Annotated in this window: 42 protein-coding genes and 2 pseudogenes (2 of these 44 cut by a window edge); 20 read left to right on the plus strand and 24 right to left on the minus strand. The window is 66.1% G+C overall.

Going from position 1 to position 57671, the window contains the following annotated elements; genetic code table 11:
* A protein-coding gene (locus tag EO170_RS14475) for a TonB-dependent receptor (protein ID WP_241239449.1) crosses the window boundary here: on the minus strand, positions 1-1183 show its 5' end (the start). The gene continues 1652 nt to the left of window position 1, outside the view; 1183 of the gene's 2835 nt are visible here — the first part of the coding sequence; it begins with the start codon at positions 1181-1183; the stop codon falls past the left edge of the window.
* A 313-nt stretch (positions 1184-1496) separates the two neighbouring features.
* Here EO170_RS14475 and EO170_RS14480 point away from each other — a divergent pair, with 313 nt between their 5' ends.
* Genes EO170_RS14480 through EO170_RS14500 form a run of 5 tightly spaced genes read left to right on the plus strand, consistent with a single transcriptional unit; the run spans position 1497 to position 9238 of the window.
* Positions 1497-3689: a polysaccharide lyase 6 family protein gene (locus EO170_RS14480; protein WP_241239450.1), complete on the plus strand. Its 2193-nt coding sequence runs from the start codon at positions 1497-1499 to the stop codon at positions 3687-3689.
* On the plus strand, positions 3686-5929 hold the full coding sequence (locus tag EO170_RS14485; RefSeq protein ID WP_126945929.1) for an oligoalginate lyase: 2244 nt from the start codon (positions 3686-3688) through the stop codon (positions 5927-5929). The genes EO170_RS14480 and EO170_RS14485 overlap by 4 nt, the downstream gene beginning before the upstream one ends.
* Positions 5926-7236: an MFS transporter gene (locus tag EO170_RS14490; protein ID WP_126945932.1), complete on the plus strand. Its 1311-nt coding sequence runs from the start codon at positions 5926-5928 to the stop codon at positions 7234-7236. The genes EO170_RS14485 and EO170_RS14490 overlap by 4 nt, the downstream gene beginning before the upstream one ends.
* 50 nt (positions 7237-7286) lie before the next feature.
* The gene (locus EO170_RS14495) at positions 7287-8039 is read left to right on the plus strand and encodes a glucose 1-dehydrogenase (protein WP_104582383.1); all 753 of its coding nucleotides are present in this window, start codon (positions 7287-7289) and stop codon (positions 8037-8039) included.
* Positions 8040-8074: 35 nt separating this feature from the next.
* On the plus strand, positions 8075-9238 hold the full coding sequence (locus EO170_RS14500; RefSeq protein WP_126946065.1) for an SGNH/GDSL hydrolase family protein: 1164 nt from the start codon (positions 8075-8077) through the stop codon (positions 9236-9238).
* 81 nt (positions 9239-9319) lie between these two features.
* Here the strand turns inward: EO170_RS14500 and EO170_RS14505 are convergent, their stop codons facing one another.
* Complete coding sequence (locus EO170_RS14505; RefSeq protein ID WP_126945935.1) at positions 9320-9826, minus strand: YetF domain-containing protein; 507 nt, start codon at positions 9824-9826, stop codon at positions 9320-9322.
* 171 nt (positions 9827-9997) lie between these two features.
* Between EO170_RS14505 and EO170_RS14510 the strand changes: the two genes are divergently transcribed.
* Entirely contained in the window at positions 9998-12280 is a 2283-nt protein-coding gene (locus EO170_RS14510) for a glycoside hydrolase family 3 N-terminal domain-containing protein (protein WP_126945938.1), read from the plus strand.
* Between the two features lie 511 nt (positions 12281-12791).
* Here EO170_RS14510 and EO170_RS14520 read toward each other — a convergent pair.
* Complete coding sequence (locus tag EO170_RS14520) at positions 12792-15344, minus strand: excinuclease ABC subunit UvrA (protein WP_126945941.1); 2553 nt, start codon at positions 15342-15344, stop codon at positions 12792-12794.
* Positions 15345-16277: 933 nt separating this feature from the next.
* The gene (locus EO170_RS14535) at positions 16278-16922 is read right to left on the minus strand and encodes an HD domain-containing protein (protein ID WP_053045332.1); all 645 of its coding nucleotides are present in this window, start codon (positions 16920-16922) and stop codon (positions 16278-16280) included.
* 148 nt (positions 16923-17070) lie between these two features.
* Between EO170_RS14535 and EO170_RS14540 the strand changes: the two genes are divergently transcribed.
* Entirely contained in the window at positions 17071-17817 is a 747-nt protein-coding gene (locus EO170_RS14540) for an EAL domain-containing protein (protein ID WP_104582379.1), read from the plus strand.
* Between the two features lie 193 nt (positions 17818-18010).
* Here EO170_RS14540 and EO170_RS14545 read toward each other — a convergent pair whose 3' ends face one another.
* Positions 18011-19705, minus strand: coding sequence for an FAD-dependent oxidoreductase (locus EO170_RS14545; RefSeq protein WP_126945947.1), 1695 nt, complete (start codon positions 19703-19705; stop codon positions 18011-18013).
* Positions 19706-20127: 422 nt separating this feature from the next.
* Positions 20128-20766, minus strand: a complete 639-nt coding sequence (locus EO170_RS14550; RefSeq protein ID WP_126945950.1) for an alpha-ketoglutarate-dependent dioxygenase AlkB — start codon at positions 20764-20766, stop codon at positions 20128-20130.
* 308 nt (positions 20767-21074) lie between these two features.
* Between EO170_RS14550 and EO170_RS14555 the strand changes: the two genes are divergently transcribed.
* Positions 21075-23429 (plus strand): GH92 family glycosyl hydrolase, encoded by a 2355-nt coding sequence (locus EO170_RS14555; RefSeq protein WP_126945953.1) that lies wholly within the window; start codon positions 21075-21077, stop codon positions 23427-23429.
* 1 nt (position 23430) lies between these two features.
* Here the strand turns inward: EO170_RS14555 and EO170_RS14560 are convergent, their stop codons facing one another.
* Together EO170_RS14560 and EO170_RS21935 are read right to left on the minus strand one after the other, a co-directional pair.
* Entirely contained in the window at positions 23431-23916 is a 486-nt protein-coding gene (locus EO170_RS14560) for a DUF429 domain-containing protein (protein ID WP_241239451.1), read from the minus strand.
* A gap of 23 nt (positions 23917-23939) precedes the next feature.
* A pseudogene (locus tag EO170_RS21935) lies at positions 23940-24134 on the minus strand (DUF429 domain-containing protein); the annotation flags it as partial.
* Between the two features lie 184 nt (positions 24135-24318).
* On the opposite strand from EO170_RS21935, the gene EO170_RS14565 reads away from it, so the two are divergent.
* A complete protein-coding gene (locus tag EO170_RS14565) occupies positions 24319-25221 on the plus strand; it encodes an SDR family oxidoreductase (protein WP_126945956.1) in 903 nt (300 codons plus the stop codon).
* Between the two features lie 273 nt (positions 25222-25494).
* On the opposite strand, the gene EO170_RS14570 is transcribed toward EO170_RS14565, so the two are convergent.
* From EO170_RS14570 to EO170_RS14580, 3 genes are all read right to left on the minus strand, one after another.
* Positions 25495-26949 carry a glycoside hydrolase family 30 protein gene (locus tag EO170_RS14570; protein WP_241239452.1) on the minus strand — a complete coding sequence of 485 codons (1455 nt, stop codon included), beginning with the start codon at positions 26947-26949 and terminating at the stop codon, positions 25495-25497.
* Between the two features lie 461 nt (positions 26950-27410).
* On the minus strand, positions 27411-28280 hold the full coding sequence (locus EO170_RS14575; RefSeq protein ID WP_104582372.1) for an NAD(P)H-hydrate dehydratase: 870 nt from the start codon (positions 28278-28280) through the stop codon (positions 27411-27413).
* Entirely contained in the window at positions 28280-29068 is a 789-nt protein-coding gene (locus EO170_RS14580; RefSeq protein ID WP_104582371.1) for a histidine phosphatase family protein, read from the minus strand. Before EO170_RS14580 ends, EO170_RS14575 begins: the two co-directional genes overlap by 1 nt.
* A gap of 173 nt (positions 29069-29241) precedes the next feature.
* Here EO170_RS14580 and EO170_RS14585 point away from each other — a divergent pair, with 173 nt between their 5' ends.
* A complete protein-coding gene (locus EO170_RS14585; RefSeq protein ID WP_126945962.1) occupies positions 29242-29871 on the plus strand; it encodes a TetR/AcrR family transcriptional regulator in 630 nt (209 codons plus the stop codon).
* Positions 29872-29876: 5 nt separating this feature from the next.
* On the opposite strand, the gene EO170_RS14590 is transcribed toward EO170_RS14585, so the two are convergent.
* Complete coding sequence (locus EO170_RS14590) at positions 29877-30146, minus strand: hypothetical protein (protein WP_126945965.1); 270 nt, start codon at positions 30144-30146, stop codon at positions 29877-29879.
* A gap of 408 nt (positions 30147-30554) precedes the next feature.
* Between EO170_RS14590 and hsdR the strand changes: the two genes are divergently transcribed.
* The 5 genes from hsdR (at position 30555) to EO170_RS14620 (ending at position 40025) form a co-directional block, all read left to right on the plus strand.
* A complete protein-coding gene (gene hsdR, locus EO170_RS14600) occupies positions 30555-34028 on the plus strand; it encodes a type I restriction-modification system endonuclease (protein ID WP_126945968.1) in 3474 nt (1157 codons plus the stop codon).
* A 139-nt stretch (positions 34029-34167) separates the two neighbouring features.
* Entirely contained in the window at positions 34168-35166 is a 999-nt protein-coding gene (locus EO170_RS14605) for an Abi family protein (protein ID WP_126945971.1), read from the plus strand.
* Between the two features lie 46 nt (positions 35167-35212).
* Positions 35213-36751, plus strand: coding sequence for an N-6 DNA methylase (locus EO170_RS14610; RefSeq protein ID WP_126945974.1), 1539 nt, complete (start codon positions 35213-35215; stop codon positions 36749-36751).
* Entirely contained in the window at positions 36744-38186 is a 1443-nt protein-coding gene (locus tag EO170_RS14615; RefSeq protein ID WP_343134524.1) for a restriction endonuclease subunit S, read from the plus strand. The genes EO170_RS14610 and EO170_RS14615 overlap by 8 nt, the downstream gene beginning before the upstream one ends.
* A 36-nt stretch (positions 38187-38222) precedes the next feature.
* Positions 38223-40025 carry a DUF262 domain-containing protein gene (locus EO170_RS14620; protein WP_126945977.1) on the plus strand — a complete coding sequence of 601 codons (1803 nt, stop codon included), beginning with the start codon at positions 38223-38225 and terminating at the stop codon, positions 40023-40025.
* Between the two features lie 68 nt (positions 40026-40093).
* On the opposite strand, the pseudogene EO170_RS14625 reads toward EO170_RS14620, so the two are convergent.
* A pseudogene (locus EO170_RS14625) lies at positions 40094-40405 on the minus strand (AsnC family protein); the annotation flags it as partial.
* Positions 40406-40769: 364 nt separating this feature from the next.
* Positions 40770-41360 carry a TetR/AcrR family transcriptional regulator gene (locus tag EO170_RS14630; protein WP_126945980.1) on the minus strand — a complete coding sequence of 197 codons (591 nt, stop codon included), beginning with the start codon at positions 41358-41360 and terminating at the stop codon, positions 40770-40772.
* Positions 41361-41430: 70 nt separating this feature from the next.
* On the opposite strand from EO170_RS14630, the gene bdcA reads away from it, so the two are divergent.
* The 3 genes from bdcA to EO170_RS14645 all read left to right on the plus strand — a co-directional run bounded on the left by bdcA (position 41431) and on the right by EO170_RS14645 (position 44614).
* Positions 41431-42144 carry an SDR family oxidoreductase gene (gene bdcA / locus EO170_RS14635; RefSeq protein ID WP_126945983.1) on the plus strand — a complete coding sequence of 238 codons (714 nt, stop codon included), beginning with the start codon at positions 41431-41433 and terminating at the stop codon, positions 42142-42144.
* A gap of 258 nt (positions 42145-42402) precedes the next feature.
* A complete protein-coding gene (locus EO170_RS14640) occupies positions 42403-43266 on the plus strand; it encodes a hypothetical protein (protein WP_126945986.1) in 864 nt (287 codons plus the stop codon).
* Positions 43267-43291: 25 nt separating this feature from the next.
* Positions 43292-44614 (plus strand): XVIPCD domain-containing protein, encoded by a 1323-nt coding sequence (locus tag EO170_RS14645; protein WP_164741052.1) that lies wholly within the window; start codon positions 43292-43294, stop codon positions 44612-44614.
* A gap of 69 nt (positions 44615-44683) precedes the next feature.
* On the opposite strand, the gene EO170_RS14650 is transcribed toward EO170_RS14645, so the two are convergent.
* From EO170_RS14650 to EO170_RS14690, 9 genes are all read right to left on the minus strand, one after another.
* Entirely contained in the window at positions 44684-47347 is a 2664-nt protein-coding gene (locus tag EO170_RS14650; protein WP_126945990.1) for a M1 family metallopeptidase, read from the minus strand.
* 174 nt (positions 47348-47521) lie between these two features.
* Positions 47522-48814: an adenylosuccinate synthase gene (locus tag EO170_RS14655; RefSeq protein ID WP_024938603.1), complete on the minus strand. Its 1293-nt coding sequence runs from the start codon at positions 48812-48814 to the stop codon at positions 47522-47524.
* Positions 48815-49231: 417 nt separating this feature from the next.
* Positions 49232-49417, minus strand: coding sequence for a DUF2065 family protein (locus EO170_RS14660; RefSeq protein WP_039407247.1), 186 nt, complete (start codon positions 49415-49417; stop codon positions 49232-49234).
* 154 nt (positions 49418-49571) lie between these two features.
* Positions 49572-50036 carry a transposase gene (locus EO170_RS14665; RefSeq protein WP_126945993.1) on the minus strand — a complete coding sequence of 155 codons (465 nt, stop codon included), beginning with the start codon at positions 50034-50036 and terminating at the stop codon, positions 49572-49574.
* Between the two features lie 431 nt (positions 50037-50467).
* The gene (locus tag EO170_RS14670; protein ID WP_039523939.1) at positions 50468-51331 is read right to left on the minus strand and encodes a protease modulator HflC; all 864 of its coding nucleotides are present in this window, start codon (positions 51329-51331) and stop codon (positions 50468-50470) included.
* Positions 51331-52470 (minus strand): FtsH protease activity modulator HflK, encoded by a 1140-nt coding sequence (gene hflK / locus EO170_RS14675; RefSeq protein ID WP_115676309.1) that lies wholly within the window; start codon positions 52468-52470, stop codon positions 51331-51333. Before hflK ends, EO170_RS14670 begins: the two co-directional genes overlap by 1 nt.
* Positions 52471-53057: 587 nt before the next feature.
* Positions 53058-53444 carry a twitching motility response regulator PilH gene (pilH, locus tag EO170_RS14680; protein WP_115676308.1) on the minus strand — a complete coding sequence of 129 codons (387 nt, stop codon included), beginning with the start codon at positions 53442-53444 and terminating at the stop codon, positions 53058-53060.
* 528 nt (positions 53445-53972) lie between these two features.
* Entirely contained in the window at positions 53973-54869 is an 897-nt protein-coding gene (locus tag EO170_RS14685) for a DnaJ C-terminal domain-containing protein (protein ID WP_054590856.1), read from the minus strand.
* A gap of 140 nt (positions 54870-55009) precedes the next feature.
* On the minus strand, positions 55010-55486 hold the full coding sequence (locus EO170_RS14690) for an Hsp20/alpha crystallin family protein (protein WP_016903925.1): 477 nt from the start codon (positions 55484-55486) through the stop codon (positions 55010-55012).
* A 161-nt stretch (positions 55487-55647) separates the two neighbouring features.
* Between EO170_RS14690 and EO170_RS14695 the strand changes: the two genes are divergently transcribed.
* Entirely contained in the window at positions 55648-56130 is a 483-nt protein-coding gene (locus tag EO170_RS14695) for a peroxiredoxin (protein WP_016903926.1), read from the plus strand.
* A gap of 43 nt (positions 56131-56173) precedes the next feature.
* Entirely contained in the window at positions 56174-56734 is a 561-nt protein-coding gene (locus EO170_RS14700) for a ferritin-like domain-containing protein (RefSeq protein ID WP_024938597.1), read from the plus strand.
* A gap of 265 nt (positions 56735-56999) precedes the next feature.
* Here the strand turns inward: EO170_RS14700 and pbpC are convergent, their stop codons facing one another.
* Positions 57000-57671, minus strand: partial view of a penicillin-binding protein 1C gene (gene pbpC / locus EO170_RS14705; RefSeq protein WP_126945996.1) — the final stretch only. Its footprint extends 1749 nt past the window's final position; the window shows 672 of its 2421 coding nt (coding positions 1750-2421); its start codon lies off the right edge, out of view; its stop codon occupies positions 57000-57002.

The raw sequence follows: 57671 nt of genomic DNA on the forward strand, positions 1-57671 counted from the left end.
TCTCGCTGCGCTCGGTGCGCGAATACGACAGGTCGGTGGACAGCATCCAGGCCGCGTTCGGGCGCCATTCCACGCGCAGCCCGCCACCGCGGTACTGCTCGTCACGCACCTTGTAGTCGGTGGACGATTCCACCGTGCTGCTGCCGGTATGGCCTAGCAAGGCGCCGTTGTCGCCCACCTGGCGGTTGTTGAGGTTGCGCAAGGTCTCGGAGAAATTGAGCTCGGCGCGGTCTTCGGTGACGGTGCGCTGCGAGTCCTGGTAATCCAGGGCCACGTCGAGGCCGTCGAACGGCCGCCATTGCAGCGCTGCGAAGGCCGCGTCGCGTTGATCGTGTTCGCTGATCTGGCGGTACACGCGACTGCCGGGCGCCAGGTAGTACGGCGTGCCCGCCTGCACCTGCGCCGGGGTCACGGCGGTGCAGTTGCGGCTGGCGCCCACCACCTCATTGGCGTTGCAGGCCGTCCAGGTGGAACTGCTGCTCATCACCTCTTCCGGGTTGGTGCCTTCCAGCCGCTGCAGGCCGAGCGAGACCCCGAGCTTGCCGGCTCCGCGCAGGTCGAACTGGTCCAGGTAGCTGACGGTGCCGCGCCAGCCCACGCCATCGGCGTCGCGCAGCTTGCTGTCGCCGTCGGCATAGGTCGCCCGCCCGTCCAGCTGCACGCGGCGCTTGCCGAATTCCAGCGGCCGCACGGTCTGCATGTTGACCGTGCCGGCGATGCCGCCCTCGACGAAATCAGCGCGCTGGGTCTTGTAGATCGCCACGGTGTTGATGAGTTCGGAGGGGAACTGGTTGAAGTTCACCGAGCGGTCGCCGCTGCCGTTGCTGGCCTCGCGTCCGTTGAAGGTGGCCGAGCCCAGGAACGGCCCCAGGCCACGGATGGAAATCTCCGACGCGCCGCCCTTTTCGCGGTGCGTGGCCGCTCCGGTGATGGTCTCGATCGCCTCGCCGATCGACAGCGCCGGCAGGTCGCCGATGTCCTCGGCCGACAGCACGTCGGCCACCACCGTCTGCTCGCGCTTGCTGTCGATGGACGACTGGATCGAGCTGCGGATGCCGGTGACCTTGACCTGGTCCAGCGTGGTGGGCGCCTGCTGCGGCGGCGACTGGGCAGCATCGGTCTGCTGGGCCATGGCCACGTGTGTGCTGGCCAGCGCAACAGCGCCCAGCAGTGCCTGCGCCAAGACGTTCCGACTAACTGGTATACGCAATTGGACTAATTCTGTGTATCGCACAATTCCTCCTCCCAAAGGATGCTCGAAACCGAGCGCGGTGGAGGTTCCATGCGGATCCGCGGCAAGTCAATCATTTCTTTGATTTACCGAGCTAGCCACCTATCTAGGCCAATTTCGAGTCAATTTTTGTGCGCATGCAGCATGACATCCGGCGTTTCCCGAGCTTCAATAGCAACCAACTGGACTACTCTTTTGGTTGACGATCCAGCCTGCACTGTTACCCTCGGCCATCACCGACGCGCCAGCGTCCAGGAGCATCCCGATGCGATCCCCCTTTTCCCTTGCCTGCCTGTTGCTGCTGTGCGCGCCCGCCTGGATCGGCTCGGCCCAGGCCACCTCGTACCTGGTGCACGACCAGGGCGAATACGCCGTGGCAGCGGCCGCGCTGCGTGCCGGCGATCGCATCGTGCTGGCCGATGGGCAGTGGCGGGATTTCGCCATCGTGCTGCGCGGGCAAGGCACCGCCGAGCAGCCGATCACCCTCACCGCGCAGACGCCCGGCAAGGTGATCATCAGCGGCACCTCCGACCTGCGCATGGCCGGCACCTACCTGGTGGTGTCGGACCTGGTGTTCCGCGACGGCCACGGCCCGGGCGATGCGGTGCTGTCGTACCGCATCTCCAGCAAGGAACGCGCGCGCCACAGCCGCATTACCCGGGTGGTGGTGGACGGCTTCAGCAAGCCCACCCGCAACGATTCGGACAACTGGGTGGCGCTGTACGACAGCGACAACCGCTTCGACCACAACCAGCTGGTCGGCAAGACCAATGCCGGCCCCACCTTGGTGGTGGTGCGCGACGCCACCCAGGGCCTGGACAATCGCCATCGCATCGACCACAACTGGTTCGGGCCACGCCCCAACCTGGGCGCCAATGGCGGCGAGACGCTGCGCATCGGCACCAGCAGCGACGCCGACAGCGCCTCCAACTCGGTGGTGGACAACAACTGGTTCGAAAGCTGCGACGGCGAGGTGGAGGTGGTCTCCAACAAGTCCGGCGGCAACACCTACCGCGGCAATGTGTTCAAGCAATCGCGCGGCGCGCTGGTGCTGCGGCATGGCGATGGCAACCTGGTCGAGCGCAACGTGTTCTTCGGCGATGGCAAGGCCAACACCGGTGGCATCCGCGTGATCAACCGCCGGCAGACCGTGCGCCACAACTACCTGGAAAACCTGGCCGGGGATGGCTATTCGTCGGCGCTGAGCATCATGTACGGGGTGCCCAATTCGCCCGCCAACCGCTACGTGCAGGTGGACCAGGCGCGCATCGAGCGCAACACCTTCGTCAGCGTCAACCAGCTGTTCTTCGGTGCCGGCATGGATGCCGAGCGCACCGCCGCGCCGATCAACAGCCGCTTTGCCGGCAACCTGATCGTGGCCGCCACCGACCCGGTGCGCGTGCTGGGCGATCTGTCCGGCATCGCGTTTGCCGGCAACCTGCAAAGCCCGCTGGCATCCACCCGCCTGCCCGGCGGCGTCGACAGCCGCCAGGTGACGATGACCCGCGCCGCCACCGGCTTGCTGGTCGCCGACAACGCCACCGGCGTCGGCGCCGACCCGGCGCTGAGCTACATCGCACGCGACCAGGTGGGCGTGAGCTGGTATCCCAAGCAGGCGCCGCAGGCGGTGACCGACAGCGGCCGCCGTACGCGCGTGCGGCCGGGCCCGACCAGCCTGACCGACGCCGTGGCGCACGCCGCCCCCGGCGATCGCCTGCAGCTGGATGCAGGGCGCTACCAGGTCGATGACATCCTCGACGTGGACCGGCCACTGACGCTGGAAGGCCCGCAACACGGGCGTGCGCGGATCCGCTTTTCGCAGCCGGCGCTGTTCCAGATCGCGCCTGGCGGCACACTCAGCCTGGCCCGGCTCGAGATCGATGGCCGCGCCGCGCCCGCACAGCCGGGCAACGCGGTGATCCGCACCAGCCCCGGCACCGCCGTGGCGCAGTACCAGCTCACGCTGCGCGACACCCACCTGCATCATCTGGACGCCCAGCCCGGCTTCGATGTGATCGCGCTCGGCAAGGGCAGCCTGGCCGACCACATCCTGCTGGACAGATTGCTGGTCGAAGACGTCTCCGGCCGGGTGCTGTCCGCACGCGCCGAGACCGACGACCGTGGCACCTACAATGTCGAACAGGTGACGGTGCAGCAGTCGCAGTTTCACCGCGTCGCCGGGCCGGTGCTGGACCTGTATCGCGGCGGCCGCGATGAAAGCACCTTCGGCCCGGTGCTGCAGCTGAGCGACTCGCACTTCACGCAGGTCGGCCGCGCTGCGGATGCGTCGCTGCGCCTGCACGGCGTGCAGCGCGTCGCGCTGCGCAACAACCGCTTCGTCGACAGCGCCGCGATCCTGGCGCAGCACACCACCGGCACGCCCCACCTGATCGCCAGCGGCAACCGGTTCGTCCGCACCCCGGCGTTGCATGCCGACGCAGCGGAGCCCCTGCTATGACCCGTTCCACCCGCCTGTTGCTGCTGGTCCTGGTCGGCGCCGGCAGCGCCCTGCCCTGTATCGCTGCGCCGTCACCGGCGGCCGAGCAAGCGGCGCAGCCGCAACCGCGCGCGACCGATGCCGCACCGGTGCTGGTCACCGCCCAGCAATGGCGCGCCATGGCCAGCGATGGCGCCAGGCTGCCGGTGTTCGCCCGCGAACAGGCACGCGCACAAGCCAGCGTGCGCGCAGCGATGCGGGCCGGGGTGGACGTGCCGGTGCCCAGGGACCCCGGCGGCGGCGCCAGCCACGAACAGCACAAACGCAACTACCAGGCCATCCAGGCAGCCGGCGCGCTGTACCGGCTCACCGGCGACCGCGCCTATGCCGACTATGCGCGCGACGTGTTGCTGGCCTACGCGCGCCTGTATCCCACGCTGGGCGCACACCCGGCCGGGCGCGGCCAGGTGCCGGGACGGCTGTTCTGGCAGTCCTTGAACGACTCGGTGTGGCTGGTCTACGCAAGCCAGGGCTACGACGCCATCCGCGACACGCTCAGCGCGCAGGACCGCGCCACCATCGACCGCGACGTGTTCGCGCGCATGGCGCACTTTTTGTGCGACGAAAGCGCAGACAACTTCGACAAGATCCACAACCACGCCACCTGGGCGGTGGCCGCCGTCGGCATGACCGGCTATGTGCTGCGCGACCAGGCGCTGGTGGACAAGGCGCTGCGTGGCAGCAAGCGCGATGGCAAGGCCGGCTTCCTGGCCCAGGTGGACCAGCTGTTCTCGCCGGACGGCTACTACGCCGAAGGCCCGTATTACCAACGCTATGCCCTGGCACCGTTCGTGCTGTTCGCCAACGCGATCGCGCGCAACCAGCCGCAGCAGCGCATCTTCCAGCGCCGCGACGGCGTGCTGCTCAAGGCCGTAAACAGCCTGGTGCAGAGCAGCTACGGCGGCTATTTCTTCCCGATCAACGACGCCATCCTCGACAAGGGCCTGGACACCGAGGAACTGGTGGCCGGCATCGGCATCGCCTACGCGCAGACCCACGACGCACAGCTGCTGTCCATCGCACAACGCCAGCGCCGCGTGCTGCTCACGCCCGAAGGCCTGGCCGTGGCCAGCGCGCTCGCGCAGGACCGCGCCCAACCGTTCGCCTTCGGCAGCGTGTTGCTGCGCGATGGCGCACAGGGCGACCAGGGCGCGCTGGCGATCCTGCGCAGCGGCGGCGACGACGGCCAGACGCTGGTGATGAAGAACACCTCGCAAGGCATGGGCCACGGCCATTTCGACAAGTTGAACTGGCTGTTCTACGACAACGGCCAGCGCGTGGTCACCGACTACGGCGCGGCGCGTTTCCTGAATGTGGAAGCCAAGGCCGGCGGCATCTATCTGCCGGAAAACAGCAGCTGGGCCAAGCAGACCATCGCGCACAACACGCTGGTGGTGAACGAGACCAGCCACTTCAATGGCGACTGGAAGGTGGGCGAGCAACACGCACCGACGCAGCTGCTGTTCGCCAGCAGTGCCGACACCCGGATCGCCTCGGCGCGCATGCAGCAGGCCTACGACGGGGTCAGCTTCACCCGCACCCAGGCGCTGCTGTCGCACCCGCAGCTGCGCCTGCCGGTGGTGGTCGACCTGCTGCGCGTCAGCGGCAGCGCGCCGGCGCGCTACGACCTGCCGCTGCACTTCAACGGGCAGATCATGCAGGTCGGCTTCACCGCAGAGCGCGCACTGACGCAACGCCCGGTGCTGGGCAAGGCCAACGGCTATCAGCATCTGTGGGTGGATGCCTCCAGCGATGCGAGCGCCGACACGCGCAGCCTGAGCTGGCTGCTCGCCGGCCGCTTCTACAGCTACCGCTTCGGCAGCAGCGCGCCTGCGCGTGCGCTGCTGGTGGAAAGCGGCGCCAACGATCCGGACTTCAACCTGCGCCGCGAACCGGCGCTGATCCAGCGTGTCGATGGGCAGGCGAACGTCAGCTTCTTCGGCGTGCTGGAACCGCATGGCGAATACAACGGCACCGCCGAATACGTGCATGGCGCCGACAGCCGCATCCGCGCCATCGAGCGCGTGCGCGGCGACGATGCCGAGGTGATCGTGCTCACCCTGGTCGGCGGCCAGCGCATCGCGCTGGCGGTGGCCGACGACGCCGATGCACAACGCGCCCACCAGGTGCAGGCCGGAGGCCAGCACTACCGCTGGCGCGGCGGTTACGCGCGCTTCGATCGCGCTGCAGGTGAAAAATGAGCACCGACTCCACCTCCACCACACCCACGCGCCCGGCGGGCAAACGCTCGGCGGTGCGCTGGCTGATCGTGGCGCTGATCGCGGTGGCCACGGTGATCAACTACATCGACCGCAACGCGCTGGCGGTGATGTGGCCGGCGATCTCGCGCGACATCGGCGCCACCAAGGAAGACTACGCGCTGTTGGTCACCATCTTCATGCTGTTCTATGCCGCCGGGCAGTTCGTGTTCGGGCGGCTGTTCGACATCATCGGCACCCGGCTCGGCTTTGCCTTGTCCATCGCGGTGTGGTCGCTCTCCATTGCGCTGCATGCCATCACCCACTCCATCATGGCGTTCTCGGTGGTGCGCGCGCTGCTGGGCATCAGCGAAGCCGGCGCCTGGCCGGGCGCGGTCAAGGCCAATGCGGAATGGTTTCCCGCCCGCGAGCGTGCGCTGGCGCAGGGCATCTTCAATGCCGGCGCCTCCATCGGCGCGATCGTCTCGGCGCCGCTGATCGCGCTGCTGTTCCTGTCCTTCGGCTGGAAGGGCACCTTCGTGCTGGTCGGCGTGCTGGGCATGCTCTGGTTGCTGCCGTGGCTGGTGATCTACCGTGCCGGGCCGGACCGGCATCCCTGGGTCGACGCGGCCGAGCGGGCGTTGATCCTGGATGCGCCCGAGGCCGGCAGCGCGCCGCCGCCGGCCTACCTGCCCACGCTGCGCCAGCTGATGTCGCACCGGCAAAGCTGGGGCATCGTGCTGGCGCGGTTCTTCCTGGATCCGATCTGGTGGCTGTTCGTGTCGTGGCTGCCGATCTACCTGGCCGAGACCTTCCACTTCGACATCAAGCAGATCGGTGCGTTCGCCTGGGTGCCGTTCGTCGGCGCGATGCTGGGCAGCCTGTGCGGCGGCTGGCTGTCCGGGCGCCTGATCGCGGCCGGCTGGAGCGTGGACCGCGCCCGCAAATGGACCATCACCCTGGGCGGGGCCATCATGGCGCCGGCGCTGCTGGGCGCCGTGCAGGCGGCCGACCCGCGCATGGCGGTGCTGACGATTGCCGCCGTGCTGTTCGGCTTCCAGATCGCCATCGGCAATATCCAGACCCTGCCCGGCGATCTGTTCGCCGGTAAATCGGTCGGCTCGCTGGCCGGCATCGGCGGCATGGCCGCGGTGGCCGGCACCCTGATCACCACCTGGCTGGTACCGGTGATGACCGCGACCTCGTACGCACCGATGTTCATCCTGGTCGCCGCGCTGGTGCCGGCCTCGCTGGCCGCGCTGTGGCTGGTCACCGGCCGCATCCACCGACTCGACGCACCGGGCACCTGACCGTGCCCGCTGCCTACTCCGCTTTCCCCACACCAACAGGACATACCCGCATGCATTTCCACGACAAGGTCGCCATCGTCACCGGCGGCGGCCGCGATATCGGCCGCGCCATCTCGCTCAAGCTGGCCGCTGCCGGCGCCAAGGTCTGCATCAACTACGCCAACGACGACGCCAGCGCGCGCGACACGCTGGCACAGCTGCAGGCCGCCGGCGGCCAGGGCATCCTGCACCGCGCCGACGTCACCGATGCCACCGCCGTGGCCGGCCTGCTGACCGCCACGCGCACCGCCTTCGGCCAGCACATCGATGTGCTGATCAACGTGGCCGGCGGCATGCTGGCGCGCAAGCCGCTGGCCGATATCGACGAGGCCTTCTTCCATCAGGTGATGGACCTCAACCTCAAATCGGTCTACCTGACCACCCAGGCGGTGGCGCCGCATATGCGCGAAGGCGGCGCGATCGTCAATTTCGCCTCGCTTGCCGGGCGCGATGGCGGGGGGCCGGGCGCGGCCATCTATGCCACCGCCAAGGCGGCGGTGATGACGTTCTCGCGCGCAATGGCCAAGGAACTGGGCCCGCGCGGCATCCGCGTCAACGCACTGTGCTGCGGCATGATCGCCACCCGCTTCCATGACGATTTCACCAAGCCGGAAGTACGCGCCTTCGTCGCCAATGCCACCCCGCTGCGGCGCGAAGGCCGCCCGGAGGAAGCCGCCGATGCGGCGTTGTACCTGGCATCGGATGCGGCCAGCTTCATCAACGGCGCCAACCTGGACGTCAACGGCGGCGTGTTCTTTTCCTGATCGACAAAGGAGTTCTGCGCATGGTCTGGCGATGGATGATGACTGCGACATTGAGTGTCGTGCTGGCAGGCCCGGCCACTGCGCACCCGGCACCCCGCTGGGTGCCGGCCTGGATCGCCTCGGCGACGCCGGACCGGCTCGACGGCGGCGCCGACACGCCGCTGCAATTTGCCGATGAAACGGTGCGCCAGGACATGCGCCTGGGCAGTGCGGCGGTGGCCCTGCGCGTGCGCATCAGCAACGAACTGGGCACCACCCCGCTGACGATCGGTGCGGGTACGGCGCGCCTGCTCGGCGGCGCCGGGGACACGCACCCGCTGCGCTTCGACGGACGCGCCAGCATCACCGTGCCGCCCGGCGGCGTATTGCTCAGCGACCCGGTGCCGCTGCGCGCACCGGCATTGGCCGAGGTGGCAGTCAGCCTGTATTTCCCCACGCCGGCGCGCCCGGCGGTACGCCGCACCGCGCTGCGGGTGGTCAAGGGCCAGGCCGAGGTGCCGGACAGCAAGGCGTTGGCATATCGCCAGAACGTCATCTCCGCCCTCTACGTGCAACCGCCGCATCCCCGCCAGACCGTGGTGGTGGCGCTGGGCGATTCGATCACCGAAGGCGCCACCGCCACGCGCGGCGCCAATGGCGACTGGCCGGCCCTGCTGGCCAGGCGGCTGGAGCAGCGTTGCCCCGGCAGCGTGGTGGTGCTCAACGCCGGCATCAGCGGCAACAAGCTGCTCGACGATGGCCGCAGCCCCAGCGCGCTGGCGCGGCTGGATCGCGACGTGCTGGCACTGCCCGGCGTGGACCAGGTGATCCTGTTCGAGGGCATCAACGACATCCGCCACAGCGGCCCGCCGGATGCGATTGCCGGCCGCACTGCTGCCGACATGGTGCTGGGCTATCGCCAGATCGTGACCCGGCTGCAGCATCACGGCATCGCCGTGATCGGAGCCACGCTGACCCCGTTCGGCAACTCGGACCGCTACGAGCCGGTGGCGGCGGCCACGCGCCAGACGCTCAACGGGTTCATCCGCGACGGGCAGGCATTCGATGCGGTGATCGACTTCGACGCCGCGTTGCGCGACCCCGCCAGGCCGGAGTGGCTGCCTGCCGCGCTGACCCGCGACTTCCTGCATCCCAACGATGCCGGTTACCAGCGCATGGCCGAATCAGTGGACCTGTCGTTGTTCTGCAAGGCCCGCTGAGGCGCCTTGCCACACGGTGACGCGCCTGCGCCAGGCGCGCTGCCACGGTGGCGGCACGGCCGCATGCACGCTTGCCTGCCTTCAGCCCCGGCGTTTTTTCAGGATGCTGATCTCCCCGGAGGTCTCCAGGATCGCCATGTCGATATCGGCATCGTCGCGGCAATCGGCCTTGCGTTTTGCCACCTCGAAATCGGCATAGCTGACGTTGTGGCGGACCAGTTCCTTCCAGTAGATCTGCCCGCCACGCGCCAGCAGCGCCGGGGTGCCCTGCACCCAGGTATCGATCCGCCGGCTGCGCGCGGTCGCCATGCCCACCAGCCAGTTCAACACCAGCAAGGTGGCCGCCAGGATCATGCCGCCCAGCAACGAGACGTCTTCGCCGATCAGCGAGTTCTGCACTGCGGTTCCCAGCAGCACGATCAGCAGCACGTCGAATGGCGTGGATTGGCCCAGCGCGCGTTTGCCGGTCAGGCGCGTCAACAGCAGGACCACGGTATAGACCGCAACTGCGCGCAGCACGAACTCCCACCACGGCATGCCCAGGTGCATCATTTCGTAGAAGCGCACGCGTGTTTCCACGTCCAGCATCGTGTGTCCTGACCGGTTTGATCGATGGCGCACGCTAGTGCGCAAACGGTGAAGGGGCCGTGCTGTCGCAGCGTTACCGTGGCGGACCACTCGGCACCCCTCGTGCACCGCAGCACGGCTTTTCGCTGGCGATCCGTTAGCGTCTGGCCTGGACACACGGGGATGGCGGGCATGGGGACTGGAATCACACGTCGCGGGTTGCTGCTGGGTGCCGCGTCGGCAGCGTTGTCGGCACAGCTGCCGGTAGGGTTTGCGTTGCCGCGGCGTGCGGCCGCGGCGCCGGCCTTTATCGATGCGTTGATTGCGCGCATGAGCGTGGAGGAAAAGGCCGGCCAGCTGACGCTGTCCGGTTCGGCGCAACAGACCGATGCGGCGGCGGCGGCCAATCCGGTCAACACCGTGCCCACCGCCGAGGGCCAGCTTGCCGCCGTACGTGCCGGGCGGGTGGGCGGCATCTTCAATGGCTCCAATGTGCTGTGGCACCGGCAACTGCAGCAGGCCGCGCTGCAGAGCCGGCTGAAGATTCCGCTGCTGTTCGCCGCCGATGTGATCCACGGGTTCACCACGGTGTTTCCGGTGCCGCTGGCCGAGGCCGCCAGCTTCGAGCCGGCGCTGGCACAACGCACCGCGCGCGCCGCCGCACTGGAAGCCAGCGCAGTCGGCATCGACTGGACGTTCGCACCGATGGTGGATATCGCACGCGATGCGCGCTGGGGGCGCGGCGTGGAAGGCAGTGGCGAAGACGTGCTGCTTGGCCGGCGGTTTGCGCAGGCGCGCGTGCGCGGCTTCCAGGGCGAAGGACTGGATCATGCCGATGCACTGGCCGCCTGCCCCAAGCATTTTGCCGCCTACGGCGCCGCCGAAGCGGGCCTGGACTACAACACCGTCGACATCTCCGAGCGCAGCCTGCGCGAGGTCTACTTCCCGCCGTTCCAGGCCGCGTTCGATGCCGGCGCAGTGACCACGATGGCGGCGTTCAGCGAGATCGCCGGCATCCCTGCCACGGCCAATCGCTGGTTGCTGAGCGAGGTGCTGCGCGGCGAGTGGGACTACCGCGGCCTGGTGGTGTCCGACTACACCGGCGATCTGGAGCTGATCGGGCACGGGATCGCCAGCGATGCGCGCGAGGCAGCCAAGCTGGCGTTCCTGGCCGGTGTGGACATCAGCATGCAGAGCGGGCTGTACCTGCAGCATCTGCCGGCGCTGGTGGCCGCCGGCGAGGTGACCATGGTGCAACTGGATGCATCGGTACGCCGCGTGCTGCAGTTCAAGGCCGCGCTTGGATTGTTCGACGATCCGTTCCTGCGCATCGTGCCGGCACGCGCACAGGCACGGCAGCGGCGCCCCGAAACACTGGCGCTGGCACGCGAGGCGGCACGCAAATCCATCGTGCTGCTCAAGAACGATGGCGAGCTGCTGCCGCTCAAGACGCAAGGGCAACGCATCGCGCTGATCGGGCCGATGGCACGCAACTGGACCGACACCGCCGGCCCATGGAGCCTGTTCGGCGGCGACGACAGCGGCAACGACCTGGCCACCGCACTGCGCGCGCGGCTGCGCGACCCGGGCAGCTTGCAGGTGGTGCAAGGCTGCGACTTCGAACATGGCCTGCCCGGTGGCGTGCAGGCAGCCGTCACCGCAGCGGCATCCGCCGATGTGGCGGTGCTGGCAATCGGCGAGCCGATGCGCTACTCCGGCGAAGCGCAGTCGCGCAGCGAGATCGTCATCCCCTCCGGGCAGCAAGCGCTGCTGGCGGCGGTGGCGGCCACCGGCACGCCGGTGGTGGTGGTGCTCAGCAACGGCCGTGCGCTGGTGATCGATGGCCCGGTACTCAAGGCGCCGGCGATCCTGGTCGGCTGGTTCCTGGGCTCGGCATCGGGCGCCGCGCTGGCCGACATCCTGTTCGGCGAGCACGGTCCGTCCGGGCGCTTGCCGGTGAGTTTTCCGCATGCATCCGGGCAGCTGCCCTACAGCTATGCGCACAAGCCAAGCGGCCGTGCCGACCCGCGCCCGGATGCCTTGCAACCGTTCAAGACCCGCTACCGCACCGCGCCCAATGCCGCGTTGTTTCCGTTCGGGCATGGCCTGACCTATGGCCGCATCGAATACGGCGAGCTGCGCCTGAGCGATGCACGGCTGGCGGCGACCGGCAGCCTGCGCATCAGCGCGCGCATCCACAACCGCGGCACCCGCGATGCCGAGGAAGTGGCGCAGCTCTACATCCGCGACCGCAGCGCCAGCGTCACCCGCCCGGTGCGCGAACTGAAGGACTTCCGCAAGCTGGCGGTGCCGGCAGGCGGCAGCGTCGCGGTGGAGTTCGTGCTGCGCCGTGAGGACCTGCTGTTTATCGGCCAGGCATTGCAGCCGACGGTAGAGCCTGGCGTATTCGATCTCTGGGTGGCGCCCTCGTCGGAGGCCGAGGGCGTGTCTGCAAGTTTTGAATTGATGGGCTGAGCGCCAGCGGCAATCGGAATGGCTCAGCTCAGGGGATGGATACGGGGCGTGTCTCGCTCACGCAGAGGGCATCGTGCCCAGGTTGGCTCGGGAACATATCCCCATTGCGCTGACGCTCACGCTCTCGGTCGCCTTGAGAGGGGGCTGGGTCTTGAGAGATTGGACGGTGCGTGTGCCCCGGTTTACAGCGGACGATCTGCGGGTTTGCTGCGGGGTCCTTGCCCGCCCACCATCGCAGGACACGCCGCAAGTACGTCCTTGTAGGCTCTTACGCGGCATCCATGCCGCGTAAGGTCCCGCGACGGTGGGTGGGCAAGGACCCGTCGGGATGGTCGGTGTGCATGGTCAGGAGCAGTGATGCCGTGCCCTGCGATGTGATGAGACGCAGTGCGATCTGATCGGCGTTCTTCGACGCGAGCAACTCGCTGCCATGCCGACATCGATTCACTCGTCATCGAAGGCATGTCTAGCCAACATGCTGACGCCATCGCTACAACCTTCGAAAGCTTTGTTAGCCGATCGTATTTCCGCGCAACACCTCTGCCAGGAACGGCGCAGTGCGGCTGCCACGCTGCCGCGCAACCGCCTCCGGCGCACCGGCCACCACGACGGCGCCACCCGCACCGCCCGCGCCCGGCCCCATGTCCAGCACCCAATCGCTGCTGGCGGCCACGCGCATGTCGTGTTCGACCACGATGACCGTATTGCCGGCTTCCACCAGGCCTTGCAGCTGCCGCATCAAGGTATCCACGTCTGCCGGATGCAGGCCGGTGGTCGGCTCGTCCAGCACGTACACGGTGTCGCGTCGCTGCGCGCGTTGCAGTTCGGTCGCCAGCTTGATGCGCTGCGCCTCGCCACCGGACAGTTCGGTCGCCGGCTGGCCAAGCCGCAGATAGCCCAGCCCCACTTCGCGCAACACCTGCAGCGGGCGCAGCACGCTGGCATCGTCGGCAAAGAACGTGGCGGCCTGGTCCACCGTCATCTCCAGCACCTGCGCAATGGTGTGGCCACGCAGCGCGATCTCCAGGGTCCTGGCGTTGTAGCGCGCGCCGTGGCAGGTGGGGCATGGCGCGTAGACGCTGGGCATGAACAGCAATTCCACGTGCACCGAGCCCTCGCCCTCGCAGGTGGCGCAGCGGCCCTTGGCGACATTGAACGAAAACTGCCCCGGGTCGTAACGGCGGCGGCGTGCGGCCGGTGTGGCCGCAAACAACTTGCGCACCGGGTCGAACAGGCCGGTGTAGGTGGCCAGATTGGAGCGTGGCGTGCGGCCGATCGGCTTTTGATCCACACGCACCAGGCGCCGCACCTGGTCGAGCCCGCCGACGATCGCGCCGCCCAGCGGCACCTGCGTGCCGCGCTCCAGCGGATCCAGCGCTTCGTCGTCCTCTGCCTGCGCCTGTCCAAGATGGGCGCCGAGCAATTCCACCAACGCCTGGCTCACCAGCGACGACTTGCCCGAGCCGGACACGCCGGTCACGGTGGTGAACACACCCAGCGGCAGGTCCACATCCAGGTCGCGCACATTGTTGCGGGTGATGCCGCGCAGCTGCAGCCAACCGGTGGCCGCACGCGCGTGGCTGTGCACCTGTGGCGGGGTGCCGAACAGGTAGCGGCGCGTGGACGAGGCTTCCACCTGCTCCAGTCCCGCCGGCGGCCCGCTGTACAGCACCTGCCCGCCGTGCACGCCGGCCGCCGGGCCGACATCGACGATCCAGTCGGCGTGGTGGATCACATCCACCTCGTGTTCGACCACGAATACCGAATTGCCCGCGGCCTTGAGCTGATCCAGCGCGCCCAGCAAGGCCTGCGCATCGGCCGGGTGCAGGCCGGCCGATGGCTCGTCCATCACATACACCACGCCAAACAGCTGCGAGCGGATCTGCGTGGCCAGCCGCAGCCGTTGCAGCTCGCCCGGCGACAGCGTCGGTGTGCTGCGCTCCAGGCTGAGATAACCCAGGCCCAGCGCCTGCACCACGGCGATCCGCGCGCGCAGGTCGGCGGCGATGCGTTGCGCGGCGATCGCCTGCTCGGGATGCGTGTCGGCCTGCCTGCGCTTGCCGTTGCGCTTGCGCTGGCCATCGGCAGCGTCGGCAGCCGGGCGCAGCAAGTCGGCCACCTCGTCCAGCGGCCGCCGCGACAGCTCGCCGATGTCCAGGCCCGCAAACGTCACCGACAGCGCTTCGCGCCGCAGCCGCTTGCCGTCGCACTGCGGGCACTGCGTGCTGATCAGGTACTGCGCCGCGCGCTTTTTCATCTGCGCACTCTGCGTGGTGGCAAAGGTGTGCAGCACATAGCGCCGCGCACTGGTGAAGGTGCCCATGTAGCTGGGCTCCTCCTTGCGGCGCAGCGCGCGCTTGACCTCGTCCAGGCTGTAGCCGGCATACACCGGCACCACCGGTTGCTCGTCGGTGTAGAGGATCCAGTCGCGGGTCTTCTTCGGCAGCGTGTGCCACGGCAGGTCCACGTCGTGGCCGAGCGTGGTGAGGATGTCGCGCAGGTTCTGGCCATGCCAGGCACCGGGCCAGGCGGCGACCGCGCGATCGCGGATGCTCAGCGTGGGATCCAGCACCATGGTCGCTTCGGTCGCATCGTAGATGCGCCCCAGGCCGTGGCAGGTCGGGCAGGCACCGGCGGGGGTATTGGGCGAAAAGCCGTCGGCATAGATGATGTCCTGCCCCGGCGGATAGCTGCCCGCACGCGAATACAGCATGCGCAGGGAATTGGAGATGGTGGTGACGCTGCCCACAGACGAGCGCGCACTCGGCGCGCCGCGCGCCTGCTGCAAGGCCACCGCCGGCGGCAGGCCCTCGATGGAATCCACCTCCGGCACGCCGACCTGGTCGATCAGGCGCCGCGCATATGGCGAGATCGAATCCAGGTAGCGCCGCTGCGCTTCGGCGAACACGGTACCGAACGCCAGCGACGACTTGCCCGAGCCGGACACACCGGTGAACACCACCAGCGCATCGCGCGGGATGTCCACGTCCACGTTCTTGAGGTTGTGCTCGCGCGCACCGCGCACGCGCACCAGGCCGGAGGATGACGAGATTGCGTTGGACATGACCACCAGACCGACATTCGACAACGCACTAGCCTAGCGCGGGACGCATGCAGCCGATGTCAGGGGCAACGGCCAGTGCTGCGGCGCCTGGCGCTGATCGCCTTGAAATGCGTCAATCGAGGCCCTGCAGCAAACGCGCAGCGTCGAGGGCGCGGCGCCCTCACCGCTTGCAGGACACGCCGTGAACCCTTCCCTGGGGGGCTCGGTGGCGGCATCCATGCCGCCACACGGTCCCGCAACCGGCGAGGACACCGCAACAGGAAGTTAGTCGGCTATTTTATTGAAAGCGTTTCGCTCGGCTTGCGCGGGGAACTAGTCGGACGCACCTGATTCGAACAACGCACGCCACGCCCTGCTTGTAACTGCGCATACCGACCATCTCGACTGGCCCTTGCCCGCTCACCGTCGCGGGACCTTGAGCGGCATGGATACCGCGCCAGAGCCTACATGGACGTACTTGCGGCGTGTCCTGCGATGGTGGGCGGGCAAGGGCCCTGCAGCCAACGCGCAGCGTCGAGTGCGCGGCGCCCTCACCGCACCAGACAGTTGGTCGACGCTCGTTCGGAAAGCTGTTTTTCGTGCGGCGTGCATCAGACGTGCAACCGATTCATGATCGAACGAGGCGCATCCAGCACTGCTCTTCCATGCGCACCGACTATCCCGACTGGTCCTTGCCCGCTCACCGTCGCGGGACCCTGAGCGGCATGGATGCCGCGCCGGAGCCTACATGGACGTACTTGCGGCGTGTCCCGCGATGGTGGGCGGGCAAGGGCCCTGCAGCCAGGCCGCAGCCCTATCACCCAACAACCACGCATTCATTCAAGCTACCTACGCGGCATGGATCCCGCGTAAGCGCCTACAGAGACGTGTTCCGCAATAGCTGGCGGGCAAGGGCCCTGCTGCCAGGTCGCAGATCAGCTGCGTAAAACGCGATCAGCCCAGCGCGTGCGCCGGCACCGGCACCGGCTGCTCGCCGGTCTCGGCCAAGGCCTGCATGCGTGTCACCACGCCAGTGAACAACCGCGCGGTGGCGGCATCGCGCGTGCGGAAGATCGCTTCCAGCTCGCCGTAATACCACAGCGTGCCGGCGCGCCCGGCGGTGAACACGTTGAAGATGTCCTGGCCCACGGCCGGGTTTTCCAGGTCCTGCACGATGGTGCGCGCGTTATAGAGCTTGTCGCAGCCGGACACCAGCAAGGCGCGCTCGGGCGTGTTGCGCAGGTGGTCCAGATAGGCCAGCTTGCGTTCGCGCCAGTCGCGTTTGCGCGCGCTGTCGGTGTTGTCCACCTCGGCCTTGTCTTCGGCGGTGGCATCGGTACATGCCATCACGATGTCGGCCACCGCGTCGCCGAACTGCGCGCGGATCGAGGCCTCATGGCCGCCGCCGCAATCTTCCACCACATCGTGCAGCAGCCCGGCAATGGCCTGTTCTTCGTCGCCGCCGCATTCCAGCACCAGCGTGGACACCCCCAGCAAGTGGCTCAGATACGGAATCTGCGTGCCCTTGCGGACCTGCCCGGCATGGGCGATGCGCGCGTAATCCACGGCCAGGGCGTAACGTTCGGTAAGAGCGGTCATGGGGCGTCCGATGCGAGCGAGGAGGCATTATCGCCGAGCGCGGTGACGCGCCGGGTGAGGATCGCGCGAGGATGCGTGTGCAGACTCAATGACGCGGCGTTGCGGCCGATACCGCTACGCTCACCCCACGCCGCACGATTGCCCAGCCATGCCCACGCTTCCCGTTTGCAACGCCTGCCGCGACGGCCAGGACTTTCCCACCGCCATCACCATGGCGTTCCAGCCGATCGTGGACGTGTCCACCCGCAGCATCTACGCCGGCGAAGCGCTGGTGCGCGGGGTCAATGGCGAATCGGCCGGCAGCATCCTGGCCGCCGTGGATGAGCGCAACCGCTACGCCTTCGACCAGGCGTGCCGCATCAAGGCGATTGAATGTGCCGCGCAGATCCCGCTGCCGGCCTTGCTGTCGATCAACTTCATGCCCAATGCGGTCTACAACCCCGAACACTGCCTGCGCGCCACGCTCTCGGCCACCGCACAGTACGGCTGGCCACTGGACGCCATCATCTTCGAGGTCAGCGAACAGGAACACCTGGCCGAGCCGGCGCATCTGCTCGACATCATGCGCACCTACCAGGCACGCGGCCTGAAGACTGCCATCGACGACTTCGGCGCCGGCTATTCCGGCCTCGGCCTGCTGGCCGACTTCCAGCCGGACCTGCTCAAGCTGGACATCGCCCTGGTGCGCGGCATCGACGCCGACCGCAGCCGCCAGGCCATCGTCCGCCACACCACCCGCATGTGCGAAGAACTCGGGATCGCCGTCATCGCCGAAGGCATCGAACACCCGGACGAATGCCGCGCCCTGCGCGACATGGGCATCCACCTGCAGCAAGGCTACCTGTTCGCCCGCCCGCAGATCGGCGAACTGCCACAGGTGCATTGGCCAGACTAGGCATCAGGCGCGCCACCACGCCAGCGTGTAGCTCCGCTGCGGCCCCGGCAGCTGCCGGCGCACGCAGTGTGACGATGCGTGGAGCCAACGACCTCAGATCGCGCGTACCGAGTGGTAACAGCCTGATGGCCTGGGAACGGAAGAGTCGAGCCGCCACAACCACTCGCTCTTCCGATTCCCGATTCCCGATTCCCTATTCCCCAGCGCTGGCCAGCTCGGAAGCCGGCACCGGGTTGGCCTGATGTGCCAGGTATTGATGGATCTGCGCGACCACCGCCGCGCCCTCGCCCACCGCCGCGGCCACCCGCTTGACCGAACCGGCCCGCACATCGCCGATGGCGAACACGCCGGGGCGGTTGGTTTCCAGCGGCAGGCAGGCCGGCACGCCATCCCCACGCGCGTTGCCGGTGACGACGAAACCGCGCTTGTCCATCTCGACGCATTGCTGCAGCCAACCGGTGTTGGGGTCGGCGCCGACGAACAGGAACAGATGCCGCAACTCCACCCGCGTGGTCTGCCCGTCGGCGCGCGTGCGCAACACCGCCGCCTGCAGGCCGCGCTCCGGATCGCCCTCCAGCGCGGACACTTCGGTGCCGGCATGCAGCTGCACGTTCGGCAGCACGGCGATGCGGTCGATCAGATATTGCGACATCGACGATTCCAGCCCTTCGCCGCGAATGATCAGGTGCAGTTCCTTCACCCGCGGTGCCAGGAACGCCACCGCCTGGCCGGCGGAATTGCCGCCGCCCACCAGCGCCACCACCCCGCCCTCGCACAGCCGTGCTTCCACCGGCGAGGCCCAGTACGACACGCCATGGCCTTCGAAACGCTCCAGCCCGTCGATCTCCGGACGCCGGTAACGCGCGCCCGAGGCGATCACCACGGTGCTGGCCAGCAGCTGTTTGCCGTCGGCCAGATCCAGCTTCAGCGCGCCGTCGTCGCGCCCGCATTCCAGCGTGCCGGCCTCGATCGGAATCGCCAGCTCGGCGCCGAATTTCAACGCCTGGTTGTAGGCGCGCCCGGCCAGCGCCTGGCCGGAAATGCCGGTCGGAAAGCCCAGGTAGTTCTCGATCCGTGCCGAGGCGCCGGCCTGCCCGCCGATGGCGCGCTGGTCCAGCACCAGCACCGACAGGCCTTCGGACGCGGCGTACACCGCCGTCGCCAGGCCGGCCGGGCCGGCGCCGACAATCGCCACGTCGTAGCGCTTGTCCGGGTCGATATCCGGGGTCATGCCCAGGCAAAGCGCCGCTTCGGCATCGCTGGGCTGGCGCAGCACCCGCCCGCTGGGGCACACCATCACCGGCAACTCCTGCTCCTGGATGCCGAAGCGCTGCACCAACGCGCGGCCTTCCTCGTCGGAGGCATCGATCACCGTGTTCGGGTAACCGTTGCGGGTCAGAAAGCCCTGCAACCGGGTCAGGTGCGGATCGTCCGGCTCGCCGATCAGCACCGAGCCGGAGGCATCGCCTTCGATCAGGCCGACCCGGCGCAGGATCAACGCACGCATCACCACCTCGCCCACTTCGGCCGAGCTGATCATCAGCGCGCGCAGATGCGCAGTATCGAACGGCAGCGCCAGGCAGCCCTGCGGCCCGGCACGTCCGCCGGCCAGCGACGCGCGCCCGGCGAGTTGACTCACCTCACCGGTGAACTGCCCGGGCGTGTGCGAGGTGACCGGCTTTTCGTTGCCCAGCCCGTCGCGCCGGACCACTTCGATGGCGCCTTCCAGCACCACCCACACCGGCGCGTGCGCATCGCCCACGTCGAAGACGATCTCGCCGGCAGCGAAACGCTGCGCCGGCCCGCTGGCAAAACGCCGCGTGATCGCCAATTGGCCCGAGTCCAGCTCGGGAAACATCTGATGGTGGCGGGTATCGGCCAGGGACATGGAGGGGCGACGCTGAGGGGGGGAGTGCATGCAAGCATGGCCAGCCGTGAGGGCGATGGCAATCACCCGAATGGGCCATGCCGGGCGCGACAGAGCGCGCATGCACGACCAGCACGGGTGGGTACGTCAGTGCGGTGTTCGCGCAGGCACAACGCATCACGCAGGTATCAGCGCATCGCACGCCCACCGGCAGCGATCGGCACGACCAGCCTCAACCGTGCGCGCAGAACGTAACTGACGCAGCCGCTGCGCTGGCCGCCAAGCGAACACGGCCCTGGAGCCGCTGCCGGTACGCCGCGCTCGAACGCTTCGATTGCTCCGGTTACCTGTCGCTACTGTCGCTACTGTTGCTGCTGTTGCTCGGGTTGCTCTGGTTACTCCGCTTGCTCCGCAGCACGCCGACAAACGTGCACCACGCCTTCTCAGCCACGCGCTGGTTGCACCTGCTCCCAGTGCGGCCCGTGCTGGCCGGCGGCCATGCGCTCGGCCGGACGCACGCGAAACACCACGCTGATGCGCTCACCCACCGCACGTGCGGTCTTGGCAATGCCGTGCTCGTGGCTCAGTTGCGAGGCATGGCTCATCGCCAGCAGGCTGCCGGGTGCCAGCTCCACACCGATCGCACGCGTGTTGCCGTCCTTTGCGCGCAGCTGCATCCGCCGCGTCGCGCCCAGTGACACCAGTGCAATCGGATGCGGCGCCTGCAGCGTCTGCAGCTTGTCGTGATGCATCGCCACGCTGTCGCGGCCGTCGCGATAAAGATTCAGGCCCACCGCGTTGTACGGGGCAGGCAACACGGCCTGCACCGCAGCGAGCAGCGCCTGCAGCGGCAGCCCGGGCGGCAGCGGCGCATCCAGCCGATACGAGGCCAGCAGGCGCGGCACCTCCACCACACGGTCATACATCTCGCGGCGCTGGCTGCGCCAGTCGGTCGCCTGGCGTAGCGCGGCAAAGCACTGCTGCGCCACGGCAGGTGCCAGCAGCTGCGGCCAATAGCGCACGCCGCCTTGCGCATCGTGCAGCAGCTGCACCGGCGCGGTGGGAGCATCGAACAGATCCATCAGGATCATATGCGGGCGGTTTGCGCGATTTCAGCAGCCGGGCGTTGCGCTTGCCTGCGGCCGAAGCAGTGCAGGTGCACGCTGTCTCGCATCTGCTGCAAGGAGCTGCTGCGTGCAGGAAGACGACCGAGCTACGCACCCGCAGCCTCCTGCGCGCAAGGCTGGCAGCCCGTGGCGGTCCGCGCGTCCATCGCCCACCGCGGCCCGCGCACGGGTTAGCGAGCTCAACGATGCAGCCATGGATGCCATGCGATCAGGCCCGACAGCTGTGCTACGGTCCGGCGCTGCATCCGCCTGGAACCGTTCGCATGCAGCATCGCTCAATCGCCTTCTCTCCCCTGCGTTGGCTGGCGTTGCTTGCCGCCTGCGTCAGCTTCGCCGGCAACGCGGCGCCACGCGCGGACGACGCGGGTTTCAGCGCGGTGGATCCGTTCATCGGCACCGGTGGCGAAGGCCACACCTATCCCGGCGCCACGCTGCCGTTCGGCATGGTGCAGCTGAGCCCGGACACGCAGATCAAGCCGCGCAAGGAGGCCTATGGCTGGGCCGCCGGTTACCGGCATGGCGACAGCACGATTGTCGGCTTCTCGCACACGCACTTTTCCGGCTCCGGGCATTCGGACCTGGGCGATATCCTGCTGATGCCGCAAACCGGCCAGGTCAAGCTCGAACGCGGCGATGCCGCCACACCGGGCAGCGGCTATACCGCGCAGTTCGACCACGCCAGCGAGCAGGCGCAGCCCGGCTACTACGCGGTGACCTTGAAAGACCGCAACATCCGCGCCGAACTCACCGCCAGTGCGCGCGTGGGTGTGCATCGCTATCAGTTCCCCAAGGGCGTACCGGCGCATGTGCTGGTGGACCTGCGCACCAGCCTGTACGACTACCCCGGCAAGGTGCAGTGGTCGCGGCTGCGCGTGCGCAGCGACGGCACCGTCACCGGCTTTCGTGAAACCCGCGGCTGGGCACCCGGCCGCCAGCTGTACTTCGCCATGCGCTTTTCGCGCCCGCTCACCGCCACGCAGTTGCACGACACCGAGCAGGACATCCCGTACAAGGGCTTTCCGCCGCCAGGCGAGAAGAACCCCGCGCAGCGCGCACAGATCGAAGGCCGGCAACTGGTCGGCGTGTTCGATGTCGCCAACGATGGCACGCCGCTGGTGGTCAAGGTTGCGCTGTCGCCGGTCAGCGAAGCCGGTGCCATTGCCAATCTCGATGCGGAGGTGCCCGGCTTCGATTTCGACCGCGTGCGCGCCGAGGCACGCGCGCAATGGACGCAGGCACTGTCGGCGATCGACGCGCAAGGCACGCCGCAACAACGCACCCAGCTCTACACCGCGCTGTATCACACCCTGCTCGGCCCCACCCTGTTCATGGACAGCGACGGCCAGTACCGCGGGCCGGACAATGCCGTGCATCAGGCGCGTGGCTGGACCAACTACTCCACCTTCTCGCTGTGGGACACCTACCGCGCGCTGCATCCGCTGCTCACCCTGGTGCAGCCGCCGCAACGCAGCAGCGACATGGTCAATTCCCTGCTCGCCTCGCGCCGTGAGAGCGCCTACGGCATCCTGCCGGTCTGGGCGTTCCACGGCCTGGAAACCTGGTGCATGATCGGCTACCACGCCGTGCCGGTGATCGCCGACGCCTACATGAAGGGCATCGGCGGCTTCGATGCCAACGAAGCCTTGGACGCCATGGTCGCCAGCGCCAACTACGGCCCTTACGACGGCATCGCGCAGTACCGCGAACTGGGCTATGTGCCCATCGACGAAGAAGGCGAAGCCGCCTCCAAGACGCTGGAATACGCCTTCGACGACTGGACCATCGCGCGCATGGCCGACAAGCTCGGCAAGCCCGCCATCGCCGCCGAATTCAGCAAGCGCGCCGGCAACTGGAAGCACGCCTTCGACCCGGCCACCGGCTACATGCGCGCGCGCACCCGTGCCGGCGACTTCCGCGCGCCGTTCGACCCCTCGGCCAGCGGCTACGGCAGCGACTACACCGAAGGCAATGCCTGGCAATACTCCTGGTATGTGCCGCAGGACGTCGCGGGGCTTGCAGCCGCGCATGGCGGCGACGACCAACTGCTCGCGCGCCTGGATGCGGTGTTCGATGCCAAGGTCGACCCCAAGGTGTTCGCGCATATGGAAGACATCACCGGCCTGATCGGCTGGTATGCGCACGGCAACGAACCCAGCCACCATGTCGCCTATCTGTACGCCTACGCCGGCCAGCCCTGGCGCACCCAGGCGCGGCTGACCCAGATCATGGACACCCAGTATCACGCCGGCCCAGAGGGCCTGGCCGGCAACGACGACCTCGGCCAGATGTCGGCCTGGTACGTGTTCACCACGCTGGGCTTCTATCCGGTGGCACCGGGCAGCAACCAGTACATCATCGGCCGCCCGTTCCTGCCGCGCGCCACGCTCAAGCTGCCCAATGGCAAGCGCTTCAGCGTGATCGCCGATGGCCTGAGCAAGGCGCGCAGCTACGTCGGCAGCGCCACCCTCAACGGCCAGCCGCTGACCCGCGCCTACCTCACGCATGAAGAAATTCAGGCCGGCGGCGAACTGCGCTTCCGCATGCAGGCCACGCCGACCACGCAATGGGCCACCGATCCGGCGCAGCGGCCGTATTCGATGTCGACGCAGACGCGCTGAGTCAGTAGTGGATGCCCATGCGTAGCCCGCAGGCATCGCGCTCCACCACCGCCGGCAGGCTGCCGGCGGTACCTGCGGCAATGCGCTGCGCGCTCCAGCAGGCCACCAGGGCATCCAGCACATCGTCCGGCTTGGCCAGCGCACGCGGCACGCGCTCCAGCAACGCGGCCACCTGCCTGGCGCCATAGCACTGGCCCAGCAAGGCGGCGCGCTGTTGGTGGCCCGCGCTGCTCTTCTTGCCCGCCGCCAGGCCGTGCCCGCCGGCGAGCACGGCGAACGACACTTCCGGGTGCACCTCGAACACGCGCTCCGCCCATGCCGGATCGGCGCGCACCGCATCGTCCCAGGCGCGAATCTTCGACAGCAGCGCAAACGACTGCACGCCAAAGCCACGCTGGCCGTCGTGATCCAGCACCCGATGCAACGCAGACGCTTCCACCTGCGTGGGTGCATGCAGCATGCCGCGCAAGGGCGCGGCATGCTGCATGCGCGGCGCCCACCCACAAAGCGCCGCGCCTGCACATCCGTAGCGCGGGGCGCGTGCTCGCTCAGACCGATCGGAATGTCCACGCCCAGCACGGCGACGTCCCCAAATGCGCTCGCCACCGCAGCCACCGTGGGGTAGCCAGCAAACTGCAATCCATCGCCGGCCTGCCACACCGCCAGCCAGCCGCTGCCGGCGCCATCGATCCCTACACACTGCATTGCGGTCCTCCCGGTCGTGGCCTGCGTGTACGGCGCAGCAGCACCGCACGCGCTCCATCTGCGTGGCGCGTTCACATCATGCACAACATTCGTTCACCCGCACGCATCGCCGTGGTTTCCAGACTGCTCCGCATCGGCCGCAGCACGCTGCGGCCTTGTCGTCCCCCAATGCAGGAGCCAGTGCATGTCCAACACCAAGAACCAGTACGAAATGCAGAACCCGCTTACCCAGTTTCCGCAGCCCAAGTTCCCCGAGCAGACCCAGGAAGCGCCAGGCACCATCCACGCATTGCAGCCCAAGGCCGACCACGGCGAGCAGAGCTACCAGGGCTTCGGCCGCCTGAAGGGCCGCAAGGCGCTGATCACCGGCGCCGACTCCGGCATCGGCCGCGCCACCGCGATCGCCTACGCACGCGAAGGCGCCGACATCGTGCTGAATTACCTGCCGGAAGAAGAGCAGGACGCCGCGGAAGTGGTGAAGTTGATCCAGGCCGAAGGCCGCAAGGCCATCAGCATCCCCGGCGACCTCAAAGACGAAGCCTTCTGCAATGAATTGGTCGCACGCGCGGTCAAGGAACTCGGCGGGCTCGACCTGCTGGTCAACATCGCCGGCAAGCAGACCGCGATGAAGGACATCGCCGACATCACCACCGAGCAGTTCGACGCCACCTACAAGACCAACGTGTACGCGATGTTCTGGCTGTGCAAGGCGGCCATCCCGCACCTGCCGCCGGGCGCATCCATCATCAACACCGGCTCGATCCAGTCCTACCAGCCCTCGCCGACGCTGCTGGACTATGCCTCCACCAAGGCCGCCATCGTCAACTTCACCAAGGGCTTGGCTCAGCAGGTCGCCGAGAAGGGCATCCGCGTCAACGCCGTCGCCCCCGGCCCGGTGTGGACCCCGCTGCAACCCAGTGGTGGCCAGCCGCCGGAAAAGATTCCCGAGTTCGGCTCGGAAACTCCGCTCAAGCGTGCCGGCCAGCCGGTGGAGATGGCGCCGCTGTATGTGATCCTGGCCTCGCAGGAATCCAGCTATGTGACGGGCGAAGTATTCGGTGCCACCGGCGGCTTGCTGCTGTCCTGAGTTAGCTTAAAGCGCACTCCAACGTCACGCCACCAGAACCCCGCCGATCGCTGCATGCGCAGCGGTCGGCGGGGTTTTCTTCGATGGCGCTTTTGGTAGTGGCGGCAGTCTCGAATGCTGATGCATCAGCAAGACCGAACCGCAAAGTAGTTCAACCAGCTACGCAAAGACGGCTTCGATCATGCGAAGTCCCCCCTTCTCCCACCGGGAGAAGGTGCCCGAAGGGCGGATGAGGGTACGCAACCCCACCAATGCTCCGCCCACGGCCCGCGCTTACTGCATCACCACCGTCTGGATCGCATGCGCCGGAATCTCCAATTCACTCGATGCCTCGCCCACGTACAGGTTGTAACGGATCGCCACATCGCTGGCATTCATCACCACCGTGGCCAGGCTGCCATCGGTGTTGAGAAAGGACGTCGTTGCCAGATTGCTGCGGCTGCTGGCTGCACTCACCCGACGCGCACCGGGGCGGATGAACTTAGAAAAATGGCCGATATACCAATAGCTCGGCGTGTAGATCACCTCGCCGGTGCGCGTGTCGGCATGCACCGGCGCAAAGCAGTAATTGCCCACATGATTGGGACCGCCGTTCTGGTCGAGCAGGATGTTCCAGTCGGTCCAACCCACTGCGCCGTGATTGAGATCGTTGATGATCGCGGTGCCATAGCGCTCGCCGTTCGGCCAGTACTGCAGCTTTGCCGGGTCGAACTTCTCCACCGCCGCTTCGGTCAGCAATAGCGGCTTGTCCGGATACGCCTGCGCCACAGCCGCCACGTTCTCCACCATCGGCGCGAACCCGGCCCAGGTCTCGTACCAGTGGAAGCCCATGCCCCACGCGTACTTGGCCGCTTCCGGGTCGTCGAAGATCACATGCGCGCGGTGCACCATCATGTCGCGGTTGTGGTCCCATACGATGATCTTGCGGTCGCCATAGCCGGCGCTGGCCATGGTCGGCCCCAGGTGATTTTTCAGAAAGTCGCGCTCTTCTTCGGCCGAAAACAGCATCGACTCCCAGGTCTGCACCGCCATTGGCTCGTTCTGCAGGCTGATGCCCCAGATCGGGATGCCGGCCTTTTCGTAGGCCGCGATAAACCGCGTGTAGTAGCTGGCCCAGGCCTGCGCATACTCCGGCAGCAATTTGCCGCCCTTGAGCATGTTGTTGCTGTCCTTCATGAAGGCTGGCGCGCTCCACGGGCTGGCAAATGTCGTCAACGTGCCGCCGGCCGCCGCGATGGCCTGGCGCAGCATCGGAATGCGGTATTTGGCATCGTGCTTGACCGAAAAGCTCTTCAGCGCCGCATCGCCTTCCTTGATGTAGGTGTAGCTGCCGCTGCTGAAATCCGAGCTGTGGATGGTGGTGCGCGCCAACGTATAGCCGATGCCTTTTTGCGGGTCGTAGTACGCGGTGAGCAGCGCACGTTGCGCAGGCTTGGGCAGCCTGGCAAAGGTCTCCGCACTGGCATCGGTGATCGCCCCACCGATGCCCAGCAGCTCCTGGAAGCGGCGCTGCGGATTGACGAAGATGGAGTTCTCTGTCTCGGTCAACGCATGCCCGGCCCTGGGCGCATCGGCAGTGCTGACACGCATCTGCTGCGTTGCGCCCTGGGCAGAGGTGTAAACGCGTAGTGCACCGGCGGCGGCTGGCGGAGTAGCAGCCTCCGCAACCGCAGCTTTTACCGCCTTCGATGCGGGTGTGGATGCAGACGGTGCCGTCGATGCCAGCATCGGAATCGGCGTTGTTGCTGTTGCTGTTGCTGTTGCTGTTGCTGCTGTTGCAGATGCAGATGCAGATGCAGATGCAGATGCCAACACCGTTTCAGTCGCAGCACCCCAAACCCCCAGAACCCCCACCATCGACCACGCAATCGTTCGCTTCACCGTGCACCCTCCCAGGTTGGTGACCAAGCCTAACCGACCAACGCGGCGCAACATCGCGCAACAAACGAGCGCAACCATGCACCCTTCCACCATCGGCCATTGCCTTCTCCCTCGGGAGAAGGTGGCCCGAAGGGCCGGATGAGGGTACGTCTGCCAAGAGTGCAACCCGCTCCCTGCAATCAAGGCAACAACCTAAACCCCAACTGGAAAGACAGCCCCACGACTCCAGCAGACGCATCCTCACCCCAACCCCTCTCCCGCTGGAGAAAGGCTTGGTCTGCGCGCCGCATCAACGCGACGAGCGTCGATCACCCCCGCGCCAACCGATCCAGAATCCCAGGCACTTCCAACCCAAGCTCGCGCGCCAGGAACCCCACCGGCCCAATCCGCCTGGCCAATTGCCTGCCCGCCGCCGCATGCACAAACACGCCCCATAGCGCAGCGCCCAACGCATCGCAGCCGCGCGCGGCAAAGCCGGCAATCAATCCCGCCAGGACATCGCCAGACCCGGAGGTGCCCAAGCCGGATGCGCCCCCGCGATGCATCCACAACGCACCGTCGGGCCCGGCGATGAAACTGTCCGCACCCTTGACGATCACCACGCTGCGCAGCTTCTGCGCAAACTTCAGCGCGTACTCCCCCGGCGCCGCTTCCACCGCTGCCTTGTCGTCGCCGGCCAGGGTCGCCATCTCGCCCGCGTGCGGCGTCAGCACGAACGGCCGCCCGATCGGCGCCCGCAGGCCACGCGACAACGCGCCGGCATCCAGCACCAAGGTGCACACCGCCTGCTCGGCAGCGCGCCTGACCATCGCCGTGGTGGTGGCCGACGACGCCATGCCCGGCCCGATCACTGCCGCATCACAGGCCGCCATCGCCCCATCCAGTGCGCGGTGCCCGCGCACGATCTCGCCCTGGCCGTTCTGCGCAAGCCCCAGCACCAGCGCCTCCGGCACCGCCAAGGCCATGCCCGGCGCCACACTGGCGGCAGTGGCAATCTGCAGCTTGCCGGCACCGGTGCGCAGCGCCGCCTCGCCGGCCAGCAGCACCGCACCCGGCACGCGCATCGAGCCACCCACGATCAACACGCGCCCGCGCTGTTCCTTGTCGCCCCCCGGGGCCGGCAACGGCATCGACCGCAAGGCCGCAGCGGTGAGCATGCGCATGCGCGCGGCGGCCATCAGCGTGCCCCGGCCGGGCGGTCGGACTCGGTGGTCACCGGCTCGTCGGCCAGCTCCGGCGGCACGAACTTGGTACGCAGCAACTCCAGCGATTGCCCATCGGCCGCAGCCGCATACTCGGTGACGCCGCAATTGGGCACATCGCCCTCGCGGTCGATGCCCAGAATGGTGGCCTCGTCCATCCGCTCGATCAGATAGCGGAAGCAATTGACGATCACCTGGTGCCCCACGATCAGCACCCGCGCGCCCACATGGTTGCGCTGCAGATCGCCCACCACCCCGCGCAGGCGGAAGATCACATCGCACCAGCTCTCGCCACCGGGCGGGCGGAAGTAGAACTTGCCCACCAGCTTGCGCTGCTCGGCCAGCTCCGGGAAGGTCGCAAGAATGCCGGCCGTGGTGTAGCGGTCGAGCACGCCGAATTCCTTCTCGCGCAAACGCTCGTCCACGCTGACCGACTCGGCCGGCTGCCCCAGCGCACGCGCCACCGCAGCGGCAGTCTGGCGCGCACGTATGTAGGTGGAACTCAGGATCAGCGTCGGGCGCTCCTGCTCGGGCAAGCCGGCCATCCACGCCCCCAGCGCCTCGGCCTGGCGCTCGCCAAGGTCCGACAACGGCACATCCGCATCGCGGTGCTCCAGGTCGATCAAGGCCGCCCCATTGGACTCGGCCAGATCACGCGCCACATTGCCCGCGCTCTGCCCATGCCGCACCACCCACAACCGCGCCGGCCACTGCGCCGAGACACCGGCTACCGCACTGTTCTCACTCACATGCTTCTCCTGCACAACGTCGGCCTCAGGTGTCGCACAGCCGCCGTGAAAACATGGTCGACCAGCGCATCCGTGACCAGCGTTTCAATACGCACGCGCATCCATGACTGATGGCACAGCAACAAGCGAACGCAACGGACGACGAACGCCGCGCCGCTATACTGCAGCCCCCCACCAGCCCGCCGCCCATGTCCAACGTCCTGTTGCTGCGCACGGCAAAAGAGCGCGAAGAACTGCTGCTGGAAGAGGTGCTGGACGCCACCGAGCAATGCATCGACGCCATCGGCCTGGGCGCCACCAGTTTCGAATTGATCGCCGAGCGCGCCAAGGTCAGCTGCGGCAGCCTGCTGCAACGCTTCGAAGACAAGGACGCGCTGGTGCGCGCACTGCTGGAGCGCAACTACATGCGCGCCATCCGCCAGATGTGGCTGGTGGAACGCCCGGCCAACGTGCACGTGGTGGATTTCATCGCCGGCCTGCTCGAGGAATGGCTGCTGCAGGAAATCAACATCAAGCGCACCCGCATCGACCTGGAACTGCACCTGGCCACCCTGCGCGACCCGGTGCTGGCAGCCTTCATGCGCCGGCAGAGCGCATCGCTGATCGAACACCTCAGCGCCCTGCTCAAGCGCCTGCTGCGCGGCCACGCCGACCCGGCCAGCAGCGAACAGGAGTTCCAGGCCCGCGTCTTCGCCGTCGCCGCCATGTGCGGCGGCCTGCACAGCGTGATGACCAGCGGCATGGAACTCAACCGCATGCATTTGCAGTTGATCTTGCGCGAGAGTTTGTCGGGGATTTTGAAGTCTGCGCCGGTGTAGGAGCGCTACTTCTTTCCGCCTGATTCTTCCAGGCTCGCCGGCCACTGCATCTGCTTCAGCGCATGGGTCATCTGATCGGCAAGCAGCTCCAGACAAAATGCCAGCTCGTCCATGCAAATGGCCGGCTGCCGCGCCTGCTCTTCGGCCTGCGTGCGTGGCTGCGCCAAACGCGCCAGAAAGCGCATATGGTCGCGCAGCTGCTGCAAGCGGTACTGCGCGCCTTCTGGCAGGTAGTAGCCAGCGTTCGCATCTAAGTGATGATGAGCCTCGGTCATTGGATCTCTCGCAGGTACCAATCAAGCGAAACCACCATTGTCGGAGGTGGCGAGCCGCTGTACGAGGAGTTCCGAGGCTCCGTAGAGTGATCGTGCTACTGCAGATTACCGCCGTCAAGGCCTCCAGCACCTGCAATTTCATATTGGCGGCAGGGCCATTCCAGACGAATCATCAGGCAGAAGTATCTGCTGCCGCAGAGTTTCATTGCGACAACGACTTAGCTGTCGACAAAAGACTAGGAACTCATGGGAAAAACTTGCGCAGCTACCACCAGGTCGCTGCGGACGGCCCAAGCCATCGCATATCGGTCCATCGCATCCGGCGCTAGAATGACGACGGCAGCGTCGGTGACCTATGAGGGCTACCGCGAGATGCCATCCCGCCGGGCGCCAAGTACGGATACGCGTGTGACTGTCGATAGCAACTTTTCCTTCCTGCAGGAACACGATCCGGTCTTCTTCAAGCTGGCCTCGATGGCCGAGCAGGTCTTTGCCAGTGATCCCAACACCACGCTGATCAAGCTCCGGCAGTTCGCCGAAGCACTTGCCCAGGATCTCGCTGGGCGCGCCGGCATTCTCCACGATCAGCGGACGACCCAGGCGGATCTGATCTACCAGCTCGCACGCGAGCTGCGCCTGGACCGGCGGATCCAGGAGCTGTTCCACGTACTGCGGGTCGAGGGCAACAAGGCGACCCACGGCTTCACCACACAACACCGCGAAGCGATGGATGGCCTGAAGGTCGCCCGCGACCTGGCGGTCTGGTACCACCGGGCCTTCGGCAGGAACGCCGCCGAATTCAAGGCGGGTGCTTTCCTGCCCCCGAAGGATCCAGCCGCGCCGTTGCGTGAAGTGCAGGCCGAGGTCCATCGCCTGAAAGTGGAGCTGGATACCGCCCGCCAGCAACACGACCAGAGCCAGGCGCTCGCCGAACTCAAGAGCAGCGAAGCCAAGCTCAACGCCGAGCTCGCCGAAGCGATGGACGTCGAAGCACGTGCGCAGTCGGCGCTGGCAGTCCAACGCGAACAGGAACTGCAACGGCTTCGCCAGGACTTCGAACAACGCATCGCCAGCCTGCAACGGCCCGATACCGCCCGCCAGGCCGCCACCCAGCAGGTCGCCGGCGCCACCCAGCAGGCCAGCAACAACTTCGACCTCAGCGAAGACCTCACCCGCATCCTGATCGACCAACAGCTGCGCGAGGCCGGCTGGGACGCAGACTCGCTCGACCTCACCCACGCCAAGGGCATCCGCCCGGAAAAAGGTCGCAATCTCGCCATCGCCGAGTGGCCCACCAAGGTGCCGCGCGCCAACGCCGACTATGTGCTGTTCGCCGGCCTCACGCCGGTCGCCGTCGTCGAGGCCAAGCGCAAGCAGATCAACATCGCCGACCGGATTCCCCAGGCCGAGCGCTACGCGCGCGAGTTTGTGATGCGTGGCGAGCTGGCCCCCGCCTACCCGGCCACCACCTCGATCGCAGGCTGGGCCGACGGCCAGGGTGGCCATTTCCAGGTGCCGCTGGCATTCGCCTGCAATGGCCGTCCTTTCGTGAAACAGCTGGCCGAGCAATCGGGCATCTGGTTCCGCGACCTGCGCTCACCAGCCAATCTGCGGCGCCCGCTGCAGAAGTTCCACACGCCCGAGGACATCGCCGATCTGCTCACCCGCGATCGCGACCAGGCCGAGCGCGATCTGGCCCAGGAAGGTTTTGCCTACCTCAACCTGCGCGACTACCAGCAGCGCGCGATCCAGGCAGTGGAAGGCGCGCTGGCATCGGGATCACGCAGCTGCCTGCTGGCGATGGCGACCGGCACCGGCAAGACGCGCACAATGATTGGCCTGATCTACCGTCTGCTCAAGGCCGAGCGCTTTCACCGGGTTTTGTTCCTGGTCGACCGCTCCGCGCTCGGCACCCAGGCCACCGAGACGATGCAGGACATGCAGCTGGAGCAGAACCAGACGCTGGCGCAGATCTACAACCTCGATGGCCTGGACGACACCCGCACCGCCGATGAGACCCGCGTGCAGGTCGCCACGGTGCAGGCCATGGTGCGGCGCATTTTCCAGTCCGATGACCCGCCACCGATCGGCACGTTCGACTGCATCGTCGTCGACGAGGCCCACCGCGGTTACACGCTCGACCAGGAAATGACCGACGGCGAGCTGGCCGTGCGCGACCACGCGCAATACCTGTCGCAATACCGCCGCGTGCTCGACTACTTCGACGCCTGCCGTATCGGCCTGACCGCAACGCCGGCCAAGCACACCACCGAAATCTTCGGCAAGCCGATCTACACCTACAGCTACCGCGAAGCAGTGGCAGATGACTGGCTGATCGACCACGAGCCGCCCATCCGCTACACCACCGCGCTCGGCAAGAACGGCATCCACTTCGATCGCGGCGAGCGCGTCAGCGTCATCAACACGCAGACCGGCGAAGTCGATACCGCAGACCTGGAAGACGAACTCGACTTCAATATCGAGTCGTTCAACCGGCGTGTGATCACCGCGGACTTTGACCGGGTCGTCTGCGAGCAGCTTGCCATCGAACTGGACCCGGACGGCGAGGAAAAGACCCTGATCTTCTGCGTCAGCCAGCCCCACGCCGAACGCGTCAAGAACCAGCTGGACGAGGCCTTCAAACAGGTCCATGGCAATTACTACAACCAGGCCAGCGTCGCGGTGATCACCGGCAAAAGCGACAAGGTCGACAAGCTGATCCGCAACTACAAGAACGAGCGCTTCCCCACTATCGCCATCACCGTCGACCTGCTGACCACCGGCATCGATGTGCCGCGTATCGCCAACCTGGTGTTCATGCGCCGGGTCCGCTCGCGCATCCTCTACGAACAGATGAAGGGCCGCGCCACCCGCCGCTGCGACGACATCGGCAAGACCGTGTTCCGCATCTTCGATCCGGTCGATCTGTACGCCGCGCTCGAAGACGTCGACACCATGCGCCCGCTGGTCAAGGACCCCAACATCAGCATCGAGCAGTTGGTCCACGAGCTCGGCCAGCAGCGCAGCTTCGATGCCCCCGGCAGCAACGGCGGCAGCCATGCCGACGACGCGCTCGACCAGTTGAGCCAGCGCGTCATGCGCGTGCTGCGCAAGGCCCAGCATCGCGCCAAGCAGCGCCCGGATTTGCGCGACAAGCTCAGCGAGCTGGAAACCTCCTGGGGTGTGGCGCCCGCCGTGCTGCACACCCACCTGCACAAGCTCGGCGCGCGCAACGCGGCCAGCTTCCTCCACGAACACCCGCGCCTGGTGGAGCAGTTGGCAGAAGTGGGCGTGCTGCTGGGTACGGACCGCTATCCGGTCATTTCCGAACACACTGACACCCTGCTCGAACGCGCACAGAACTACGGCGTCAACGAAGCCCCGGCCGATTACCTGGACAGTTTCAACGCCTTCATCCGCGAGCAGATCAATCAGTCCGCCGCACTCAGCGTCATCGTCAACCGCCCCCGCGACCTCACCCGCGCCCAGCTGCGCGAGGTACGCCTGCTGCTCGACCAGCACGGCTACAGCGAGGCCCACCTGCGTGGCGCGTGGCGCGACAGCACCCAGCAGGAGGTCGCCGCCAGCATCATCGGCTACATCCGCCGTGCCGCGCTGGGCGAGGCATTGGTGCCGTTCGAGCAGCGCGTCGACAAGGCCATGCAGGGCATCTATGCCCAGCGCAGCTGGACGCCGGTGCAGCGGCGCTGGCTCAAGCGGCTGGCCCAGCAGTTGATACACGAGGTGGTGATGGACCGCGACACCGTGCAACGCAACTTCAGCGGCGACGGCGGCGCCCTGCAGCTGGACCGCCTGCTGGATGGCCGGCTGGACCAAATCCTGGGCGATCTGGGCGAGCATCTGTGGGATCAGACAGGCTGAGGGCCAGTATGAACGTGGCCGACTTGCGTGTGTGCCTCGCCATGCATATCATTTCCATCAACACACCCGCCATGCCTATGACTGCTCCGGCAGTTACGCACAAATCGCGCGGGTTTTTTATGTCCGGACTCCAGCTGGGATGAGAACGTTCGACAAGGCGGCCATTCCGGTCGACGCGCAGCTTGACCTGCTCGCCGAGCGCGGCCTGTCGATTCAAGACCGCGAGCGCGCGAAGAAATTTCTCGAAGTCGTGAGCTACTTCCGCCTTAGCGCCTACATGCGTCCGTTCCAGACGCATGGCCATGCATTCGTCGCGGGGGCACGCTTCCAGCAGGTCACACAGCTGTATGTCTTCGACCAGCGGTTACGGCTGCTGGTGATGGAAGCCATCGAACGTGTGGAGGTCGCAATGCGTGCACTCCTTGGCAACCACATGGGTCCCACCCACGGGGCGCACTGGTATTTGCAGCGCAATCTGTTCAAGGACAGGTATCGCCACGAAAAACTGTTAGAGAGCATTCAGAAACGCCAGAGCGATGCATTACGTGACTACCAGCGCGAATCCCAGCAGATTGACCGATCGAACGCATCCGCAAGCAGAAAATCTGAACTCAGGCGCCGCCGCGCAATCGAGAACTATGCCCGTCACTACGCTTTGAACTACAACACCCCGCCGCTGATGCCCGGCTGGGCTGCACTGGAAGAACTGACTCTCGGCGAACTGTCTCATCTCTATCAGGGCCTCGCTCGGGATATCGATCGCAAGCAGATCGCGCGGGCACTTGGCCTACATGCGCCGCTGCTGGAATCGTGGCTGCACGCCCTGACCTCGATCCGGAACATCTGCGCCCACCACAGCCGGCTCTGGAATCGCGAACTGGGCATCCGGCCGGCGCTTCCCGCAGCGCCGGATTTCGCTTGGCCGCATCATCTGCTGCAACCAGGCCACCACGCACGCATGTTCCCGGTGCTGTGCATCCTGGCGCTCCTGTTGCGACAGGTCAGCCCCGACACCCGCTGGGAGCGGCGGCTGCTCGATCATCTGAACGGATTCCGACAGCTCGACACACGGCAGATGGGCTTTCCAGAGAACTGGCAGACCGACCCGTTCTGGCCGCAAGCCATCCCTCACCCGTGAGCCGATTAGCCGTGCTAATCGGCTCATCCAATTCCTGAATACGAACATGACCCATAACGACATTGTCCAGAAACTCTGGAACCTCTGCGACGTCCTGCGCGACGACGGCATCAACTACAGCGATTACGTCACCGAGCTGGTGCTTTTGCTGTTCGTCAAGATGGAATACGAGCAGGTACGCAACAACGACGCCTTCGAGCACAAGCTGCCCGCCGGCAGCCGCTGGCCCGATCTCAACGGCAAGTCCGGCCTCAACCTGCTCAACCACTACCGGCAGATGCTGCTGGACTTAGGGAAGAGCAGCGATCCGATGATCGCCGCCATCTACGCCGACGCGCAGACCCGCCTCAAGGAACCGCGCCATCTGGAAACCCTGGTCACCGCCCTCGACGGGCTGGACTGGTTCAGCGCGCGCGAGGACGGCCTGGGTGACCTCTACGAAGGCCTGCTGCAGAAGAACGCCAACGAGACCAAGTCCGGTGCCGGCCAGTACTTCACCCCGCGCCCGCTGATCGACGCCATCATCCGCTGCCTGCAGCCGCAGCCCGGCGAAACCCTGCAGGATCCGGCCGCCGGTACCGCCGGCTTCCTGATCGCCGCCGATGCCTACATCAAGGCCAACACCGACGCTCTCTACACGCTCGACGACAAGGCCCGCCGCTTCCAGCAGAAAAAGGCCTATACCGGCATGGAGCTGGTGCCCGGCACGCGCCGCCTGGCGCTGATGAACTGCCTGCTGCACGGCATGTCCGGCGAAGGCGCCGGCGTGGTCCAGCTCGGCAACAGCCTCGGCAATGCCGGCGCCGCCTTGCCCAAGGTGGACATCATCTTGTCCAACCCGCCGTTCGGCACCGCCAAGGGCGGCGGCGGACCCACCCGTGACGACCTCACCTACAAGACCAGCAACAAGCAGCTCGCCTTTTTGCAGCACATCTACCGTGGCCTGAAGCCCGGTGGCCGCGCCGCCGTGGTGCTGCCGGACAACGTGCTATTCGAGGCCGGCGTGGGTACCGACATCCGCCGCGACCTGATGGACAAGTGCAACCTGCACACCCTGCTGCGCCTGCCCACCGGCATCTTCTACGCACAGGGCGTCAAGACCAATGTGCTGTTCTTCCAGAAAGGCACCGCCGCCAACCCGCGCCAGGACACCGGCTGCACCCAAGCCACCTGGGTTTATGACCTTCGCAGCAACATGCCCAGCTTCGGCAAGCGCACCCCGTTCGGGCTGGCGCACCTCAAACCGTTCGAGGAGGCCTACGGCACCGATCCCAACGGCGCCAGCCCGCGTACCGATGAAGGGGAACAAGGGCGTTTCCGTTGCTTCACCCGCGCCCAGATCGCCGAGCGCGGCGACTCGCTGGATATCAGCTGGCTCAAGGACGCCGACAGCGTCGATGCCAATACCCTGCCCGCGCCCGCAGTGCTGGCCGCCGAAGCGATGGCCGAACTCAGCGAAGCCCTGCGCGAACTCGACGCGCTGATGCAGGCGCTGGGCGCCGGTGATGAGGCGCTGGAACAGAAACGGCTGCTGGCCGAGGTGATGGGGCTGGAAGTGACCAGCAGCGAGGTGGATGGTGAGTGAGTTGCCGGCCGGGTGGAGCGAGACGAAAATCGGCTCAATCAACACTTATAGGTCGGAGACTTTGGATCCTGCAAAGTCTCCGAAGCAGACTTTTGAGCTTTACAGCGTCCCTATCTTTCCAAAGCGGAAGCCCGAAGTTGTCGAAGGAAGGGATATCGGTTCCACCAAGCAGAAGGTGGAGCCTGATGACGTTCTTCTTTGCAAAATCAATCCTCGTATCAATCGCGTTTGGGTAGTCGGCAAGAAGAATGATCATGAACAAATTGCGTCATCTGAGTGGATCGTCATCCGCCAACCACTGTTCGACCCAGCTTTCATCCGTTTGCAACTTCAGGAGTCCTCTTTTCGGGAACGTCTCTGCGCTGAGGTGTCTGGCGTTGGCGGCTCGCTAACACGGGCTCAGCCAAAGAAAGTGGAGGGCTACAAGCTTCGTATTGCGCCGCTCGCAGAGCAAAAGCGTATCGCGCAGAAGCTGGATGCGCTGCTGGCCCAGGTCGACACCCTCAAGGCCCGCATCGACGCCATCCCCGCCCTGCTCAAGCGCTTCAGACAGTCTGTACTTGAGTCAGCATTCTCTGGAGAGCTAACAGCCGAGTGGCGCCAGTTGCATCCCGATACTAAGGCGGCGTCCATCACGGATGTGCGGCAGGCATGGCGGGATCACTACCAGCGGAGCGGCAGAAAGTTCGCGCCCCCGAATCTGGACCCACCGAACTTAAGAGACGATCTTCCTCCAACCTGGCAAGCCACCCAGATTGGGATCATATTTGACGTGTTCGTCGGAGCAACGCCAGCTAGAGATCGAACCGATTTTTGGAAAGGTTCCATTTCATGGGTGAGTAGCGCGGAGGTCGCGTTCTGCAGAATTCGCTCGACTAAAGAAAAGATCACCGAAGCCGGCTACAGCGCAACTTCCACGAACTTACACCCTCCTGGGACCGTGATGCTGGCGATGATCGGGCAAGGGAAAACGCGCGGACAGCCTGCGATTCTCGCCATTGACGCATGCCACAACCAGAACACGGCAGCACTGCGAGTGCATGATGAGTACTGTGTTCCGGAGTACCTCTACTACTACCTATGGGGGAAATACGAGGAGACGCGACGTTTTGGAGGCGGCAACAACCAACAGGCATTGAACAAAAAAAGCGTGCAGTCCCTTCCGTTTCCACTTGCACCACTTGCAGAGCAAACCGAAGTCGTCCGCCGCGTCGAACAGCTCTTCGCCTACGCCGACCAGTTGGAAGCCAAGGTCGCCGCCGCCCAGCAACGCATCGACGCGCTGACGCAGAGCCTGCTCGCCAAGGCGTTCCGCGGCGAACTGGTGCCGCAGGACCCCAGCGACGAACCGGCCAGCGTGCTGCTGGAACGCATCCGCACCCAGCGCGCCGCCACGCCCAAACCGAAGCGCGGCCGCAAGGCGGCGACAAGCTGATCTGATCCATCCCATCCATCACAAGGAAGCGAGCCCATGACCACGTTCGACAGCACCAAGCTGCCATTGAAAGACCTGCTCAAGGACGTCGTCCAAGGCAAGATCCAGCTACCGGATTTCCAGCGCGGCTGGGTCTGGGATGACGAGCATGTGCGCAGCCTGCTGGTCAGCCTGGGGCGCTCCTTCCCGGTGGGTGCAGTGATGCTGCTGGAAACCGGCGGCGAGGTGCGCTTCCAGGTCCGCCCGGTGGAGAACGTGCCGCTGGAAGGACTGGCCGCGCCGGAGAAGCTGATTCTCGATGGCCAGCAGCGTCTGACTACGCTGACCCAGGTGCTCAAGCTGTCCGGCCCGGTCAAGACCACGACCGACAAAGGCAAGCCGGTCGACCGCCACTACTACATCCACATCCCCACCGCCCTTGCCGGCCCGGACCGGCTGGACGAGGCCATCATCGCCACCGACGGCAGCCGCCAGCAGCGCAGCGACTTCGGCCGTAGGCTGGATCTGGACCTGTCCACGCGCGAGCTGGAATGCAAACAGCTGTACTTCCCATGCTCGGAGATCCTGGAGGCGATGGGCTGGCTGCAGGACCTGTTCAAGTTCAACGCCGCTGCGCAGGCGCAGTTCTTTGAGTTCAAAGAAAAGGTGCTCGATGCATATAACGAGTATCAGATTCCGCTGATCGTGCTGAAGAAGGAGACCAGCAAGGAAGCGGTGTGCCTGGTGTTCGAGAAGGTCAATACCGGCGGCGTCCCGCTATCGGTGTTCGAGTTGGTGACCGCCAGCTACGCGGCCGATGGCTACAACCTGCGCGACGACTGGTACGGCAGCGAGCTGCGTAAGGTGTCCTCGCGCTACAAGCGGCTGGCGAAGGAACCAATCCTGCGCGGGGTGGAGAATACCGACTTTCTGCAGGCGGTGACCATGCTGCATACGCTGGAAAAGCGCCGTGGCGATATCGAGGCCGGCAAGACCGGCAAGCAGGTGGCCCCGGTCAGCGCCAAGCGCGCATCGGTGCTGGAACTGCCGCTGGATGCCTACAAGCGCTGGGCCAACCCGGTTGAACAAGGGTTCCTGCGTGCGGCCAAGTTCCTGCGCCAGGAATGTTTCACCGCGCCACGCGACCTGCCTTACCGCACCCAGCTGGCGCCGTTGGCGGCGGTGTTGGCATTGATCGGGGCCGACGAGCACTGGCGCGAGCCGCGCATCCACCAGAAGCTGGCGCAGTGGTTCTGGTGCGGCGTGCTGGGCGAACTCTACGGCGGCGCGGTGGAGACGCGTATCGCCAACGACGTCGACGAGTTGCTGAGCTGGATCGAGCACGATGACCAACCGCCGCGCACGATTGCCGACGCCACCTTCCAGATCGACCGCCTCGCCTCGCTGACCTCGCGCCTGAGCGCCGCCTACAAGGGCATCAACGTGCTGGTGCTGCGCGAAGGCGCACAGGACCTGTTCTGGAAATCGCGCATCCGCGACCTGGAAGCCGACGAGGTGGCGCTGGACATCCACCACATCTTCCCGCGCGATTGGTGCGAAAAGCAGGACATCCCGCGTCGGCGCTACGACTCGATCATCAACAAGACGCCGATCTCCTACAAGGCCAACCGCATGATTGGCGGATCGGCCCCCTCCAGCTATCTGGCCGCCCTGCAGGCCCACAAGCAGGTCCAGCTGGACAACGTTGGCATGGATGCGCTGCTGGCCAGCCATCGCATCCCGGTCGCCGCCCTGCGTGCCGATGACTTCGACAGCTTCTGCGATCAGCGCCAGCAGAACCTCTTGGCACTGATCGAGGCGGCAATGGGAAAGCGCGCTGCAGCGGTGGAGACCGACTGACAGCCATCGCGTAGAGCTTCGCCACACGCTCCTACTGCAGCGCCTAAGGGCGCTGCGTTTTCCAGCTAAGGGCGTTTGGCTGTGCCTGCGCGCTTGGCCAGACCGGTGCCTCTCCTGGGGAGCTGGCAACGCAGTGGACAGCGGGGGGCACGCCAAAAACCGTAGGAATGCCACGCCTTAGCGGCACGATGACCGCAAACGTGCAACGCCGTGCGCACCGTCTCCCACTCGCCACGGCTTTTTTCCCAGCGCCAGGCCAGATGTTACCCGCGCCTTACGCTGCGATGCACCTGCGAGGCACTCATACCCAGCGCTTCTCCAAGGGATGCATACGTCCAGGCCTGGCTGGCCTGGGCAACCTGCTTGTACAGCACCACCAGATCCTGGGGCTTCGTGCCACAGCCAGACCCGCCTTATTCCATATTCCAGAATATGGAATACCCAACCAACGAACTATTTTTGCAAGCAGTCGTCGCTAAGTGCTCTGACTAAATGAGGGGCTGCCGCTCAACGGCGGAAGCCAGACCCGCTCGTCCAATGGTCAGCGGCTTCAATGCCGCTTCCTGCAACAACAATTTCTCCTGCGCATGGCTGCTTTTCGTCTTCGCCGATGTGCAAAAGTCGAGCTATTGCAGCGTTGCCAGCGCCTGCTCCACCGGCGCCTGATTACCACGTCAGTGGGCATGCTGGCACGCAGGTGGGCCCACCATGGAACGCCCCTGCCCCCGCAACCAAGCACTCTGCCTACCCGCGCAGCGCCGCCCGAAGCGCCTCCCCCGCCAACCGCGCACTCGCTAGCAGACGCTCCAAGCTCTGCCCATGCCGGGCGCTGGCGGACAGCCCAGCCATGGTGGTGCTGACGAAATCCGCCAGCCGGTCTGCGTCGTGCGGGCACTGCTTGGCGATGTGGGAGCGGATCAACTCCTGGGCGGCGACATGAAAGCCGCAGGCGGCCTCGCGCGCCTGCGCGTCGTTGCTGCGCGTTCCCTCCAGCACCAGGCAGCCGGTGGCGACGGGGTCTGCGGCGTAGCAGCGCGCGGCCTGCTCCAGTACGTCGGCCAGGGCGTCGGCCAGTGGGCGGTTGGCGTCCAGGATCTGTGGCAGCGGGATGGCCCCAGTCTGCGCGTAGCGGTCGAGGATGCGCGCATACAGGCCGGCCTTGCTGCCGAAGGCGGCGTAGAAACTGGGCGGGTTGATGCCCAGCGCCTGGGTGAGGTCGGCCACGCTCAGTGCGTCGTAGCCGCGCGCATGGAACAGCTGCTGCGCGGTGGCGACCGCTTGGTCCGGGTCGAACGCCCGTGGCCGGCCGCGGGCCCGGGAGGTTTCTGTAGTGATAGTTACAAAATCCTTGACGGCAGACGAAATCTATTATGTATTAATCGCTACATTAATTGCGAGATGATGCATGTCAGCGTTCAAAGATAAGTCGGTGTTGGTGCTTGGTGGCAGCCGGGGGATTGGGGCCGCCATCGTGCGGCGCTTTGTGGCCGAGGGCGCACGGGTGACGTTTACCTATGCCGGCTCTGCCGAGGCGGCGCAGCGCCTGGCCAGCGACACCGGCAGCACCGCGGTGCTGGCCGACAGTGCCGACCGCGATGCGGTCATCGACACGGTGCGCCGCAGCGGGCCGCTGGATGTGCTGGTGGTCAATTCCGGCATCGCCTTGTTCGGCAATGCGCTGGACCAGGATCCGGACGCGGTGGACCGGCTGTTCCGCATCAACGTGCACGCGCCCTACCACGCCGCCGTGGAGGCAGCGCGGCAGATGCCACCCGGCGGGCGGATCATCGTGATCGGCTCGGTCAACGGCGACCGCATGCCGCTGCCAGGCATGGCGTCCTACGCGCTGAGCAAATCCGCGCTGCAAGGGCTGGCGCGTGGGCTGGCCCGCGACTTCGGGCCGCGTGGCATCACCATCAACGTGGTGCAACCGGGCCCGATCGATACCGACGCCAACCCGGAAAACGGGCCGATGAAAGACCTGATGCACAGCTTCATGGCAATCAAACGCCACGGCCGTGCCGACGAAGTGGCCGGCATGGTGGCCTGGCTGGCGGGTCCGGAAGCGAGCTTTGTCACCGGGGCGATGCATACGATCGATGGTGCGTTTGGGGCATGACGCGGCGACGTCTGCGTTGACCACGCTGCAGCTCGACACTTAGTGCGATCAAGGGCGGCAAACGCCCTTCTTCGGCACACGTGGCGAGCTGCCGTTGCACCGCCCGCGTTTTGATCCACGCGCCTTTCCTGCCGGCGGAGCGTGATCGCATTCCCATGCCATGCGGCGCATGGTATGGGTCATCGCAGGCCTGGCCCTTGCTGTCGCGCTGATCCCAGGTTGCCTATAGTTGCGGCGAACCCCGCAATGGATTGACCAATGCACATGATGTCATCCGGCCGGTGCCTGGCCCTTGCACTCGCCGTTGCTGTGACCGGCAGTGCCTGTGCACGGACGCCATCACCCGAACAGGAAAGGACTTCCCCCATGCCAGACAACGTCACCACAGGCCGCACCATCAACGGGCACACCTATTCGGACGCTCCGGTTGACGTAAAGCTGGGGCCGAACACCTTCCGCATCCCCGCCAACTACCTGGACAGCCAAATCGCGCCGTGGTCCATCGAGGTGGTGACGCTGGTTATCGAGTGGCCAGATATGACCCCCACCCCGCCCGGTGCGCGGGCGAACCCGCGCACGAATGATTTCCGCAAGGAGATCCATGCCTCCATGAATTATGTTGACCGTGTCCCCATCGAGGGATTGCTGGCACGTTATTCGTCTAACGAAGCGCTTACCGAGCCTGACTCGGTCGAACGGGGTGATCCCGTCGACAGACTCGATCTGCGTATTGCACAGCCTGAAACACTCGGATTGACGCCGTATGCTATCGATGAAGAAAAGATGGCGGTGTACGTTAAAGCGTACGAGGCCCACTATGGCAAGCCTCCAACGCGCAACCCTGCGTTCGAGGACGACTGGTATGTCGCGCGCGACTCGGGCGGCAATTTGACCACATTCATCAAGTGCGACAGCAAAAAATTCCGAGGAGATGGCGTTCGGCTGGAGGGATCTGAAGTAGTCCATGAAAAAGGTGCCGTCGCTGCAAGTTGCGTCCATTACTTCTCCGATATCGAGAACAAACTTTCCATCAGTCTCAACTACAAGCGTGCATTCTTGAAGGACTGGAAACGCATGGAAGATGCAGTAAAAGAAGTACTGGCACGCACCAAAGTCAGGTGATCGGTCTACTGACAGGGAGTAAAATATGAGTGGATTGACTGGACAAGATCTCAAGATCCTTGCCACCTACGCGGATAAAGGCAATCGCGAGTTGTACTGGAACTATCTTTCGCAGCTGAATGGTGCGGACGGCTACGGTACGCTGGCGCTGGGCGTAGTGCGCAACGACAGCTTGCCCGGCCAAGTGGCCAACAGTTATGCGCAAGACTATGCCAGGACACAGCACGATACTGGCTCTCGTTTTGCCAATGCGGACTTGAGCGAGCGGCAGTGGGAGGAGTTTGGACAGACACTGCTCAAGAAGGATCTTGAACTTCGGCAAATCTGGTTCCGTCAAGATCGTCCGGATCTGGCGCTGAACCTGCCCGGGGCCTCCGTCATGCTGGCACACGACCAAGCCTTCCTGGACCATGAGCTGGACCCCAACTGCTGGACCCCACGCGTGCTCCTGCAAGCCGCCCTGGAAAAAAGCGGCCCCCAGAAGCTGGAACAGATCTGGACCAACATGCTCGACAACGAAGCCGCCGGCGCCACTCGTATCGGGAACACGGGCTACGAGACCTTTGCCCAGATGGGACTGGCGGCCGGCAGCCAGTACCTGGCCAAGCTGGGCACCACCGAGGCGATCCAGATGCTGGAGGGCCGCTCCGCCGTCGACCCTAACGTCATCGGCAGCAACAGCTTCTACGCGATGTACTTCGAGAAAGAACAGAAGTGGGTGAACGTCAGCGCAGGCGGCGGGCATCTGTCCATGCGCGAAGAAACCAATGCCGGCCGTATCGCCGAACTCGATGATGCCCGCGCCGTGCGCCTGGAGCGGCAGCAGAAAGCCACGCAGTTCCACGAAGACGACCCGTACCGCTCCATCACCCGCAGCCCGTTCACGGCGTCGGCCGACGGCCTGCCGGATCGGACGCAGGCGCCCACCAAACTGACCGATATCGGCCCTGATCATCGGGACTACGCACTGCTGCAGCAGGTGCGTGCGGGTGTAAGCGCGATCGATGCGCAAGCCGGGCGCACGCCGGACGAGAGCAGCGAGCGTCTCATCGCCAGCGTGATGACCCTCGCCCGCCAGAACAACCTGGACCGGGCCGACCATGTGGTGCTGAGCCAACAGACCGCCGACAGCCCGGCCGGCCGCCACGTGTTTGTGGTGCAGGGCGAGTTGAACAACCCGGCGCACCTGCGCGCCCATATGCCGACCGATGTGGCCGTGCAGACGCCGGTGGAGCAGTCGCTGCAGCAGCTGGAGGTGGCCAGTACCGACCGCCAGCAGGCGTTGGCGCAGAGCCAGCAGCAGGAGGCGGACCGGCAGCGCGAGAGTGCGTCGATGCGCATGGGATAAAGCCGGCAGCGCGGCAAAGAAAAGCCCGGCAAGGCCGGGCTGTTTCCTGTGCTGCGATGGCCGCAACGCTCAGCGCTTGCGTGCCTTCAACCACGCCTTGATCTGCGGCAGCGAGGCCGCCCGCAGCTTCACCCGCGTCTGGATCGTGTTGATGGCGTTGTCTGCGGCCTGCCGCGAGGTCGGCGCGATGTACTGCTCGGCATAGGCCTTGATCCGGTCGGCGGTGGCAAGCTCGGCCGAGTCGATGCCCAGGCCGGGGTAGTAGCGGGCGCGCGAGGTGGAGTCCACCAGTGTGTCCACCTGCGTGCGATGCGCCACGGCGAAATCGAAGGCAAGCTCCGGATGCTGGGAGGCGACCCGGTCGATCATGCTTGCGCCGGTGGTGGCGCCCGGCTCTGGTGTCAACGCCAGTGCCAGCGCGCGCTTGGCCAGCGCCTCGTCGATGGGCATGGAGAGGAAATCGTAATAGGCGTCGCGCACCATCGCCGAGGTTTCCTGCTTGGCCAAGGCATGCAGGGTGTCCCAGGTGGCGGTGTCGGCATTGCGCGCAACCGCGCCCAGCACGCTGTCACGCAGCTCCGGCGACAGCGATGCGGGAGTGGCCTGGAAAGCGGCAAAGCGCCTGCGCGCCTCGGCGATCACGGCGGCATCGCCCATGTCGCTGAGGCTGGCGATCAGGCGGGTACGCAACTGCTGGATCTGCGCCGAGTCGCCATCGCGGTTGTCCCAACCCAGCGTTGCGAATTCGGCCGACAGGCGCGGCACTGCATAGGCACGCCACGCGGCGCGCCCTGCCGGGTCATGCTCGAAGCTGCCATCCACACCATCGTAGATGCCGGCCACCATGTCCCAGACGTCGGGCGATGCGCCGACTGCCACCTGTGCGGTGAGATCCAAGACATCGGCCTCTGTCTGCATGCCCGCGTCGGCCAGTGCGTCGGTGTCGTTCAACACGCCCAATTGATCCACCACCGGCAGCGCGCCAAACCTGCTGGTCAGCGCCTTGAACTGTGCGGGCGCATACAAGGTGCGGAAGTAGCCTTTTTGCCCGGCGTTGACCACCACCGGTGCGTCGCAGCTCGGCACCTGCACCTGGGCGGTGCCGTCTACCAGCACACGTACCTGCGTGGCGTCGCCGCTGCGCACGACCACCGGCACATGCCAGCGCAACGGCTGCTTGTCGGGGCGGTCCAGCGTCAACTCGCCCTGCTCCAGCGTCACCGTGGTCTGGCCACCCACGCAGCGGGTGCTGGCCTTGATCAACGGCACGCCCGGCTGCAGGGTGAAATCGTGTGCCACCTGGGTGAATTGCTTGCCCGGGGCCACGGCGTCGATCTGCTGCCACAACTGGTCGGTCACCGCATTGCCGAACTGATGCTGCTTGATGTAACTGCGCACGCCGTCGCGCCAGTGATCCGAGCCGACATAGTCTTCCAGCATGGCAATCACTGCCTCCCCCTTGGCGTAGGTGATGGCGTCGAAGGCCTGGCTGGCCTGCTCCACGGTGGCCACGTGCTGCACCACCGGGTGGGTGGTCACATACGCATCGCGCCACATGGCCAGGCGGCTCTTCTTGGCCGGACCGGTCTTGTCGATGTCCCATTCCGGATGCAGTTTTGCCGTGGTGCGCGCTTCCATCCAGTTGGCGAAGCCTTCGTTGAGCCACAGGTCATCCCACCACGCCATGGTCACCAGATTGCCAAACCACTGGTGCGCGATCTCGTGCGCGGCGACGGTGAACACGCCTTGCTTGGTATCGATGTTGGCCACCGCCGGATCCAGCAACAACGAGTATTCGAACGTGAAGATCGCGCCCCAGTTTTCCATGGCGCTGAAGAACTGGCTGCGCCCGGGCGCGGCGATGTTGTCCAGCTTGGGCAGCGGGTATGGGATGCCGAAGTAGGCGTTGTACTCGTGCAACACATCGCGGCCGGATTCCAGCACGAATTGCGCTTGACCCACCTTGCCCTTCTGCGCGATGACACCGATCTCGGTGCCATTGTCGGCGGTGACGGTGGCGCGCTCGAAATCGCCCACGCTGACGAACAGCAGGTACGTGGACATCTTGGGCGAGGTCTGGAACGCGATGCGGGTGCGCCCGTTTGCGCTCGGCCGCGACGAGGCCACCGGCATGTTGCTCACCGCCATCTGCCCGGCCGGCGCATTGATCGCCAGGTCGAAAGTGGCCTTGAAGTTGGGCTCGTCCCAGGAAGGAATGAAGCGGCGCGCATCGGAGTTTTCGAACTGGGTGAACAACGCGCGGCGCGCACCTTGCGCGGTGGTGTAATCCAGCGCGAACAAGCCATTGGCCTGCGTGTTGATCACGCCGCTGTAATCGATGGACAGCACGTACTCGCCCGCTGCCAGCGACTTGCCGAACGCGAACGTGGCGGTCTGCGCCTCGGCATCGGTGCTGATCTTGGCCGATTGCGGCTTGCCGCCTTTTTGCGTGAGCGTGCCGCGCGCGAAGTTCAAGCTGGCCGCTTGCAACACGATCTGGTCGGTGGGCTGCAGCACACTGATATCGATGGCGACCTTGCCGTCGAAGCGCATCTTGTCAGCATGCGGAGTGATCTCCACTGCGTAGTGCGTGGGCTTGGCTGTGCGCGGCAACTGGGTGGTGATGGACGAAGCCTCGGCGCTCGGCGGCACCGGCGCAGCTGCGAAGGCGGAGACAGCCGGGCTTGTACCGACCAGGGCCAGTGCGATGGCGGTCACCAGGGGAAGACGCATGGGAGATTCTCGATGGGGACGAAGTGGGCACGCAACGGCGCCAGACCGCGGATGATCCGCCGGAACAGGGCACGCAGGCACCGCCAAAAGTCATGCCAAATCTCAGTAATCCTCAAACGCCAACGGCCCGGACAAGCCGGGCCGTTGGACGATGCCGCGATAGGCGTCAGCCGATCAGGCGAACGGGTCCTGCAGCACCATCGTGTGGTCGCGATCCGGGCCGGTGGAGACGATGCTGATCGGGCAGCCGGCCAGTTCTTCCAGCGCGCGCAGGTAGGCACGTGCGGCCACCGGCAGCTTGTCCCACTCAGTGATGCCATGGGTGTTCTCGGTCCAGCCCGGGAACTCCAGGTACACCGGGGTGCACTCTTCCCAGCCCTGCGCGTCCAGCGGGGCGTATTCGGTGCGCTTGCCGCGGTATTCGTAGGCGATGCAGACCTTGAGCTTTTCCATGCCGTCGAGCACGTCGAGCTTGGTGATGCACAGGCCGGAGATGCCGTTGATGGCCACCGCACGCTTGAGCGCGACGATGTCCATCCAGCCGCAGCGACGCGGGCGGCCGGTGGAGGCGCCGTACTCGGCGCCGCGGTCGCGGATGCCCTGGCCCACTTCGTCGTCCAGCTCGGTCGGGAACGGGCCGCCGCCCACACGCGTAGCGTAGGCCTTGGCGATGCCCAGCACGTAGTCGATGGCGTCAGCGCCCACGCCGGTACCGGCCAGTGCGCCGCCGACGGTGGTGTTGGAGCTGGTGACGTACGGATAGGTGCCGTGGTCGATGTCCAGCAGCGCGCCCTGCGCGCCTTCGAACAGCACGCGTTTGCCCTGCTTGCGCAGGTCGTGCAGGATGCCGGCCACGTCCGACTTCATCGGCTGCACGTAGTCGCCGAAGGCCAGTGCCTCGTCGAAGGTCTTCTGGAAGTCCACCGCTTCCACGCCCAGGTACTTGGTCAGCACGAAGTTGTGGTAGTCCAGCGCGGTGCGCAGAAGTTCTTCCAGCTGCGGCGGGTAGTGCAGGTCGGCGATGCGGATACCGCGACGGGCCACCTTGTCCTCGTACGCCGGGCCGATGCCGCGGCCGGTGGTGCCGATGGCCTTGCCGCCGGCGGCCTTCTCGCGCGCCTGGTCCAGGGCGATGTGGTACGGCATGATCAGCGGCGCAGCCGGAGAGATCTTTAGGCGCGAGCGCACTTCCACGCCGGCGCCTTCAAGCTCGCTGATCTCCTTGATCAGCGCGGCCGGGGAGATCACTACGCCGTTGCCGATCAGGCACAGCGCGTCGTCGCGCAGGATGCCGGACGGAATCAGGTGCAAGACGGTCTTCTTGCCATTGATGACGAGCGTATGGCCGGCGTTATGGCCACCCTGGAAGCGGACCACCGCACCGATCTCTTCGGTGAGCAGATCGACGATCTTGCCTTTGCCTTCATCGCCCCACTGGGCACCGAGCACGACAACTGACTGACCCATGACGGGTGAACTCCTGAGTTTTGCTGCGGCCATCGGGGCCGCGGGATGGGACCGGTTCACGGCTGGCGGCGTCGCCTGGCGCGCGGCTCCATCGGGGAGCCTTGCAGCGGCGCGTAAAGCCCTGACACGGAAAAAGCCGAACGAGGTGCCCTGTGTGAGCGTGCCCGGCCGGCTTTTGTGCATTATCCGGGTTTCCGGTGACGTGCACTACCCCTGGCGAACGGCGGATCGGGGGGCTGGTCGGATTGCCGCTGGCCATCGGTTGCGCGGTGCTCCGGGCCCTGCCGGTCCCTCGCAATCCCAAGCCCCCATCGCGGGTCGTAGGAGCGCACCCGGGCGCGACTGCTTCACCGGTAACGCCTGTCGCGCCCCGGTGCGCTCCTACGCTGCCCGTTGCGGTGGGAATGGACCACCCACTCAGTGACGCACGATCCACAGCGCGATCGCGCCCAGCACCAGGGTCACACCGCCGATGGCACGCAGTTGGGCCGTTGGCAGGCTGAACAGCTGCTCGACCATCCGCTTCCAGGCGGCGGGCGCGGCGAACAGCAGCAGGCCTTCGATGACGGCGATCAGGCATAACGCGGACAGGAACTCGTGCATCAGCAACACCAGGACAACGTGGGAGCTGCAGTGTGCCCGGTTCGGCACCCCGCCACGCCCCACCGTAGGAGCGCACCCGGGCGCGACGGGCATTGCCGGTAAAGCAGTCGCGCCCGGGTGCGCTCCTACGAGGATGCCGGAGTTTGGTCACCTCTCAAAGCCAGATTGCGTCCCAGAACGGGTAATCGCGCACGCGTCTGACCAGCCCGGCACGGAGGGGATTGGCAATTAGGTAGCGCGCGGCTGCGTGCAGGTCCTCGTCCTTGCGCAACGCGTGGTGGTGGTAGCTGCGACTCCAGACCGGTGCGTGATGCTGGCGCTGATCGTTCACTGCGCGCGCTGCACACGCTTTCATGCGTGAGACCGCGTTGGCCAACCCGGTGGTGCTTCCAAGCTGCAACAACCAATGCACATGATCCGGCATCAATACCCAGGCCAACAGCCTGGCGTCGGAGGGCGTTGCCGCGGTGAACGCGCGGCAGGCCGCTGCGGCCAGCAGAACATCTGCGAACACAGGGCGACGCTGCCATGTCGTGGTGGTCAGCAGGTAAGCGCTGTTGGGCGAAGACTGCCTGCCACGGCGCAGCGCGCGATGCCCGGGAGTGTCGATGTTGGCCATGGCGCGATGCTGACGGCCTTGGACCACGCGAGATATCGGCGGTTGCCGCGTTCTGCGCTAGGGATCCATGTGGCGGCTGACTGTCAGAGTCAATCAGCGGGGTCGGCCGGCAAGGCCCGTCGCGCCCGGGTGCGCTCCTACCGGGTCGAGTCTGGCCAACCCGACGGGGAAGGCGCGCCAGGCAACTGCGGACTCCGGACATACCCACCACCATCGCAGCCCACGAAACGCCATCGGCCCGATCCATCGGCCCACACGCGCCACGCGTAGGAGCGCACCTGGGCGCGACGGGCATTCCCGGTAAAGCAGTCGCGCCCGGGTGCGCTCCTACGGTTGGGCGCGCGTCTGTCTGCCCGGCAGTGATAGGCACATACGCCAACGCCCGCGTTCGGCGGGCGTTGTCGTTTCAAGGCATGGCGATCAGCCAGCGATCAACGATCGCTCTTGAGGTATTGCAGGAACGGGTCGTTCTTGTCCAGCACCACCACGCCGTTGCCGTCGGTCATGGAGCCGCGGTACGCCTCCAGGCTGCGATAGAACGCGTAGAACGACGGATCCTTGGCACCGGCCTGGCCGTAGATGCGGGCGGCGTCGGCATCGCCTTCGCCGCGCAGCTTCTGCGCATCGCGCTCGGCGTCGGCCACGATCACGGTGGACTCGCGGTCGGCCTGGGCGCGGATGGTCAGGGCCTGCTCTTCGCCTTCGGCACGCAGCTTGCTGGCTTCCTGCTTGCGCTGGGCGCGCATGCGCTCGTAGACGTCGGTGATCACCTGGCTGTCGGTCGGCAGGTCGATCTGCTTGATGCGCAGGTCGGTGATCTGCATCCCTAAGCCCTTGATGGCGCCGTTGATGCCCTTGAGCTGGTTGGCGATCAATTCGCTGCGGTCGCCGGAGACCAGCTGCTGCAGGGTGCGCGAGTTGATCTGGTTGCGCAGCGAGTCGGTGATGATCGGGGCCAGGCGCGAATTGGCGACCGACTCCTCGCCACCGGTGGCGCGGTAGAACGCCCGCACGTCGGAGATGTAGCCGATGGCGAAGAAGTCCACGCTGACGTCTTTCTGCTCGGCGGTGAAGTAGCGCGCCGGCGCGGTGTCCAGCACCTGGAAGCGGCGATCGAACACGCGCACCGATTCCACCACCGGGATCTTGAAGTGCAGGCCGGGCTTGAGGTCGGCACGCACCACACGGCCCAGGTTGAGCACCATGGCGGTCTGGTCCTCGCGCACCACGAACACCGAGCCCATCAGGGTCAGCAACACGGCGACGATCAGGCCGATGACTAGCGAATTCTTCATTATTCGGTTCCCTCACGGCCGGTCGGGCGCGGGCCGCGCTCCGGATTGCGGATGCCCTCGCTGCCGCCACTGGTTTGCGGCGGATTCAACAGCACATCCTGCGGCACCATCGACGGCATGCCGCTGTTGCCCGTAGTGCCGCTGTTGCTGGCGGACTTGCCTGCGTCGGCCGGCAACGGCACGTAGATGACCTGGCGGCCATCGCTGCCGATCACCTTGCGGTTCTCCGACAGCACCTTCTGCACGGTTTCCAGCCACAGGCGCTTGCGCGTGACCTCGGGCGCGTTGGCGTATTGCTCCTGCAACAGCGTGAAGCGATCGGCGTCGCCTTCGGCCTTGGAGATCACCGCCTGCTTGTAGCCTTCGGCGCCGGTGCGGGTGCGCGCACCCTGGCCGCGTGCCTCGGGCACCACCTTGGCGGCGTAGGCCTGGGCTTCGTTGATCAGGCGCTCGCGCACCTGCTGGGCACCGTTGACCTCGTCGAAGGCCGGCTTCACTTCTTCCGGCGGGCGGGCGTCGGGCAGGGTCACGCCGGTGACGGCCAGGCCGGTGTTGTAGGCGTCCAGTGCCGCCTGCAGGCGATCCTTGGAGGCAATGGCCAGCGGGCCACGGTTGTTGAGCACGGTATTGAGGTCGGAACGGCCGACCTGCTCACGCACGGCGCTTTGCGCGGCCTGCTCCAGCACCAGATCGGCATTGCGCGAACCGAACAGGTACTTGCGCGGGTCGCTGATCTGGTACTGCACGTTGAGCGAGACGTTGACGATGTTCTCGTCGCGGGTCAGCACCGGCACCTGGTTGCTGAAGGTCTTGATCTCGGTGGCGTTGACCTTGCGCACCGACTCGACCGGCCAGGGCAGCTTGAAGTTCGGGCCGGGCTGCAGGATGCGCGAGAACTGGCCGAAGCGCAGCACCACGCCGCGCTGCTGTTCGCCGATGAGCTGGAAGCTGGAGAACAGCACCATCAGCACCACCGCGACCAGGATCCAGCGCCCCACGCCACCATCGAACAGCTCTTTCAACGGGGCGGGCAGATTGCCCCAGCCACCACCGTTGCCACCACCACGCGGGCCCCAGGACCTGCGACGGTTGGGGTCCGGGCCGTCTCCGCCCTTGTTGCCGGGTGTGTTCCAGGCCATGCACGCTCCATGATCGAGGGGCTGTGCGGGCCAGTCCCGCAGTGCCGCCGTGTTGTTGATTCGCTGATTCTACTAGATGGGGCAGACCGACCGTTTTGAAAGGCCCCAATTGGTGCGTCCCGGTTTAGCCGCTGGGGTGGATCGAGCCGATGGCCGGGTTCGCAGACGGGGAAGGACACGGTGTCAGCGCGATCTGGGGGCAAGCACCGGGCGCGCGTTCTGGAGTTGGCCAATGGGGATCACGCCGAGACTGGACGCGGACCCGGCCTGCGATGCGCTGCACGATGACGCCGACGACATCGTGCTGCTCGCTGACGCGTGGCCATTGTCAGTCGACCGATCCGGCGTCTGACCTGGCTGGATAGCCCAGGGTCGCGGTCAGGCCAAGCAATCGCTGCGCTTTGCCGACCCCGGGTTGCGGCGCAGGATGCCGCCGATGGCAGGCGAGCATCGGTGTCCAAACGGCACTGGCGGCGCGGCTGACGTTGGCATCAGCGCTGAGGGGCATGCGGCTGGGGCGATGCTGCGCTGGCACAACGCAGTCCGGAACGCCTCCGCCAACCCTGCTCCCACCCTCGTCGCCGCACTCACGCCATCGGCGGTTCGTCTTTCTGGTTGAACACGCGCTCCATCACTTCCAGCAACTCGTCTTCGGAGAACGGCTTGGTGATGTAGGCGCGTGCGCCCTGGCGCATGCCCCACATGCGATCGGTGTCCTGGTCCTTGGTGGTCACCAGGATCACCGGGATGTGCTGGGTGGTCGGCTCGCGCTTGAGCGTGCGGGTGGCCTGGAAACCGTTGAGGTTGGGCATCACCACATCCATCAGCACCAGATCCGGCAGCGAAGACTTGGCCGCTTCCACGCCGGCGGCACCATCGGTTGCAGTGATGGTCTCGTGCCCCAGCTTCTCGACGATGCGCTGAATCCCCAGCAGCTGCGACGGCGAGTCGTCGACGATCAGAATGCGTGCCATGTGCTTCCCCTAGTGTGCGCGGCGAGTGTAGTGCGCCGGCCGCGCTTGCGGTAGCTGGGCCAGACGGTACGCCCGGCGATGCCGTTACGAGGCGTGATCCAGTGGCGCGGCGCGATTGCCCAGCCGATGCGTACTACGTTGGACAAGACGCAGCTGGATGCAACAACGTCGCAGAAAGCCGCTCGCCGACGTATTACGTGCATGCTGCCCTGCCCTCAATCCCTCATCGATACGAGGGGGGACGACGGGTCCCTTCTCCCATCGGGAGAGGAGGGCGTACAGCGCCAGATGAGGGGACGGCGGAGATCCAACGCCGCAGATCGACGTTCACCGGCGCACTACTCGCCCGCCGAACCCCCACCCCAATCCCTCCACAAAGAGGGCGATTGCTCCCTTCTCCCATCAAGAGAAGGTGGCGCATAGCGCCGGATGAGGGACGGCGGCGATTCAACCGCGCAGATCGACGTTCACTGGCGCACAACCTGCCTGCCGAACCCTCACCTCATCCCCGCGTCGCCCCCTCGCGGCCTACACCGATTCGCCGAACGCCTTGGCCAGGTTGCGGTAGGCCTTTTTCTGCGCATCGTCGGTGGGGGCCGGGGCCAGGATTTCCAGCTCCACGATCTGGTCGCCCGGCGTGGTGCCCGGCAGGCCGCGGCCGCGCAGGCGCAGCTTGCGCCCGGCGTCCGAGTCGGCCGGCACCTTCAACTCCACCGACCCGCCCAGGGTCGGCACGCTGATGGTGGTGCCCAGTGCCGCCTGCCAGGGCATGACCTGCAGGGTGTACAGGATGTTGCGCCCGTCCACCTCGAACTGCGGGTGCGCGGCGTATTCGATCTCCAGCAGCAGGTTGCCGCCGCCGTTGCCCTGCCCGCTCAGGCGGATCACCTGGCCTGGCTGCACGCCCTTGGGCACGCGCACATCCAGCTGCTTGCCGTTGATGGTGATGCGTACGCTGTCGCCCGCATACACCGCTTCCAACGGCACCGCCAGCTTGGCGCGGGTGTCGCCGCGCGCCTGCGGACCCGCGCCTGCACCAGGGCCGGCGCCCGGACCACGCGGACGGCCGCCGCGCTGGCCGGCGAACAGGCTTTCGAAGAAATCGCTGAAGCCGCCACCGGCGCCGCCGTTGCCGAACACTTCCTCGTAGTCGTAACCCTGCCCACCACCGTAGCTGGGCGGGGCCTGGAACTCGTCGCCCGGGCGGAAGCCCTGCGCCTTGAGCTGGTCGTAGGCCTTGCGCTTGGCCGGGTCGCGCAGCGCCTCGTAGGCTTCGTTGATCGCCTTGAACTTGTCTTCGGCGCCGGCCTCCTTGCTGACGTCGGGGTGGTACTTGCGCGCCAGCCGGCGGTAGGCGGTCTTGATCTCCGCATCGCCTGCGCTGGGCTCCACGCCCAGCGTTGCGTAGTAATCCTTGAATTCCATCTAATCACCTCTGAAAAAAACGGCCCGCAGCCGAGGCCACGAGCCAGTCATATCGCAGCCGGGCGGGCAACCGCACCTATTCTACGGTGCGGTTGCCGCCGGGAAGCGAAGCATGCCGCTCCGCTCCAGGTTTTGCTGCCTTACTGCACCGTATTGCCGGCTGGGTCCTGGCCGTTGCCGACCTGGATACGGCGCGGGGTGGCCGCCGGGCGCTTGGGGATGCGGATTTCCAGCACACCGTTGTGCCCGGTCGCGGTGATGCCGTCGGGGTCGGCACTGTCGGGCAGCGCGAAGCGGCGGTGGAAGCTGCCGTAGCGGCGCTCGATGCGCGAGAAGCGCTCGGTCTCGGTGCTGGACTCGCCCTTGCGCTCGCCCTTGATCGACAGTATGCCCTTGTCCATCTGCACCTCGATCTGGCCGGGGTCGATGCCCGGCAGGTCGGCATACAGCACGAAGTGGTTGGCCTCTTCCTTGATGTCCACGCGCGGCACCCACTGCGCGGTCACCACCGCCGATTCGTCGGTGTCGCCGTTCTGCTCGAAGAAACGGTCGAACACGTGCTTGATCTCGTTTTGCAGCGCATGGGTGGGCCACTGTGGATAACGAACGATGTTCATTGCGAGCCTCCAAAAGGTTGGGTGAGGGGCCGGCTGCCGCGGCGTGCGCCGTTGCGCCGGCCATGTGCGTCAGATAGGCGTGCCGCTGCGGATTTCAAGCGCGTTGACGCGCTTTTCCCTCGCCCCTTTCTAGACTTCGTTCAGCCGCAGGAGCCCGCCCCATGACCATCCACGTTGGTGACCGCATTCCCGAAGTCGTGCTCAAGCGCCTGCGCGAGGGCATCGAGGCGGTCGATACCCACAGCCTGTTCGCCGGCCGCAAGGTGCTGCTGTTCGCGGTGCCGGGCGCCTTTACCCCGACCTGCTCGGCCAAGCACCTGCCGGGCTATGTGGAGCACTTCGACGCATTCCGCAAACGCGGCATCGAGGTGCTGTGCACCGCGGTCAACGACCCGTTCGTGATGCAGGCCTGGGGCCGCAGCCAGCTGATCCCAGACGGCCTGCACCTGCTGCCCGACGGCAACGCCGAACTGGCCCGCGCACTGGGCCTGGAGATCGACGCCAGCGGCTCGGGCATGGGCCTGCGCTCGCGCCGCTACGCACTGTATGCCGACGACGCCGTGGTCAAGGCCTTGTTCGTCGAAGAACCCGGCGAATTCAAGGTGTCCGCCGCCGATTACGTACTGCAGCACCTGCCCGATTGATGCATTGATTCCCCCCAACCACTCAGAAGGAAACCGGCCAGCCATGTCTAACCAGCCAGCCAAGCAACTCCCCGACGGCATCACTGATACCGCCACCTTGCGCAGCCGCGCACGCCAGAGCATCGAAGACGGTGCCATCACCGAGAGCTACCACGCCGACCGCGAGGCGGTGATCGAGCTGCTCAACACCGCACTGGCCACCGAATACGTGTGCACCCTGCGGTATTACCGCCACTATTTCATGGCCAAGGGCATGCTTGCCGACGCGGTCAAGGGCGAGTTCCTGGAGCATGCGCAGCAGGAACAAGCGCACGCGCACAGGCTCGCCGAGCGCATCGTGCAGCTGGGCGGCGAACCGGACCTCAACCCGGACACGCTGACCAAGCGCTCGCATGCCGAATACAAGGAAGGCAGCGACCTGCGCGACATGGTCAAGGAAAACCTGATCGCCGAGCGCATCGCCATCGACAGCTACCGCGAGATGATCGATTTCATCGGCGACAAGGACACCACCACCAAGCGCATCCTGGAAGACATCCTGGCCCAGGAAGAAGAGCATGCCGACGAGTTCGCCGACCTGCTGGAAGGCTGGATCGGCGAGTGAGCTGAGTATTGCAATGCAGCGATGCGTTGCGAGCGATGATCGGTATCGACATTCACCGTGATGTTGAAAGTTGAAATCGACTCGATGATTTAAGCAAACAGGGCGCCTCGAGCGCCCTGTCTGTTTTCTATGCCGCAGGATGCTGTGTGGTTGCCTGCGGCGGTAGGAGCGCACCCGGGCGCGACGTGGCATTCCCGGTAACGCCCCATCGCGCCCGGGTGCGCTCCTACGGGTGTTTGCACTGTCGGGAGCAGCACGTGCGCGGTCAGCGCAATACGCGAAAGCGCAGCTGCGTCCATGCACCATCGCTGGCCATTGCGGTGAGCGTATGCGTGCCGACCTCGGCGAATTCGCGCTGAAATCCCTGGCGTCCGTTGGTCTGCGCGATCCAGCGGCCATCCAGCAACCAGTCGATGCGCGCGTCGCTGCCCAGGGCACGTAATTGCAGGCGTACCGGACGCGAGGTGGCGTTGGCACGCGCCAGCGTGGCGCGATCGCTCAGCCCGTCGATACGCAGCACGCCGCCACCGGTCATGCGCCCATGGGGCAGACAGTCCGCCGCAAGTGGCGGCAGTTGCGCAGCATTGCGCTCGGCGGCGCTGAGCCAGGGCGAGACCAATGCCGGCCAGCGCGCCACTGCATGCGGCACGCGCTCATGCGCCTGGCTGCATTCCTGCGACAGCCGCTGGCCACTGCGCGCATCCACATCGAAATGCAGCTGCCCGCTTTGCCATAGCCGCGCATCGCGCTCGGCAAAGGTGGGCGGCACTGCGCCATCGAGCACGTAGGCGTCGGCGCGGCGTGCGCATTGCGCCGGTGGTGTCTGATCGGCGGCGCCGCCGAGCGGCCAGCAGATGTCCAGCGCCTGCACGGTGGCTGGCATCGGCACCGGCGCGCTATCGCCGGCGCTGCGCGGCAAGGCATCGATGACTTCGAA

Origin of the sequence: Xanthomonas sp. BRIP62409 (assembly GCF_003992965.1) — a bacterium.
GTDB lineage: Bacteria > Pseudomonadota > Gammaproteobacteria > Xanthomonadales > Xanthomonadaceae > Xanthomonas > Xanthomonas euroxanthea.

Bases quoted from the DNA above. Each gene is read 5' to 3' on its own strand.
- EO170_RS14480 (WP_241239450.1), top strand. From the start codon at position 1,497: ATGCGATCCCCCTTTTCCCTTGCCTGCCTGTTGCTGCTGTGCGCGCCC.
- EO170_RS14485 (WP_126945929.1), top strand. From the start codon at position 3,686: ATGACCCGTTCCACCCGCCTGTTGCTGCTGGTCCTGGTCGGCGCCGGC.
- EO170_RS14490 (WP_126945932.1), top strand. From the start codon at position 5,926: ATGAGCACCGACTCCACCTCCACCACACCCACGCGCCCGGCGGGCAAA.
- EO170_RS14495 (WP_104582383.1), top strand. From the start codon at position 7,287: ATGCATTTCCACGACAAGGTCGCCATCGTCACCGGCGGCGGCCGCGAT.
- EO170_RS14500 (WP_126946065.1), top strand. From the start codon at position 8,075: ATGATGACTGCGACATTGAGTGTCGTGCTGGCAGGCCCGGCCACTGCG.
- EO170_RS14505 (WP_126945935.1), bottom strand. From the start codon at position 9,826: ATGCTGGACGTGGAAACACGCGTGCGCTTCTACGAAATGATGCACCTG.
- EO170_RS14510 (WP_126945938.1), top strand. From the start codon at position 9,998: ATGGGGACTGGAATCACACGTCGCGGGTTGCTGCTGGGTGCCGCGTCG.
- EO170_RS14520 (WP_126945941.1), bottom strand. From the start codon at position 15,344: ATGTCCAACGCAATCTCGTCATCCTCCGGCCTGGTGCGCGTGCGCGGT.
- EO170_RS14535 (WP_053045332.1), bottom strand. From the start codon at position 16,922: ATGACCGCTCTTACCGAACGTTACGCCCTGGCCGTGGATTACGCGCGC.
- EO170_RS14540 (WP_104582379.1), top strand. From the start codon at position 17,071: ATGCCCACGCTTCCCGTTTGCAACGCCTGCCGCGACGGCCAGGACTTT.
- EO170_RS14545 (WP_126945947.1), bottom strand. From the start codon at position 19,705: ATGTCCCTGGCCGATACCCGCCACCATCAGATGTTTCCCGAGCTGGAC.
- EO170_RS14550 (WP_126945950.1), bottom strand. From the start codon at position 20,766: ATGGATCTGTTCGATGCTCCCACCGCGCCGGTGCAGCTGCTGCACGAT.
- EO170_RS14555 (WP_126945953.1), top strand. From the start codon at position 21,075: ATGCAGCATCGCTCAATCGCCTTCTCTCCCCTGCGTTGGCTGGCGTTG.
- EO170_RS14560 (WP_241239451.1), bottom strand. From the start codon at position 23,916: ATGCAGCATGCCGCGCCCTTGCGCGGCATGCTGCATGCACCCACGCAG.
- EO170_RS14565 (WP_126945956.1), top strand. From the start codon at position 24,319: ATGTCCAACACCAAGAACCAGTACGAAATGCAGAACCCGCTTACCCAG.
- EO170_RS14570 (WP_241239452.1), bottom strand. From the start codon at position 26,949: ATGCTGGCATCGACGGCACCGTCTGCATCCACACCCGCATCGAAGGCG.
- EO170_RS14575 (WP_104582372.1), bottom strand. From the start codon at position 28,280: ATGGCCGCCGCGCGCATGCGCATGCTCACCGCTGCGGCCTTGCGGTCG.
- EO170_RS14585 (WP_126945962.1), top strand. From the start codon at position 29,242: ATGTCCAACGTCCTGTTGCTGCGCACGGCAAAAGAGCGCGAAGAACTG.
- EO170_RS14590 (WP_126945965.1), bottom strand. From the start codon at position 30,146: ATGACCGAGGCTCATCATCACTTAGATGCGAACGCTGGCTACTACCTG.
- EO170_RS14605 (WP_126945971.1), top strand. From the start codon at position 34,168: ATGAGAACGTTCGACAAGGCGGCCATTCCGGTCGACGCGCAGCTTGAC.
- EO170_RS14610 (WP_126945974.1), top strand. From the start codon at position 35,213: ATGACCCATAACGACATTGTCCAGAAACTCTGGAACCTCTGCGACGTC.
- EO170_RS14620 (WP_126945977.1), top strand. From the start codon at position 38,223: ATGACCACGTTCGACAGCACCAAGCTGCCATTGAAAGACCTGCTCAAG.
- bdcA (WP_126945983.1), top strand. From the start codon at position 41,431: ATGTCAGCGTTCAAAGATAAGTCGGTGTTGGTGCTTGGTGGCAGCCGG.
- EO170_RS14640 (WP_126945986.1), top strand. From the start codon at position 42,403: ATGCACATGATGTCATCCGGCCGGTGCCTGGCCCTTGCACTCGCCGTT.
- EO170_RS14645 (WP_164741052.1), top strand. From the start codon at position 43,292: ATGAGTGGATTGACTGGACAAGATCTCAAGATCCTTGCCACCTACGCG.
- EO170_RS14650 (WP_126945990.1), bottom strand. From the start codon at position 47,347: ATGCGTCTTCCCCTGGTGACCGCCATCGCACTGGCCCTGGTCGGTACA.
- EO170_RS14655 (WP_024938603.1), bottom strand. From the start codon at position 48,814: ATGGGTCAGTCAGTTGTCGTGCTCGGTGCCCAGTGGGGCGATGAAGGC.
- EO170_RS14660 (WP_039407247.1), bottom strand. From the start codon at position 49,417: ATGCACGAGTTCCTGTCCGCGTTATGCCTGATCGCCGTCATCGAAGGC.
- EO170_RS14665 (WP_126945993.1), bottom strand. From the start codon at position 50,036: ATGGCCAACATCGACACTCCCGGGCATCGCGCGCTGCGCCGTGGCAGG.
- EO170_RS14670 (WP_039523939.1), bottom strand. From the start codon at position 51,331: ATGAAGAATTCGCTAGTCATCGGCCTGATCGTCGCCGTGTTGCTGACC.
- hflK (WP_115676309.1), bottom strand. From the start codon at position 52,470: ATGGCCTGGAACACACCCGGCAACAAGGGCGGAGACGGCCCGGACCCC.
- pilH (WP_115676308.1), bottom strand. From the start codon at position 53,444: ATGGCACGCATTCTGATCGTCGACGACTCGCCGTCGCAGCTGCTGGGG.
- EO170_RS14685 (WP_054590856.1), bottom strand. From the start codon at position 54,869: ATGGAATTCAAGGATTACTACGCAACGCTGGGCGTGGAGCCCAGCGCA.
- EO170_RS14690 (WP_016903925.1), bottom strand. From the start codon at position 55,486: ATGAACATCGTTCGTTATCCACAGTGGCCCACCCATGCGCTGCAAAAC.
- EO170_RS14695 (WP_016903926.1), top strand. From the start codon at position 55,648: ATGACCATCCACGTTGGTGACCGCATTCCCGAAGTCGTGCTCAAGCGC.
- EO170_RS14700 (WP_024938597.1), top strand. From the start codon at position 56,174: ATGTCTAACCAGCCAGCCAAGCAACTCCCCGACGGCATCACTGATACC.